General features: G+C 36.0%; 59 protein-coding genes and 1 other RNA gene (2 of these 60 cut by a window edge). 23 read left to right on the top strand and 37 right to left on the bottom strand.

Annotated elements, in window-relative coordinates; genetic code table 11:
* The 3 genes in view from ACXAGS_RS08350 to ACXAGS_RS08340 are tightly spaced (at most 1 nt apart) and all read left to right on the top strand, a layout consistent with a single transcriptional unit that may run on beyond the window.
* Positions 1–413, top strand: the 3' portion of a protein-coding gene (locus ACXAGS_RS08350) for an amino acid ABC transporter substrate-binding protein (protein WP_474906090.1). Its footprint begins 1,684 nt before the window's first position; 413 of the gene's 2,097 nt are visible here — the last part of the coding sequence; its start codon lies beyond the left edge, outside the window; the stop codon is at positions 411–413.
* 1 nt (position 414) lies between these two features.
* A complete protein-coding gene (locus ACXAGS_RS08345; RefSeq protein WP_474906089.1) occupies positions 415–825 on the top strand; it encodes an OsmC family protein in 411 nt (136 codons plus the stop codon).
* Positions 810–1,358 (top strand): DUF922 domain-containing protein, encoded by a 549-nt coding sequence (locus ACXAGS_RS08340; protein ID WP_474906088.1) that lies wholly within the window; start codon positions 810–812, stop codon positions 1,356–1,358. Before ACXAGS_RS08345 ends, ACXAGS_RS08340 begins: the two co-directional genes overlap by 16 nt.
* A 24-nt stretch (positions 1,359–1,382) precedes the next feature.
* On the opposite strand, the gene ACXAGS_RS08335 is transcribed toward ACXAGS_RS08340, so the two are convergent.
* The 4 genes from ACXAGS_RS08335 to ACXAGS_RS08320 form a co-directional block, all read right to left on the bottom strand.
* Positions 1,383–1,934: an HNH endonuclease gene (locus ACXAGS_RS08335; protein WP_474906087.1), complete on the bottom strand. Its 552-nt coding sequence runs from the start codon at positions 1,932–1,934 to the stop codon at positions 1,383–1,385.
* Between the two features lie 237 nt (positions 1,935–2,171).
* Positions 2,172–3,758, bottom strand: coding sequence for a family 20 glycosylhydrolase (locus ACXAGS_RS08330; RefSeq protein WP_474906086.1), 1,587 nt, complete (start codon positions 3,756–3,758; stop codon positions 2,172–2,174).
* A gap of 9 nt (positions 3,759–3,767) precedes the next feature.
* The gene (locus ACXAGS_RS08325; RefSeq protein WP_474906085.1) at positions 3,768–4,409 is read right to left on the bottom strand and encodes an SGNH/GDSL hydrolase family protein; all 642 of its coding nucleotides are present in this window, start codon (positions 4,407–4,409) and stop codon (positions 3,768–3,770) included.
* A gap of 112 nt (positions 4,410–4,521) precedes the next feature.
* Positions 4,522–5,397 (bottom strand): alpha/beta hydrolase, encoded by an 876-nt coding sequence (locus tag ACXAGS_RS08320; RefSeq protein ID WP_474906084.1) that lies wholly within the window; start codon positions 5,395–5,397, stop codon positions 4,522–4,524.
* A gap of 119 nt (positions 5,398–5,516) precedes the next feature.
* On the opposite strand from ACXAGS_RS08320, the gene mazG reads away from it, so the two are divergent.
* Genes mazG through ACXAGS_RS08295 form a run of 5 tightly spaced genes read left to right on the top strand, consistent with a single transcriptional unit; the run spans position 5,517 to position 10,179 of the window.
* Entirely contained in the window at positions 5,517–6,302 is a 786-nt protein-coding gene (gene mazG / locus ACXAGS_RS08315; RefSeq protein ID WP_474906083.1) for a nucleoside triphosphate pyrophosphohydrolase, read from the top strand.
* Between the two features lie 14 nt (positions 6,303–6,316).
* A complete protein-coding gene (locus ACXAGS_RS08310) occupies positions 6,317–7,693 on the top strand; it encodes an MATE family efflux transporter (RefSeq protein WP_474906082.1) in 1,377 nt (458 codons plus the stop codon).
* Positions 7,694–7,725: 32 nt separating this feature from the next.
* Positions 7,726–7,953 (top strand): hypothetical protein, encoded by a 228-nt coding sequence (locus tag ACXAGS_RS08305; protein WP_474906081.1) that lies wholly within the window; start codon positions 7,726–7,728, stop codon positions 7,951–7,953.
* A gap of 4 nt (positions 7,954–7,957) precedes the next feature.
* Positions 7,958–8,524 carry a phosphatase PAP2 family protein gene (locus ACXAGS_RS08300; RefSeq protein ID WP_474906080.1) on the top strand — a complete coding sequence of 189 codons (567 nt, stop codon included), beginning with the start codon at positions 7,958–7,960 and terminating at the stop codon, positions 8,522–8,524.
* Entirely contained in the window at positions 8,521–10,179 is a 1,659-nt protein-coding gene (locus ACXAGS_RS08295) for an ArnT family glycosyltransferase (protein WP_474906079.1), read from the top strand. The genes ACXAGS_RS08300 and ACXAGS_RS08295 overlap by 4 nt, the downstream gene beginning before the upstream one ends.
* Here the strand turns inward: ACXAGS_RS08295 and ACXAGS_RS08290 are convergent.
* The 3 genes from ACXAGS_RS08290 to meaB are packed head-to-tail and all read right to left on the bottom strand — an operon-like array spanning position 10,171 to position 13,080.
* Positions 10,171–11,052, bottom strand: a complete 882-nt coding sequence (locus ACXAGS_RS08290; protein WP_474906078.1) for a lysylphosphatidylglycerol synthase transmembrane domain-containing protein — start codon at positions 11,050–11,052, stop codon at positions 10,171–10,173. The genes ACXAGS_RS08295 and ACXAGS_RS08290 overlap by 9 nt on opposite strands.
* On the bottom strand, positions 11,033–11,995 hold the full coding sequence (locus tag ACXAGS_RS08285; RefSeq protein ID WP_474906077.1) for a glycosyltransferase family 2 protein: 963 nt from the start codon (positions 11,993–11,995) through the stop codon (positions 11,033–11,035). Before ACXAGS_RS08285 ends, ACXAGS_RS08290 begins: the two co-directional genes overlap by 20 nt.
* Before the next feature lie 38 nt (positions 11,996–12,033).
* Complete coding sequence (gene meaB, locus ACXAGS_RS08280) at positions 12,034–13,080, bottom strand: methylmalonyl Co-A mutase-associated GTPase MeaB (protein ID WP_474906076.1); 1,047 nt, start codon at positions 13,078–13,080, stop codon at positions 12,034–12,036.
* Between the two features lie 157 nt (positions 13,081–13,237).
* Here meaB and ACXAGS_RS08275 point away from each other — a divergent pair, with 157 nt between their 5' ends.
* From ACXAGS_RS08275 to ACXAGS_RS08260, 4 genes are all read left to right on the top strand, one after another.
* A complete protein-coding gene (locus ACXAGS_RS08275; protein WP_474906075.1) occupies positions 13,238–13,663 on the top strand; it encodes an Ohr family peroxiredoxin in 426 nt (141 codons plus the stop codon).
* A gap of 129 nt (positions 13,664–13,792) precedes the next feature.
* Complete coding sequence (locus ACXAGS_RS08270; protein WP_474906132.1) at positions 13,793–14,335, top strand: RNA polymerase sigma factor; 543 nt, start codon at positions 13,793–13,795, stop codon at positions 14,333–14,335.
* On the top strand, positions 14,319–14,906 hold the full coding sequence (locus ACXAGS_RS08265) for a hypothetical protein (protein WP_474906074.1): 588 nt from the start codon (positions 14,319–14,321) through the stop codon (positions 14,904–14,906). Before ACXAGS_RS08270 ends, ACXAGS_RS08265 begins: the two co-directional genes overlap by 17 nt.
* Positions 14,884–16,344: a hypothetical protein gene (locus ACXAGS_RS08260; protein ID WP_474906073.1), complete on the top strand. Its 1,461-nt coding sequence runs from the start codon at positions 14,884–14,886 to the stop codon at positions 16,342–16,344. Before ACXAGS_RS08265 ends, ACXAGS_RS08260 begins: the two co-directional genes overlap by 23 nt.
* Positions 16,345–16,349: 5 nt before the next feature.
* On the opposite strand, the gene msrA is transcribed toward ACXAGS_RS08260, so the two are convergent.
* Positions 16,350–17,036 carry a peptide-methionine (S)-S-oxide reductase MsrA gene (msrA, locus tag ACXAGS_RS08255; protein ID WP_474906072.1) on the bottom strand — a complete coding sequence of 229 codons (687 nt, stop codon included), beginning with the start codon at positions 17,034–17,036 and terminating at the stop codon, positions 16,350–16,352.
* A 43-nt stretch (positions 17,037–17,079) separates the two neighbouring features.
* The gene (locus ACXAGS_RS08250) at positions 17,080–17,763 is read right to left on the bottom strand and encodes a metal-dependent hydrolase (RefSeq protein ID WP_474906071.1); all 684 of its coding nucleotides are present in this window, start codon (positions 17,761–17,763) and stop codon (positions 17,080–17,082) included.
* An 83-nt stretch (positions 17,764–17,846) separates the two neighbouring features.
* Between ACXAGS_RS08250 and ACXAGS_RS08245 the strand changes: the two genes are divergently transcribed.
* The 3 genes from ACXAGS_RS08245 to ACXAGS_RS08235 all read left to right on the top strand — a co-directional run bounded on the left by ACXAGS_RS08245 (position 17,847) and on the right by ACXAGS_RS08235 (position 19,523).
* Positions 17,847–18,512 (top strand): peptidoglycan DD-metalloendopeptidase family protein, encoded by a 666-nt coding sequence (locus ACXAGS_RS08245; RefSeq protein ID WP_474906070.1) that lies wholly within the window; start codon positions 17,847–17,849, stop codon positions 18,510–18,512.
* A 183-nt stretch (positions 18,513–18,695) separates the two neighbouring features.
* On the top strand, positions 18,696–18,923 hold the full coding sequence (locus ACXAGS_RS08240; RefSeq protein ID WP_474906069.1) for a hypothetical protein: 228 nt from the start codon (positions 18,696–18,698) through the stop codon (positions 18,921–18,923).
* A gap of 372 nt (positions 18,924–19,295) precedes the next feature.
* The gene (locus ACXAGS_RS08235) at positions 19,296–19,523 is read left to right on the top strand and encodes a hypothetical protein (RefSeq protein WP_474906068.1); all 228 of its coding nucleotides are present in this window, start codon (positions 19,296–19,298) and stop codon (positions 19,521–19,523) included.
* Here the strand turns inward: ACXAGS_RS08235 and ACXAGS_RS08230 are convergent.
* From ACXAGS_RS08230 to ACXAGS_RS08185, 10 genes are all read right to left on the bottom strand, one after another.
* Positions 19,520–21,085, bottom strand: a complete 1,566-nt coding sequence (locus tag ACXAGS_RS08230) for an amidohydrolase family protein (RefSeq protein WP_474906067.1) — start codon at positions 21,083–21,085, stop codon at positions 19,520–19,522. The two genes, ACXAGS_RS08235 and ACXAGS_RS08230, sit on opposite strands and share 4 nt — an antisense overlap.
* Positions 21,085–23,598 carry a M14 family zinc carboxypeptidase gene (locus ACXAGS_RS08225; protein ID WP_474906066.1) on the bottom strand — a complete coding sequence of 838 codons (2,514 nt, stop codon included), beginning with the start codon at positions 23,596–23,598 and terminating at the stop codon, positions 21,085–21,087. The genes ACXAGS_RS08230 and ACXAGS_RS08225 overlap by 1 nt, the downstream gene beginning before the upstream one ends.
* Before the next feature lie 48 nt (positions 23,599–23,646).
* Positions 23,647–24,522, bottom strand: a complete 876-nt coding sequence (locus ACXAGS_RS08220) for a sensor histidine kinase (RefSeq protein ID WP_474906065.1) — start codon at positions 24,520–24,522, stop codon at positions 23,647–23,649.
* Positions 24,523–24,665: 143 nt separating this feature from the next.
* A complete protein-coding gene (secA, locus tag ACXAGS_RS08215; RefSeq protein ID WP_474906064.1) occupies positions 24,666–28,028 on the bottom strand; it encodes a preprotein translocase subunit SecA in 3,363 nt (1,120 codons plus the stop codon).
* A 139-nt stretch (positions 28,029–28,167) separates the two neighbouring features.
* On the bottom strand, positions 28,168–28,392 hold the full coding sequence (locus tag ACXAGS_RS08210) for a DUF2795 domain-containing protein (RefSeq protein ID WP_010520089.1): 225 nt from the start codon (positions 28,390–28,392) through the stop codon (positions 28,168–28,170).
* A 125-nt stretch (positions 28,393–28,517) separates the two neighbouring features.
* The gene (locus ACXAGS_RS08205) at positions 28,518–29,075 is read right to left on the bottom strand and encodes a cob(I)yrinic acid a,c-diamide adenosyltransferase (RefSeq protein WP_474906063.1); all 558 of its coding nucleotides are present in this window, start codon (positions 29,073–29,075) and stop codon (positions 28,518–28,520) included.
* Between the two features lie 269 nt (positions 29,076–29,344).
* On the bottom strand, positions 29,345–29,479 hold the full coding sequence (locus ACXAGS_RS08200; RefSeq protein ID WP_474906062.1) for a hypothetical protein: 135 nt from the start codon (positions 29,477–29,479) through the stop codon (positions 29,345–29,347).
* A gap of 25 nt (positions 29,480–29,504) precedes the next feature.
* Positions 29,505–30,005: a hypothetical protein gene (locus ACXAGS_RS08195; RefSeq protein ID WP_474906061.1), complete on the bottom strand. Its 501-nt coding sequence runs from the start codon at positions 30,003–30,005 to the stop codon at positions 29,505–29,507.
* 4 nt (positions 30,006–30,009) lie between these two features.
* Complete coding sequence (locus ACXAGS_RS08190) at positions 30,010–31,887, bottom strand: ABC-F family ATP-binding cassette domain-containing protein (RefSeq protein ID WP_474906060.1); 1,878 nt, start codon at positions 31,885–31,887, stop codon at positions 30,010–30,012.
* A complete protein-coding gene (locus ACXAGS_RS08185; RefSeq protein ID WP_474906059.1) occupies positions 31,884–33,065 on the bottom strand; it encodes a lipoprotein N-acyltransferase Lnb domain-containing protein in 1,182 nt (393 codons plus the stop codon). The genes ACXAGS_RS08190 and ACXAGS_RS08185 overlap by 4 nt, the downstream gene beginning before the upstream one ends.
* Before the next feature lie 100 nt (positions 33,066–33,165).
* Between ACXAGS_RS08185 and ACXAGS_RS08180 the strand changes: the two genes are divergently transcribed.
* On the top strand, positions 33,166–33,894 hold the full coding sequence (locus tag ACXAGS_RS08180) for a CDP-alcohol phosphatidyltransferase family protein (protein ID WP_474906058.1): 729 nt from the start codon (positions 33,166–33,168) through the stop codon (positions 33,892–33,894).
* Positions 33,895–33,913: 19 nt separating this feature from the next.
* Here the strand turns inward: ACXAGS_RS08180 and lptB are convergent, their stop codons facing one another.
* Genes lptB through ACXAGS_RS08160 form a run of 4 tightly spaced genes read right to left on the bottom strand, consistent with a single transcriptional unit; the run spans position 33,914 to position 36,849 of the window.
* Entirely contained in the window at positions 33,914–34,654 is a 741-nt protein-coding gene (gene lptB, locus ACXAGS_RS08175) for an LPS export ABC transporter ATP-binding protein (protein ID WP_010520096.1), read from the bottom strand.
* Positions 34,655–34,707: 53 nt separating this feature from the next.
* On the bottom strand, positions 34,708–35,055 hold the full coding sequence (locus tag ACXAGS_RS08170) for a carboxymuconolactone decarboxylase family protein (protein WP_080319361.1): 348 nt from the start codon (positions 35,053–35,055) through the stop codon (positions 34,708–34,710).
* A complete protein-coding gene (gene tatC, locus ACXAGS_RS08165; protein WP_474906057.1) occupies positions 35,045–35,884 on the bottom strand; it encodes a twin-arginine translocase subunit TatC in 840 nt (279 codons plus the stop codon). Before tatC ends, ACXAGS_RS08170 begins: the two co-directional genes overlap by 11 nt.
* Complete coding sequence (locus ACXAGS_RS08160) at positions 35,884–36,849, bottom strand: KpsF/GutQ family sugar-phosphate isomerase (protein ID WP_474906056.1); 966 nt, start codon at positions 36,847–36,849, stop codon at positions 35,884–35,886. The genes tatC and ACXAGS_RS08160 overlap by 1 nt, the downstream gene beginning before the upstream one ends.
* 169 nt (positions 36,850–37,018) lie before the next feature.
* Here ACXAGS_RS08160 and ACXAGS_RS08155 point away from each other — a divergent pair, with 169 nt between their 5' ends.
* Entirely contained in the window at positions 37,019–39,220 is a 2,202-nt protein-coding gene (locus tag ACXAGS_RS08155) for a RecQ family ATP-dependent DNA helicase (RefSeq protein WP_474906055.1), read from the top strand.
* An 82-nt stretch (positions 39,221–39,302) separates the two neighbouring features.
* Here the strand turns inward: ACXAGS_RS08155 and ACXAGS_RS08150 are convergent, their stop codons facing one another.
* The 3 genes from ACXAGS_RS08150 to ACXAGS_RS08140 are packed head-to-tail and all read right to left on the bottom strand — an operon-like array spanning position 39,303 to position 40,262.
* Positions 39,303–39,614, bottom strand: coding sequence for a CCC motif membrane protein (locus ACXAGS_RS08150; RefSeq protein ID WP_010520101.1), 312 nt, complete (start codon positions 39,612–39,614; stop codon positions 39,303–39,305).
* A gap of 9 nt (positions 39,615–39,623) precedes the next feature.
* Positions 39,624–39,953 carry a CCC motif membrane protein gene (locus ACXAGS_RS08145; RefSeq protein ID WP_474906054.1) on the bottom strand — a complete coding sequence of 110 codons (330 nt, stop codon included), beginning with the start codon at positions 39,951–39,953 and terminating at the stop codon, positions 39,624–39,626.
* Between the two features lie 12 nt (positions 39,954–39,965).
* A complete protein-coding gene (locus ACXAGS_RS08140) occupies positions 39,966–40,262 on the bottom strand; it encodes a DUF2752 domain-containing protein (protein WP_474906053.1) in 297 nt (98 codons plus the stop codon).
* A 75-nt stretch (positions 40,263–40,337) separates the two neighbouring features.
* On the opposite strand from ACXAGS_RS08140, the gene ACXAGS_RS08135 reads away from it, so the two are divergent.
* Complete coding sequence (locus ACXAGS_RS08135; protein WP_474906131.1) at positions 40,338–40,880, top strand: Smr/MutS family protein; 543 nt, start codon at positions 40,338–40,340, stop codon at positions 40,878–40,880.
* Here the strand turns inward: ACXAGS_RS08135 and ACXAGS_RS08130 are convergent.
* The gene (locus tag ACXAGS_RS08130; RefSeq protein ID WP_474906052.1) at positions 40,877–41,377 is read right to left on the bottom strand and encodes a hypothetical protein; all 501 of its coding nucleotides are present in this window, start codon (positions 41,375–41,377) and stop codon (positions 40,877–40,879) included. The genes ACXAGS_RS08135 and ACXAGS_RS08130 overlap by 4 nt on opposite strands.
* A 115-nt stretch (positions 41,378–41,492) precedes the next feature.
* Here ACXAGS_RS08130 and ACXAGS_RS08125 point away from each other — a divergent pair, with 115 nt between their 5' ends.
* On the top strand, positions 41,493–42,641 hold the full coding sequence (locus ACXAGS_RS08125; protein ID WP_474906051.1) for a cysteine desulfurase family protein: 1,149 nt from the start codon (positions 41,493–41,495) through the stop codon (positions 42,639–42,641).
* Here ACXAGS_RS08125 and ACXAGS_RS08120 read toward each other — a convergent pair whose 3' ends face one another.
* Genes ACXAGS_RS08120 through ACXAGS_RS08110 form a run of 3 tightly spaced genes read right to left on the bottom strand, consistent with a single transcriptional unit; the run spans position 42,642 to position 47,470 of the window.
* Positions 42,642–43,265, bottom strand: coding sequence for a hypothetical protein (locus ACXAGS_RS08120; protein WP_474906050.1), 624 nt, complete (start codon positions 43,263–43,265; stop codon positions 42,642–42,644).
* 34 nt (positions 43,266–43,299) lie between these two features.
* Positions 43,300–45,771: a TonB-dependent receptor gene (locus ACXAGS_RS08115; protein ID WP_474906130.1), complete on the bottom strand. Its 2,472-nt coding sequence runs from the start codon at positions 45,769–45,771 to the stop codon at positions 43,300–43,302.
* Between the two features lie 4 nt (positions 45,772–45,775).
* Positions 45,776–47,470: a M23 family metallopeptidase gene (locus ACXAGS_RS08110; protein WP_474906049.1), complete on the bottom strand. Its 1,695-nt coding sequence runs from the start codon at positions 47,468–47,470 to the stop codon at positions 45,776–45,778.
* Positions 47,471–47,624: 154 nt separating this feature from the next.
* On the opposite strand from ACXAGS_RS08110, the gene ACXAGS_RS08105 reads away from it, so the two are divergent.
* The 4 genes from ACXAGS_RS08105 (at position 47,625) to rny (ending at position 50,014) form a co-directional block, all read left to right on the top strand.
* Positions 47,625–47,915, top strand: coding sequence for a hypothetical protein (locus tag ACXAGS_RS08105; RefSeq protein ID WP_474906048.1), 291 nt, complete (start codon positions 47,625–47,627; stop codon positions 47,913–47,915).
* Positions 47,916–47,931: 16 nt separating this feature from the next.
* Positions 47,932–48,228: a cell division protein ZapA gene (locus ACXAGS_RS08100; protein ID WP_010520111.1), complete on the top strand. Its 297-nt coding sequence runs from the start codon at positions 47,932–47,934 to the stop codon at positions 48,226–48,228.
* Positions 48,229–48,283: 55 nt separating this feature from the next.
* A non-coding RNA gene (gene ssrS / locus ACXAGS_RS08095) (6S RNA) lies at positions 48,284–48,390 on the top strand.
* Between the two features lie 52 nt (positions 48,391–48,442).
* The gene (gene rny, locus ACXAGS_RS08090; protein ID WP_474906047.1) at positions 48,443–50,014 is read left to right on the top strand and encodes a ribonuclease Y; all 1,572 of its coding nucleotides are present in this window, start codon (positions 48,443–48,445) and stop codon (positions 50,012–50,014) included.
* Between the two features lie 31 nt (positions 50,015–50,045).
* Here the strand turns inward: rny and ACXAGS_RS08085 are convergent, their stop codons facing one another.
* The 7 genes from ACXAGS_RS08085 to ACXAGS_RS08055 all read right to left on the bottom strand — a co-directional run.
* The gene (locus ACXAGS_RS08085; protein ID WP_474906046.1) at positions 50,046–50,507 is read right to left on the bottom strand and encodes a hypothetical protein; all 462 of its coding nucleotides are present in this window, start codon (positions 50,505–50,507) and stop codon (positions 50,046–50,048) included.
* Positions 50,508–50,589: 82 nt separating this feature from the next.
* A complete protein-coding gene (locus tag ACXAGS_RS08080; RefSeq protein ID WP_474906045.1) occupies positions 50,590–50,961 on the bottom strand; it encodes a hypothetical protein in 372 nt (123 codons plus the stop codon).
* Between the two features lie 34 nt (positions 50,962–50,995).
* Positions 50,996–52,453 carry a potassium/proton antiporter gene (locus ACXAGS_RS08075; protein WP_474906044.1) on the bottom strand — a complete coding sequence of 486 codons (1,458 nt, stop codon included), beginning with the start codon at positions 52,451–52,453 and terminating at the stop codon, positions 50,996–50,998.
* 95 nt (positions 52,454–52,548) lie between these two features.
* Entirely contained in the window at positions 52,549–54,573 is a 2,025-nt protein-coding gene (locus tag ACXAGS_RS08070; protein WP_474906043.1) for a DUF349 domain-containing protein, read from the bottom strand.
* 145 nt (positions 54,574–54,718) lie between these two features.
* The gene (locus tag ACXAGS_RS08065; RefSeq protein WP_474906042.1) at positions 54,719–55,468 is read right to left on the bottom strand and encodes a shikimate dehydrogenase family protein; all 750 of its coding nucleotides are present in this window, start codon (positions 55,466–55,468) and stop codon (positions 54,719–54,721) included.
* Entirely contained in the window at positions 55,422–56,465 is a 1,044-nt protein-coding gene (locus ACXAGS_RS08060) for a DUF368 domain-containing protein (RefSeq protein ID WP_474906041.1), read from the bottom strand. Before ACXAGS_RS08060 ends, ACXAGS_RS08065 begins: the two co-directional genes overlap by 47 nt.
* 9 nt (positions 56,466–56,474) lie before the next feature.
* On the bottom strand, positions 56,475–56,857 hold the 3' portion of the coding sequence (locus ACXAGS_RS08055) for a polyprenyl-phosphate transporter (RefSeq protein ID WP_474906040.1). 532 nt of this gene lie beyond the right edge of the window; 383 of the gene's 915 nt are visible here — the last part of the coding sequence; its start codon lies off the right edge, out of view — the gene reads right to left on this strand; it ends in the stop codon at positions 56,475–56,477.

Below are 56,857 nucleotides of genomic sequence, written 5' to 3'. Positions count from 1 at the left end.
CTTCTAACCTTAACGATGCCATTGGTCCTAAAATTAAGGTGAAAATGTTTACTACCAATTACAATAATGCATTTGAAGGGGAGGACATTTCTAGGCCTCACCTAGGAAATTTAGAATTTACTTTTCCGTCTCCCTACAAGATTAATGGTGATAGCACATTTTCAAGAGCATATGAAAAAATGTATGGAATTGAACCAGACCGCTATGCGGTTAGGGGGTACGATATTACTATGGATTTGCTCTTGAAGTTGGCTTATAAGAAAAACTTATTTGAAACGGCTAAGTTTATTGGTCAAACAGAATATTCTGGAAATAAGTTTGATTATTATAACAAGTTTACAGCAGGTTACTTTAACAAAGCTACTTACCTTTTGGAGTACAATGAGAACTTGTATATAAATGAATTAAAATAATATGGTAACATCTAAAGTAACGTATACGGGCAAACTAAGAACCACTTGTGAGCATATTAGAAGTGGTGCCACCTTTGTAACAGATGCACCAGTAGACAATAATGGTTTGGGCGAAGCTTTCTCACCTACAGATACGGTTGCTACCGGTTTGGCAAGTTGTATGTTAACCATGATGGGTATAAAATCCAAAACATTAGATGCTTCTATAGAGGGTGCTTATGCAGAAGTTACCAAGCATATGGCAGCTAATCCAAGAAGGATAAGTCAAATAGACGTGGAGCTTTACTTGCCAGAGCAGATAACAAAAAAAGAGCGTAGTATTTTAGAGCATACCGCAAATACTTGTCCTGTGTTGTATAGTTTGCATCCAGATATTACTAAATCCATTACGTTTAAATGGGTCTTGGAATAAAAATAGTTGGTATTCTATTTTTACTCAGTTCATTCTGGCTGAGAGGTCAAGAGTATGAAAACGCTCTGGTTTGGCAGCAAGAAAGAAAGTTGACATGGCAAGATTTTAAAGGAGATGTTCCAAAAGATGCCGATCCCGCTGCTACCACTGCTAGTGGCATTAGTTATGAATATACGGCCAATATGTGGTACCATGAGGTAAAGGTAAATATAACCATTACCGCGTATTTTTACCCTACAGAATCTTGGTACAGACCAGAATTGGCCAATAACCATGTTCTGCAGCACGAACAAATACATTTTGATATTACGGAACTACATGCCCGTAAAATGAAATTTGAAGTATCTAGAACTACCTTTACAGAAAACGTAAAAGAAGAAATAAATAAAATTTATCGTAAAACCTTAAAAGAACTTAAGGAAATGCAAGAGCGTTATGACTGGGAAACCAGTTTCTCTAGAAATGCCAAGGCACAAGAAAAATGGCAACAAAGAATTTCTGAAGCTCTGGAGCGGTTAGATGCACAGCCATAACGTTCTGCAATAAAAATAAATTTTTTAATACTCCGTAACTGATCCCCAGTTTTCTCCGCTTTTAATACGGTAAAGTTGCATTTCAGAAATTCCAAATTGCTTGGCAATCATTTTCATTCTGGTTCTGCGGTTAGGGTCGTTGATTTTTCTCTTAATCAACTTTACCTTGGCTTCCGTTAGCTTAGAGTATGTTCTTTTACGTGGCTTGTTAAGGTACTCCGGATTGGTAAATTGGTGCTTCTCCTTTTCTTCTTTAGTAGCCCACTTTAAATTTTCTACCCGGTTGTCTTTCTTGTCATAATTCAAATGAATTACATACTGATCACCTTCTTTTTTCTCTAAGAAATGTTCTGCTACCAATTTGTGTACATACCTACTGGTAGACTTTCCGTTTTTCTCTTGTTTTAGAGGTAGGTTTTGGTATCCATTGATAAAAGATTCCGTAACTAAAAATTCTTTTTCTCCTTTACAGTTGATTACTCTTCCGTAATTTGAAATCTTGAATTTAGCGTCTTTGGAAATTTTTTCATCGAATTGGACATCCTTCCACTCCTCATTCCAATAATTCCTAATCATTAGCTATCGTGTATTAGTATTTTGTGTATCACTGTGTAAATCCCCCACAAAAACTAGGGGAAAAGTACAAAAAAAATGGGGTTTTTGGGAGATAGTCGGATAAAATGTCGACTTAATTCGTTGAAAATTAAATAAATAATCCCAAATAAGTAAGTTTTAGCTTACTTTTTTGGGATTTATACTACAAAAATAGGCTTGACTATTAGTCTTTTAGGTATATTTTGCTCTTACAAATATTTAATTCCACGGAATTTTAGCAGAAGGGTAGTAGTTTACCTTTTCTCTTTCTAGAAAACTTTGATGGCCTACCAACCTTTTTATGTAATCCTCCCAATTTCTATTTTTTTGAACACTCCAACCTAATTCTGAATAACCAATAACCCTAGGAAAAGCTAAATATTCTAGCTCTTCGGAGTTGCTTATGGTTTCGGACCATAAGGGAGCTTCTATGCCCAAAATATCTTCTTTGTCCAGTTCTTTTATATAGGTTTCCGGATTCCATTGGTAAGAAGTATCCACGGGAATTAGGCCTGCCCATGTTAGTCCAAGTTTGGTATCGTTATCATACTTCATGTCTAGATACATTTTCTTACCTGGACTTAAAATTATTTTAGAACCATTTTTAACGGCTTCTAGTGAGTGATGTACTTCTTTCCATAATTGATGTACCGAATTTGGTGCTATTTTTGCTTGAGAAATTTCATTCCAACCTATAACATTTTTCCCGTGCTTTTCAACTATTCCTTCTACACGCTCTACAAAATATAGATAATCCTTTTTAGTGGTAGCAAAAGTTTCGTCACCACCTATATGAAAATATTTACTAGGAGAAATGGCTGCAATCTCACCAATCACATCGTCCAAGAAACTATAAACGGTATCTTTTCTAACGTCAAAAGAGCTATAACCTACTAGCATATCTGTGCGTACCCTAGGTGTTTTTGCCCTACCGTTGGCATCATGTAAAAAAGGATAACTTAAAGAAGCGGCATTGGTGTGTCCCGGTAAGTCTACTTCTGGTATAATTTCAATATGCCTTTCTGCTGCATAAGCAACAAGCTCCATAAAATCTTCTTGTGTATAATAGCCACCTTTACCACCGCCAACTTCAGATGCTCCGCCAATCTCCGTAAGCTTTGGCCAGCTTTTAATTTCTATACGCCAACCTTGATCATCTGTTAGGTGCATATGAAACTTGTTAAACTTGTAGTACGCCAAAAGGTCAATATATTTTTTAACTTCCTCTACCGTAAAAAAGTGTCTGGCAACATCTAGCATGGCACCACGATAACTAAAGTTTGGCTCATCTAAAATTTTACCAGAAGGTATAACCCACATAGGTTTACTAGAAAGGGTATCATTACTTTTTTCTGGAATTAGTTGTCTTAATGTTTGAATACCCCTAAAAGCACCAGCTGCATTTTTGGCGTTTAAAATAATAGAGTCGTTTTTAATATACAGTTCATATGCTTCTGGGGAAGCTAGTGGTAGGCTATCTGTTTGATTTATAAATATCATTCTAGATACACTTTCTTCCGCAGAAGCGTTCACCGGTACATCTAAATTTATCTGATGCTTAATCTTTTCCGCAAGGTATTTGCCTACATTTTCAAATCCTTTTGTAGTTTGGTTGGTATAGATAACCGTACCGCTATCCAGACCAAAGCCGGAGTTGGTTGGTATTACTTTTAGTGGTTTAGGAATTATATTGTTTATTGCTAAATCTGTCTGTGGATAGTTTATTATCTCTTTTTTTTCTTCGCATGCCGCAAGAGCAATAATCGCTAAGAATAGTGCTGTAGTTTTTAAAAAATTAGTTTTCATTGTTGGTGGTTATTTAATCCATGGTTTAAGTTGGTAATACCAGATATCGTATCCCATTTTATTCATATGTAGGCCGTCTGCTATAAATAAATCGGTACGTAATTTTTTTCCATCTAACATGGCATACCAAACATCTGCATAATTTATGAGTTGTTCTTTTTGTGCCAGTTTTTCTAATTTTCTGTTTAGTCTCTTATATTTACCCCTTAATTTCCAGCGGCTTATGCTTGGTTTGGCAGAGATTAATACTATATTGGTTGCCGGATTGTCTTTTTTAATCTTTTGTATTATTTCCTGTAGCGTACCCAAGATTTCCTTGGGTCTTTTTTTTGCGGAGATATCATTATCACCTTCGTAAATAAATACGGTTTTAGGCTTATAGTCTAATACAAGGTCGTCTAAAAAATAGAGTAGGTCAGATGCTTGAGAACCACCAAAGCCTGTGTTTAACACTTGTTGGTTTGGAAATCTCTCTTGTAAATCTTTCCACATCCGTATGCTAGAGCTCCCGGTAAACACAATGGTAGATTCTTCTTGATTCCATATGGAATCGTTATGAGCAGTTATTGCTTTTACTTCATTTTCAAATCCAGCTTGTGCCGCTACCATTTGGCCAAATAAAAAAAGAAGTATGGATATCCTATATAGCATATTTAAAAATTATAACCCGTTAAATTACGAAGAATTTAGGCTGTTGGTTGTTAGGTGTAACATCTTAAACAAACTTTAACAGAGATACCTACAGCAAGCTAAAAGAATAAAATTAATTGGTTACTAATTTTTCGCTCAACGCCCATTCATAGAAGCGCAAAATCCAATTATCAGAGGGTAAACCTTGTTTTCGCATTCCAAAACCGTGCCCGCCTTTAGCATACATATGCAAGGCCACATTTTTTTTAGCCTCCAAATAGGTGTTGTAAAGTTGAATAGTGCCGGCGGCCAATTGCAACGGATCGTCCGTGGCACAGATTAATAACATTGGTGGGGCATCTTGTTTGGGCGGCTTAGCGGGCATAACGGTAGACCAGTAATATACTGGGACTAGAAAGTTGGGTTTGGTGGCTTCCGTATAGTTTTGGCTTACACCTACGGTTACCGCTCCTCCGGCAGAAAACCCCATGAAACCTATTTTATCCGGATTTACGTCATAATCATCTGCATGTTCACGCACATGTGCAATTGCATTTAAACCATCTTCAATAGAAAACGGAATTACCTTCGCTACTTCCTCCCCAATTTTTTGTGGATTGGTTTGGGATAGTGTCGTAATTTCTTGTATTCCATCTTTGCCTGTTGGTACCAATCTATATTGTAAAACAAAAGCGGTTATGCCTTTTTCTGCCAACCAGTTGGCAACCATGTTGCCCTCACTTTCTATACTTAAACCGTACAACCCACCTCCAGGTGCAATAATAATGGCAGTTCCCGTATTTATAGTACTGTCTGTTGGCTTAAAAACTTCCATGATTGGTTTAGAAACATTGGTGATTACCTCTGTTTGCCAGATAGAAGAATAATAGGCTTTTGAATTTCCTTGACAAGTAACCGGTGGATTTTCTGTTGTTGGTAATTCAATAATTTCTTGGGCTTTTAAATGAAATAACGCCAATGTGAATAGGATAAATAGTTTGGTTTTCATAACAATTCAGTTTTTTAAATATAAAAAATATAATGACTGCTTACCTAATAGATTTAAACCTAGAATTAGACAATAATCCGTTCCACAAATCGTAGCTTTGAAAGCTGAATATTTTTAGGATGAATACAAGAGAACAACAACTGCAGGCATTTGACCGGCTTTTGACCATTATGGATGAGTTGCGAGAGCAATGCCCATGGGATAAAAAGCAAACCTTACAGACGCTTAGGCATTTAACCATTGAGGAAACTTATGAGTTGGGCGATGCTATTTTGGACAATGACTTGGAAGAAGTAAAAAAAGAGCTTGGGGATTTGTTGTTACATATTGTTTTTTATTCAAAAATAGGCTCAGAAACAAAGGACTTTGATATTGCCGATGTAGCAAATGGTATTTGCGAAAAACTTATAAATAGACACCCTCACATCTACGGAGATGTTAAGGTAGAAACTGAGGAAGATGTAAAACGTAATTGGGAAAACCTGAAACTAAAAGAAGGTAAAAAAAGTGTTTTACAAGGCGTTCCCAATAGTTTGCCGGCGTTGGTAAAAGCCAATAGAATCCAAGAGAAGGTTGCGGGCGTGGGTTTTGACTGGGAACAACCGGAACAGGTTTTTCAAAAAGTTGAAGAAGAACTGGCAGAATTACAAGAAGAATTAACCAATAACAACCGTGACAAAATAGAAGCCGAGTTTGGAGATGTTTTGTTTTCTATGGTTAATTACGCTCGTTTCTTAAATATTAATCCTGAAAACGCCCTGGAACGTACCAATAAAAAGTTTATTGGAAGGTTTCAATATTTAGAAGAGAAGGCAAAAGAAAAAGGCAAAACATTACAGGACATGACGCTTAAAGAAATGGATGTGTTTTGGGAAGAGGCTAAAAAAATTGGGTTTTCTAAGTAATCCCTAAATAGTAAATGGAAAAGTTTACAAAAGAGTTTGTATATAATCTTAAACTGGCGGCACCGGTTGTATTAGGGATGTTGGGCCACACTTTTGTGGCATTTGCGGATAACGTAATGGTTGGGCAATTAGGAACCGCTGAGCTTGCCGCCGTGTCTTTGGGCAATAGTTTAGTTCTTATTTTTATGTACGTGGGTATTGGTTTTTCTACCGCAATTACCCCGCTAGTGGCAGAGGCAGATGGGGCTAAAGATGATAATAGGGCCAAACAGCTATTTAAACATGGATTAATAATTTGTGTGGCAATTGGTTTAGTCATGTTTTCATTAATTATGCTCACTAAGAATGTATTATATCATATGGAACAACCTCCAGAGGTGGTTGAGTTGGCCATGCCTTACATTAACTTGGTGGCTGCATCTATGGTGCCTATGATTATTTTTCAGGCATTTAAACAGTTTGCAGATGGCTTTTCGCAAACAAAATATCCTATGGTTGCAACTATATTAAGCAATGTTGTAAACGTAGTGTTGAATTATCTTTTCATTTTTGGAACTTTTGGTTTCCCAAAAATGGGAATATTAGGTGCGGCAATAGGTACCTTAGTTTCTAGATTTTTTATGGTTTTCTTTTTGTGGTATATGTTATACTCCAAACCCAAGTTTAAACCTTTTATGCAAAACTTAAAATTCAGGATAATAGAGTCTAAGATTATCAAAAAAATTATTGACTTGGGTTTTCCTTCGGCTTTGCAGGTTTTCTTTGAAGTAGGAATATTCACTTCTGCCGTCTGGTTAAGTGGTGTATTGGGTAAAAATGCACAAGCAGCAAACCAAATTGCATTAAACCTTAGTAGTATGACGTATATGGTGGGTATAGGCCTTAGTTTGGCTGCAATGGTAAGGGTAGGTAATCAAAAAGGGCTTAATAACTTTAAAGAACTACAAAGAATTGCTACCTCTGTATTTCTTCTTACCTTGATTATAGAGATTGTTTTTGCAGTATTTTTCTTAGTGTTTAATAATTGGTTGCCAACCATTTATTTAGATGTAGATGATGTTGTAAACAGAACAGATAACCTAGCAGTAATTACCTTGGCCGCAAAATTACTAATAGTTGCTTCATTTTTTCAGATTTCAGATGGTATACAAGTTGTGGTGCTTGGCGCCTTAAGAGGATTGCAAGATGTTAAAATACCTACGGCAATTACGTTTGTGGCGTATTGGCTGGTGGGGTTTCCTATTTCATATTTTTTGGGTTTGTATACAGAATATAAAAGTGTTGGAATCTGGATAGGGCTACTTTCCGGTCTTACCGTTTCTGCGGTATTGTTGTATATTCGATTTAAATTTTTGACTAATAAACTTATAGCAAACCAAGCACATGTTTAGTGCTTTTTTTAATAAAAATAACAGTATAAATTATGGAACTACCTAAATTTCTTTTGGGCGATAATACGGATTTTCCGGATGCTATTTACATAGTTCATACAGAGTATCCACGATTCATCATAAATCTAGAGAATGATGAAGTAGAATGGTTAGAGGAGTTTTCTAGGGAGGATGAAGAAGAGCTGGCTACTGAAGCCGAACAGTTGATAGAAGAGGCTACGGCATTTTACGATAGGGAAGTAAGTAGGTACGAAGATTAGTTGCGTGAACGAATTGGTAACTTTAGACAAAGAGGTTTTCCTGTTCTTGAACAATTTAGGTTCAGAAACATGGGATGGCTTTTGGATGTTCATTACCAACAAATGGGGTTCAATTCCATTGTACTTTTTATTATTAGTGCTTTCTTTTCGCCAATTAGGTTTAAAAAAAACTGGAGTTTTGTTGGTATGCATAGCTTTGCTAATAACCGCTACGGATCAACTGGCAAACGCGTTTAAATACGGTTTTGAACGCCTGCGTCCTTGCCATGATTTATCGGTAAACAATAGTATGAGGTTAGTAAAGTCTTATTGTGGTGGTAAGTTTGGTTATTTCTCTGCTCATGCCTCTAATGCTATGGCGGTTGCAGTATTTTTTGCTTTGCTCTTTAAAAGAAAAATACCGTTTTTGCCTTTATTTTTGCTTGTTTGGGCCATAGCGGTTGGTTACAGTAGAATATATATAGGAGTTCATTTTCCAGGCGATGTCTTGACTGGTTTTTTTATCGGAGCTGTCCTAGGGCGTATTTTCTATGCGTTATTTAAAGCAGTACTCCAAAAATTAAGATTATGATTTCTAACAGGAGATATTGGTTTTTAATTGCACTTATCTGCTTAGTCTATATAGCGGGTACTTTTGTTACCTTGTTTGAGAACGATTCTGCCCAATTTGCGGTTATGGCAATGCGCATGGTTCAAGAGAACGATTTTTTAAGTTTGTTCAAAGGGCCTAATGAATATTTAGATAAGCCACACATGCATTATTGGTTGGCGGCCTTCTCTTTTAAGCTTTTTGGTATTAATCAATGGGCTTATCGCGTTCCTGGAATTTTAGCAACTTTATTGGCTGCTTATAGTGCTTACGGTCTTGGAACTTTATTATACCATAAAAACGTAGGTAAGTTTGCGGCATTAATTTTCATGACTTGCCAAACCATAGTTCTAGGGGCAATAGATGTTAGAACCGATGCTGTTTTAACAGGCTTTACTATTTTTTCCATTTGGCAATTAGCAGCTTATATAGAGAAAGAACAACTACGTAATTTATTACTTGGTGCTTTTGGAGCCGGTCTAGCTTTCTCTACCAAAGGGCAAATAGCGTTGGTGGTTATAGGGCTTTGTGTTTTATGCCATTTGGCATATACTAGAAAGTGGAATCTTTTGGCCAACTACAAGGTAATCTTTGCGCTTTTGGTGTTTGCCGTTACTATTGCTCCAATGTTATATGCTTATTACCATCAATTTGATTTACACCCAGAAAAGGTAATAAGGGGTAGAAACAACAGAAGCGGAATCTTTTTTATTTTTTGGGAACAAAGTTTTGAAAGGATGAGTGGCGAAGGGATAGGAAAGAATAGTAGTGATTTTTTCTTCTTTTTCCATACTTTTTTATGGGTGTTTTTACCTTGGTCCGTTCTGGCCTTAGTAGCGTATTTTTGGCGCGCCCAGTCTTTTATAAAAATGCGGTTTGTATACCATAAAGGTTTTGAGTTTTTAACTTTTGGCGGAATTTCCTTTATTTTTCTTTTAATAAGTTTTGCCCAATTTAAACTACCGCATTACATGAATATCATGATGCCTTTGTATGCAATTCTAACAGCATCTTATGTCTATAGTTTGGACAAATACACGAAAGTTAAAGTTATAAAAACACTTCTTGGAATACAGTATTTTATCCTGAGTGTTGTTTTCATAGTGGTATGCCTAATCTGTTTTCACGTTTTCAAGTTCAATAATTGGTACAACTACGTAGTGCTTTTGTCCGGTCTTGGATTAACTGTGTATTTCTGTTTAAAACAAGAGCCTTATTATGTAAGACTGGTAACTATATCTGTTTACGCTTCTTTATTGATAAATGGGGTGCTCAACCTACATTTTTACCCAGAGCTTTTAAAATACCAAGCGGGTTCTACCATGGCCCAAAAAATTGAGGATGAAAATATAGATGTAAATAACATTTATAAGTTTAATGAAGACTATACTTGGGGTTTAGATTTTTACAATAAAAAACCTGTGAAAATTACTACGTTAACGGGTTTGGCCGCATTGAAAAATCCTTGGGTTTATGCTACGGACAAAGATTTAGAAATTTTAGAACAAGCCGGGTTTAGATGGGACCAACAATTTACGGTAGATCAATTTAGAATTACTAGGTTACAAGGTAAATTTCTAAATCCTAATACAAGGGATAAGGTTATTAACAAAAGGCACTTAATACACTTAAATTAAAGTTGGATTACGCTCCAGTTTCGGTTTTTTAAAATGATAATAGAGACCGGTTAGGGAGACCAAAGCGGAAACCAAGAAAAACAAAAAGCTAATACCTATAGAAATATTTGGTTCTAAATTTAACCATTTAGCTCCATATAAAAAGGTCACCTCTCTACTGCCAATACCACCTACAGTTAAGGGGATAACTGAAATAATTGATGAAGCCATAAATACAAAAAGGTATTCGGTTATAGAACTGGTAATGCCCAAGGACAACATCAATAGGAATACGCATAACAATTGCAGAGCCTGCAATAAGGCAGAATACCCAAATGAACCCCAAAATGCAGCAAGGGTGTAACTAAAAAATCGTTTTACTATCCAATAAAATAGTGCAACACCGATAGGGATAGCTAGTAAAAAAAAATATTTAAAAGGTGAAAAAAGCGCACTGTCTATTAAAAAGGCTAAGAACAGGGCGTAAATGAGTATAAGCAACATACCGCTTAACCTATCTAATAAAAGAACGGCCACTACACGTTTGGTGCTAACGTTAAAATTTTTCTTTATTACATAACCTTTATAGGCATCTCCACCAATACCACCGGGTAAAAACAAATTATAAAACATGCCTAGCAAGTATAACTTAAAATTACTCCTATGGCTTAAGGGTACTTCAATAGCATGTAAATATAGATTAAGACGCAGCGCATTAAAATATTTAGATACTATAAACAAGCCCAATGCTAAAGAGATATATCCTAGATGGGCCTTTTTTACTGTAGCTATAACGGTATTATAATCTATTTTGGTGAATATAAAATAGAGTAGGGCTATACTAATGACAATTTTTAGCGCCGTAGTTGCAATTTTACGATACTTTTTGGTCACCTATAGATATTTTCTTGATGCGATATGGTCTTTTGGATTGCGACTCGTAATAGGTTCTAATTAGCAATTCCATAACAATACCAATGGTAAATAATTGAATTCCCCCTAGAATAAACATCATGCCAAACATAAGTAAGGGTCTTGTGCCAATATCTTGGCCAAATCCAAACTTAACAATTAATAGATAGGATTCTATAAAAATTCCCAAGATGATGAGTAGAACACCAAAAATTCCAAATAGGTGTATAGGACGTTGAAAGTATTTTCGGATAAAAAGTAGCAACATCATATCTGCCACAACCTTAAATACGCGTTCTAGCCCATATTTTGAAACACCTGCATGTCTAGCGTGGTGTTTTACCGGAACTTGTTTAATTTGTGCCCCTTCTAAATGGGCTAACAGTGTTATAAAACGGTGCATTTCACCATATAAATTTAGGCCCTTAGCAATTTCTTTAGTAAACACTTTTAATGCACAGCCATTATCTTTAATATCTAGCTTGGTTACACGCCTTACTAGAAAATTAGCTATTTTAGAAGGTATTTTTTTTACCAGGGAATCTTTTCTCTTTTGTCTTATTCCGGTAATTAAATCATACTCCTCGGTAATAGCAAAAGTTAACATATTAGGTATATCACTAGGGTCGTTTTGCAAATCACCATCCATGGTAATTATGTAATCACCGTTAGCATAATCTATACCTGCCGCTAATGCTAAACTCTGGCCGTAATTCTTTTTTAATTCAATTAAAGCAACTTTTTGGTCATTTAAGTCTTTTACAACCTGCTTGGTTTTATCCGTAGAAAAGTCGTCTACATATACAATTTCATAGTTGTAGCCTACTAATGCTTCATGAATTTTTTGAGTTAGTAGTGCTACATTATCTTCTTCGTTATAAAGTGGAACAACTATAGAAAGAAAAGAATTGGTTACCGGTTGCATGGGTATAATTTAAATCGCCGCAAATTTAGGCTTTTTAATTAAGCTGTGTAGTTTATCTGCTTTACCAATGCTAAAGCGGCATTATAAGGAGCAATTTTGTTATTATCAATTTGTTTTAAATACTTAGCTATTCTTTTTTGGTTATCCATTTTTAGAAGAATACTGTCTAGGATATTGTTTTTTACCGTACTTAAAAACCATTCCTTATTTTGGTTTATTCTTTTAGCATAGAATGTATTGTTCTCTTTGGTGAAAAGAACATAGTCAAATATTAATTTAGCAATCTCCTGTATTCCCGTTTGCTCAAGAGCGGAACAACAAAGCACTTTTGGAGACCATCCATTTATTTTGGGCGGGTATAAGTGCAATGCACGTTTAAAAGAATTCATGGCCGTGGTTACCATATTAAGATTAGCACCATCTGCTTTGGTTATTACCAAACCATCTGCCATTTCCATGATTCCACGTTTTATACCTTGTAGCTCATCCCCGGCACCGGCCAATTTAAGTAGTAGAAAAAAATCTACCATACCGTGCACGGCGGTTTCAGATTGGCCAACCCCAACTGTTTCCACTAAAATAATATCGTAACCGGCAGTTTCGCACAATAAAATACTTTCCTTTGTTTTTTTGGTAACACCACCAAGTGAGTCGTTTGCCGGAGAAGGGCGAATAAAGGCGTTGTTTGCCTTGGCAAGTTGTTCCATACGTGTTTTGTCACCTAAAATACTTCCTTTAGTTACGGAACTAGTAGGGTCTACGGCTAAAACCGCAACTTTATGGCCTTTCTGTATAAGATGCATACCAAACGTTTCTATAAACGTACTTTTACCCACACCGGGTACGCCGGTAATACCAATACGGATACTATTGTGTTCTGTGGCAATACATTTTTGTATTAACGCTTGTGCCTGCTCTTGTTGGTTGTGATTGTTACTTTCTATAAGTGTTATAGCTCTAGCCAAATCTACGGTGTCTCCTGCTTTTAAACCATTAAACAACTCTTCTACCGTAAAAGAGCGGGCACCGGTAAAATTCTTACTTCGTTTAAAGTTAGGATTTATATAATCTTTCTTTTTAGACACCTAGGTTTGTATTAATGGGTATATAGGGGTAAAGTTACACATAGCAGAGTAATTCTACTGCTAGTGTTTTGTTTACAGTTTTCACAAATATTTAATATTGCGAATTATGAGATGCTATTAGCAAGCCTTACCTTAAAACTTTAAATAAAAAATACATATGAAAACAATATTTAAAACCTTTGCTACGAACGAAGGTGGTAGAGCCGGTCATGTAGTTAGTGATAATGGAGCCATAGATTTGGATATAAGAATGCCAAACGCAAAAGGTGAACAAGAAGCGGGTACTACAAATCCCGAACAATTATTTGCTGCGGCATATGCTTCTTGCTATGCTGGTGCAGTGCAAGCTGTTGCCGGGCAGCAGGGGCATAAAGATTTAGGCGATTTTAGTGTAAAGAGCACAGTAAGCTTAAATAAAGACGAAGATGGTTTTTTTATAGAAGTTATTCTAGACACGTATTTGCCCACTTTAAGCAAGGAACAAGGAGAAGAAGTAGTAAACTTAGCGCATGAAATGTGTCCGTATAGTAAAGCAACAAGAGATAATATTACGGTACATTTAAATTTATTGATGGACGAGTAATAGGCTTTAAATCATTATATTATAATCCTGCTAATGTATTTTGGCAGGATTTTTTTTTGATAAATACGTCCTTCTTGCCACATTCCTGTTTTTTAATCGTCCTTAATACAAACAAACAACAGACCAACCATTTTGCAATTAGAGTTAATAGAAAAATGTAAAAACAATAATAGAAGCGCACAATTGCAGCTGTACAAGAAGTATTGTGACGGTATGTTCTGTGTGGCCATGCGTTTTCTAAAAAATGCGGACGATGCAGAAGATGTATTGCAAGAGGCATTTATTAAGGCTTTTCAACGTATAGAACAATACAAGGGTGATGTTACGTTTGGAGCTTGGCTTAAAAAGATAGTGGTTAACAGGAGTATTGATTTTTTAAAGGCAAAACGTAAAGATACCGTAGCATTAGATGAAAGCTATATGCATGTTGCAGATGTGGATGATTGGAAGGTAGCTTCCAATGTAACAACCCATCAGGTTAAAGAAACCATGGAAGAGTTACCGGAGAATTATCAATACGTAGTGAAGTTGTTTTTGTTGGAAGGCTATGACCATTCAGAAATTGCAGAGATATTGGAAATCTCAGAAACGGCTTCTAGAACTAGGTTGTTAAGAGGAAAAAATAAATTAAAAGAATTGCTTAAAGCGAAATATTATGGCACAGGATCTTAGGGAGATGTTCCAAAAAGAACGAGAAATTCAAGAATTTAAGCTTAAAGAAGGGCACCAACAACGCTTTCTAGATAGACTGGATAACCAATTGCCAACTAACAGCAAAAAGAAGACGCCAACCACGTATTGGATTGGAATTGCTGCAACCTTGGTAATAGCATTAACGGCAGGTTTGTTTTTCTTTAAAAAAGAAAAACCTATAACCCCAACAGAAACTGTAGTTAGCGCCAAAACCAATATGGAAAACGGCAAGGGGATTTCTCTAGGCGATTTATCTCCAGATTTGCAAAAAATTGAAACTTATTATGTGGGGAACATAAATTATGAACTTTCCAAACTAGAAGTTTCTAATGAAAATAAAGAGGTTGTAGATGGCTATATGGAGCAGTTGGCCCAATTGGATCAAGAGTACAAAGAATTAAATGAGGAATTGAACAACTACGGACCCAATGACGATACTATTTCGGCTTTAATACAAAACCTACAATTGCGTTTGCAATTATTGCAAAAGCTTAAATCAAAATTAAATCAATTAAAATCATCAGAAAATGAACAGTCAACTATTATTTAATACGTGCACGGCCCTACTATTTTGTTGGAGCCTGCAGGCACAAGAATCCAAAACCTATACCGAAACCTTTGCGATTGGTGAGCAAACTGAATTGGAACTTAATACGGCTTATACAGATATTGAGTTTGAATCTTGGAACAAGGATAAAGTGGAAATTACCGCGACTGTTACCTTGGAAGGGGCAACAGAAGAAGAAGCGGAAGATTATTTTAAAAGAGAACCATTTACTATAATGGGCAATAGTAAAAGAATTGAAATTAACAGTAAGTCTGGAAATTCTTGGAATTTTGTGAGTAGGCATACGGATGATGATTTTCATATAGACGTAGAGCCCTTGTTCTTAGATTTGGAGATACCAGATTTACCTGAAGTAGCGGCTATTGTGGCCACTGTTCCGGAAATGCCAATACCACCAGCACCGCCGATGCCTCCTATGCCTGATAAAGCTTTTGATTACAGTAAATTTAAAGAGGAAGGAGAGAAGTATTTGAAAGAATGGTCTAAAGAATTCCAGAAAGGCTTTGATAAAGAGTACGAAAAAAAGATGGAAGATTGGGGCAAAAAAGTAGAGGAGCAAGCAAAAAAATGGGAAGAAAAACATGCGATTGTTATAGAAAAACGAGCAGAAGCTATGGAAAAACGTGCCGAAGCCATGGAGGAGCGTCAAGAAGAAATAGAAAAACGGGTAGCGCAACGTGCTAAAATGATAGAAAAACAACAAGAGCGTAGACAGGAGGCTATGGAAAAAAGAATTGAAATTAGAAACCAACGTTTTGGTAACGGTGAGGATACCAATATCTTTTTCTACTCAAATGATGGTAATACCAAAAAATACAAGGTTAAAAAGACACTTAAAATAAAATTGCCAAAATCCGTGAAACTAAAAATGAACGTAAAACATGGCGAGGTGAAGTTGGCAGACCTAACCAAAAATTTACAAGCAAACTTGCGCTACGCAAGTTTGCTTGCCAATACTATAGAAGGGAGTAAGACGTTTATAGACGCTTCTTACACTCCTGTTTCGGTCACCAATTGGAACTTAGGTAAATTGCAAACAAACTATTCGGACAAAGTGCAATTGGCTACGGTTAAAGAATTGGGCTTGAGTCTAAATTCTTCTAAAGTAACCATTGGTAGTTTAGATAGTAAGGCGCATGTAACCAATAATTTGGGTGATTTAAATATTGCCCAACTAGGCACTGGGTTTAAAACATTAGATATTACCGTTCAAAATGGAGAACTGCTGTGCAAGCTGCCTAAAGATGCGGTATCTGTATACATAAATGGTACCCAATCAGATATTGAGTATCCTAAAACATTGACAATGGAGCGTACCAAAAATTTTAATACTACCGTTTGCAAAGGTTATAAGAACACTGATTCTAGTGGAAAATCTATCAACATTAATGCAAAATACAGCACTATTGTTTTAGACTAATACTTTTAATGTTCCAAATCTTCTTTTAAATAGTCTTTAAAGTTAGCCTTGAACCTATTTAGTCTAGGAATAGAAACTGCCTTTATGTAAGAATGGTTTGGATTTCTCTTTTCAAAATCCTGGTGGTAATCTTCTGCCGGCCAAAATTTTTCAAAAGGTTCTACTTGTGTTACAATTTCATCGTCCCCATACACATCTTCAGAAACTAAAAGCGTTATATAATCCTGAATGGTCTTCTTTTGTTTTTCGTCCTTGTAAAAAGCAATAGACCGGTATTGGGCTCCTTTGTCTGGCCCTTGGCGATTTAGAGTAGTTGGGTCATGAGAACCAAAGAAAACTTGTACTAAAGCAAAATAGGATATAACTTCTGGGTCATAATAGACTTCAACTGCTTCTGCGTGTCTTGTTCTTCCGTAAGATACATCCTCATAGCTAGGGTTCTTCTCGCTACCGCCACTATAACCGGAAACAACTTCTTTAACGCCCTTAACACTTTCAAAAATAGCTTCTACGCACCAAAAGCAACCACTTGCAAAATAGGCCGTTTCATATGCACTTAAATCCTGTGAAGGTTCGTTTTTAGTATCCTTGGTATTTTGTATATCGTTGCCTGCTTTTACTTGTTGGCTTTTTGTATTTCCGTTGCAAGAAACCATAGCGATGAAGGCTACTAATATTAGGTAGTTTTTCATAGTTTTCTTTTTTAGTTGTAAATGCTGATTAAAGCTTACAATTTTAGATTAAAATACTTTCTCCTATTTCAGGTAACAGTAGTTTTTTTCCTGAATCATTAAAATGATGTTGTGCTGTATCTAGGTCAATCTTAATAGGAGGAAAGGTGTTGTAATGACAGCCCAAAACCGTATTGCACTGAACAAAATCTGCGGCAATAGATGCATCTTCGAAACCCATGGTAAAATTATCCCCAATAGGTAAAATGGCAAGGTCAAGTGGAGGGCAGGTCTCTGGTATAAGCTTCATATCCATGGTCAAAGCAGTATCTCCTGCAATATAAATTGTTTTGTCTAAGGCAGTAAGCACAAAGCCGCCAGGGTTACCACCATAAGCACCATCTGGCAAAATACTGGAGTGTATGGCGGTTACATATTTAAGTGTACCAAAGTCAAAGGTATATTTGCCACCATGGTTCATAGGGTGCCCATTTAATCCTTTTTCTCCATACCACTGAATTATCTCATAATTAGAAATTAGCTTTGCTTCCGGATTGTTTTTGGTAATGGTTTCTACATCTAATACATGGTCTTGGTGACCATGGGTTATTAAAATGTAATCGGCTTTTAATTTATTTACATCTATATGGGAAGCAAGTTCATTAGCAGATATAAAAGGGTCTATTAATAAAACGGTGTTATCTATTTCTATTTGAAAAGAGGCGTGTCCTAAAAATGTTATTCTCATGTCTTTTGTTTGTAGTGTCTATAGGGAAAGGTAGCAAAAACTAATAATTTTGCCGAAAGTTGACTTTACATTAGCTATTATTTATGAATTCTTTTGCAAACTTAGTTAAGGGGTTACCTCCTGTACAGTTATTTCAAGACCCTATACATCAGCGCAATTATGTGCCACTGGATTTATCTGTAACCAATCCGGATTTAAAGCAATTTACTATTTCCAATGCAGATGATTGCCAGCGGTACGTAGACCTAATAGCTAATTATGGTAGCAATATACCTTATGGTGGTTATTTGGAAAAACGAAATTTATACGGTAGTTCGGGTAGGTTTAATACTACGGAAATCAGAAATATACATTTGGGTATCGATTTTTGGCTACCAGAACAAACTGCAGTCTTAGCACCTTTAAAGGGTAAGGTGCACAGCTTTGCAAATAATGCCGATTTTGGTAATTATGGACCCACCATTATTTTAGAACATAACTTAAATGGTTTGTGCTTTTATACGTTATACGGGCATTTAAGTTTAGCAAGTATTGATGCATTAAGAGTTGGTCAAGAATTTAATGAAGGTACGTTATTGGCAAGACTAGGTGCTCCAGAAATAAATGTAGGCTACGCACCACATTTACACTTTCAAGTAATATTAGATATACAGACTTATACTGGAGATTATCCTGGGGTGTGTTCAAATACGAATCTTGAATTTTACAAAGACAATTGCCCAGACCCGAATTTACTATTGAAATTATAATTTCTTATCGATTAAATGCATGCAGCTTCGGTAACTGGAACAGTCATTAATTTACTGTTATCGATACTTTTTTACCGTTAATCCGTTTAGGTGCATTTAAACGATTAATCCAGTGTCAATGGCGATTTAACTTAGGTGTCTTTTAATCTGATGCTAGTTTTACAGTGTAAAATAATCAAAGACATGAAAGCAATAGTAACCTTTATCTTCATCATCTTAATTGGAAATATAGCCATGGCACAATCTGATAAAAAGGTAGAAGTTAAGCCTCAAGGTGTTCAGTTGAACATTAAGGTTAACAAGACAGAGGTTAAGACAAAAGAAGTTGCTAGATTGTACATGTTTAAAAATTCTAGGATTAAAAAAGAGTTGTCTTTTAAGACTAAGAAAAGTAACGCCAAATTAGCTTAATATGAATTTAATATGGACGGTGATTTTGGTGGTATTTAGTTTAGTTTTCTTAATGGGTGCTTGTTCCTTAGTTTGCAAAGAATGCAGATTAAGAAAAAAATTAAGGCCTATAAAAATAAAAAGCCGCCAGTAGCGGTATTCCCAAGCAAAAAAACTCCCCAAGTATATTTTGCTGCTCATAGACGCTAAAGGCCGATGAATTACAAGGTTCATCGGTAAAATACATAGGTCTATTTTTCTTGTTTTTAGGGTTAATATATACACCTAGTTATAACTACCATTCGTCTACACTTAATTCTGATTTATCGATAAACGGTAAATTAACTTCTTATGTGGTGGTAATTTTACATCAAGAAACAAAAACAAAACACCATGAAAGCAGTTGCCACATTAATTTTAGTTCTTTTTACAGCCGTAGCCTTTGGTCAAGAAGAAAAGAAATTAGAAACAACCATTGCACCTATAAAAGTTACAGAGATTACTTTTAAAAAAACTATTAAAACAGAAAACCAAGTAACAATTATCTATAAAGACAAAAATTACTTGGTTAAGAAAGCGTTGAAATTTGAACTTAAAAAGGTTGAGACCAAAATGGTTTAATCCATTCCCGGCTGTTTAATGGTATAATCAAGTTTTTGTTTCTCCTTATCTACCATTTCTTTTACAGACTTTAATAGTGCCTTAGCATCATAGACAATTCCATCTTTAATAGTATACTTAATACCACCAGCTCGTATAATTTCATTATCCTCGGTCAATTTTATGGCTCCTGTTCCATAAAGCACTTTCAAATTTTCTAAGGGATTTTCAGCAACAATAACAAAATCAGCAAGTTTGCCTACGGCTACCGTACCAATCTTATCTTCCATACCCAATGCCTCTGCTCCGTTTAGTGTTGCACTGCGTATTACTTCTAAAGGATGAAAACCTGCTTCTCGCAACAACTCTAATTCTCTTACGTAAGCAAATCCATACAATTGGTAAATAAACCCACTATCGGATCCGGTAGTTACCCTACCGCCCCTATTTTTATACTCATTAATAAAGGTCATCCATAATTTATAATTCTTTTTCCAAGCAACCTCTTGTTCCGTACCCCAATTATGCCAATAAGAACCATGACTTATTTTACTTGGTTTGTAAAACTCCCATAAAGAAGGCAGTGTATACGCCTCGTGCCATTCTGCTCTTCTTGCCCTTTGTAGGTCTCTGCTCGCTTCATAGATATTAAATGTTGGATCTAATGTAAAATCTAGAGCAATCAATTCGTCCATAACCGCATTCCAATGCTTACTATATGGTTTTGCAGCTTGCTCCCATAATTTACCGGCATTTTCAAATCGGTGTTGTTCGTTTTGGTAATTATAATCTAAAGGGTAGTCTTGTACGGTTCTATCTTCAAATAGGGCTTCTGGTAGTCCGTACCAATGCTCCATGCTGGTTAAACCAGCACGCGCAGAATGCAGCACGTTCCATCTTGCAACGTCCATTTGGGCATGATGGCAAGCAGATTTTAAACCTAATTTTTTGTTTTCGTCTAACGCGGCCGCCATTATTTCTGGCGGGGCGCCAAAAAATTTAATGCCATCTGCCCCTTTTTTAGCGTTAGAACGTACCCATTCTCTAGCTTCTTCTGGGGTGCTAATGGGTTTAGCACTTCCTTGCCCAAAACCTGTATAGGCAAATACTCTTGGTGCGATGATGGAATTTTTTTCACTTTTGGCTTTTAGGTCCAATGTCCATTGAAGCCCTCTTCCACTAGGTTCTCTAACAGTGGTTACTCCATGGGCCATCCATAACTTAAAAACATAATCATAGTCGGCACCCTGTGCTTCACCACCTATATGGCCATGCATATCTATAAATCCCGGCAGCAAATACTTGCCGTTACAATCCAATTCTTTTCCTCCTGGTTTAAGTTTAGGTCTTTTGTCAGGGTCAATTGTTACTCCTGGAAAGCCAACAACTTGTACTTGGGTAATAATATTATTCTCTACAACAATATCAATAGGCCCTCTAGGAGGTGCTCCATTACCATTTATTAGAGTTACTCCTCTAATAATTAATTGGTTAAAAGGGCCTTCTTGCAAACTTTCTTGACCGAAAATAAATTGTGATATAAAAAGGCAAAAACTTAGTATGTAAATAAAAAACCTACTCATTATTCTGGGATATTAACTTGGTTTCCTAAAAATAAAGCATTTAAAAACAGTCTGTTAGTGCCATACCAAGAACCTCTAAAGTTTGGATTGTCTGCAAACACGATAACCTTACCACCCCCAATTTTACTAGTTATTATTGAAGCCGAGGGTTTAAGAAAATGGTTTAGGTTTTCTTTGGTAATAAAACCATCTACATGTGGCTCTTTGGTATACTTGGCAACCGTAGCGTAGGCATTTTTACTAGGTTTTAACCAAACCGAATTGTTTTTATATACAGGTATTTGTTCATTGGTGTATCCAAAGGCTATAGGGTGGGTTATATCTAAATCTACTTTAAAAATGGCTCCACCAACACTGTTTTTTCCTAGATTTTCCCTTGCATCTACATAGGGTTTTCTTTTGGTTACATCTGAAGTATCCTTTTCTTTTTTAGTGAGTTCTTCTTTAACCCACTTTTGGTCTATAATCCATTTAGAAGCATTTGCAATAGTGATTAAGGTATTGCCTTGTGCTACCCAATTTTTAATTTTTTCGGTAGTTTTCTGATTCATTTGGTAACGCCCGGAAACCATGACAAGCACGTTATATTTAGAAAAATCTATTCTGGCTAAATTGCGCATGGGTAATTTAGAAATTGGCATATGAACACGGGTGTCCAATAAATGCCAAACTTCGCCAGCTTCATAAGAACTAACGCCATCACCAATTAATAAGGCAGCTTTGGGTTTTTTTACAGGTGATATATATCTACTACCCAAATCTACTCCTTTAAGGCTAAATCCAGAATTTACTGCATACATAGGTACATTATACTTTTCTTGGGCTTGCTGTAAGGCTTCATATATATAATTGGAATTTTTTTTCTGCGCCGCTACGGGAATAACCAAACTACCAAAATTGAACGCTTTGTTGCCATTAGCAGTTTTAATTGTAAAAGGCTTAAATGCCGAAGAAACGGTAATTTCTTTCTGTTGTAAAAAGTTTAATACCGCTACCGCATTGTAATCATCATAATCTATAACATATGCATAATTAGATTGGCTTATAGGTGTTACTGGAAATATGTTCTTCAAATCTGATACAGGTTTACCAGGTTTGTACGTATTATTAGCTTTGTAATCAATATTAAAAAAATTGGCAACAGACCAGGCAGAGGCATCATAATAAACACTGTCTCTATATTTGTCATAGGTTTCGAACATGGTTTGTACCATTCTGTATTGCGCTTGTTTTGTTGGCACAACAAAACCATCTTCCGTCTGTTCTACCTTTATTCTGTGTATAAGCAGTTTGTCTAGAAAGGCTTTGATTCTGTTTTTATCCGTACCCGTTTTAAAAGAATAAGCTTTGATTTTACTTTTTTCGGCTTTAGCAATGCCTGATTTAAAAAACTCTAACTGGTAATCGTACATCAACTCTTTATTTTCTACCGCAGCTTTTACCGTGGTAATACTGCTTGTATATTGATTGCGTATGGTAAATGGGAAGGTAATTTCACCAAACGCAGTAGTCTGCTTATGTCCCCTAGAGCTGGCTTGTTCAAATAACAAACCTAAACCACCTTGTAAGTCTGGATAAGAAGATCCGTAACCAGGATAGGTGCCATCAAAAACTTCTTTGGTAAAGTAAAGCGAACCAATGCTATCCAAAGATTTCGCATAATAACCGGCAAATAGGTTGTTTAGGTCTTCATAATTTTTTTTGGGCATTATTGGGTCTAAAGACCCGTTATCTTTCATTGGCTCAAAAAAGTAGCTACTTTGACTACCCATTTCATGAAAGTCTGTTACCACGTTTGGATACCATTCATGGTACCAATTTAATTTACCTCTACTTTCTGGATTTATGGCTAAAAGCCAGTCTCTATTTAGATCAAACCAATAGTGATTGGTTCTGCCCCTAGGCCAATATTCGTTATGCTCTGCATCTTGTGGGTCTGCCACAAGTGGGTTTCCTTGGTAAGCATTTGCATATTGGGTGTGGCGATCTCTACCGTCTGGATTAATAGTTGGGTCTATAAACAGCACCGCATTTTTAAGGTAGTTGGTTATTTCCGGATTGTTAGAAGCAACAAAAGTATAGGCAGTTAATAAGGCTGCTTCTGAACTAGAAGGTTCATTACCGTGTACATTATAGGCAAGGTTGATAAAAATAGGTAGGTCAGGGGTGGCCTTGCTATTGGATTCTGGTTTGGTAAATTCCAGATGTTTTTCTTTTAATACATCAAGATTTTGAAGGTTTTCAGGGGTGGAAACGGTTAGCATTACCAATTTTCTGCCTTCATGGGTTTTTCCATATTCTGCAAGCGTAGCACGATCAGAGACTTCTGCAAGTTTTTGTAAATAGGCAACAATTAAATCATGTCTGGTGTGATGTTCGCCAATACCATATCCTAAAAAAGCTTCGGGTGAAGGGATTTCAGGATTAAAAGGATGAAATTTTTTATAGAAATAATCTTGTGCGGATAGGGTAGATGTACAAAGCAGTACAACTACAAATAGTTTTTTAAGCATTCTATTAGTCTAATTGGTTATCCTCTAAAGATAAAGGATGCAAACCAATTAATCCAAAGTATTGATGCCGTCTATGATTTCTTCGAAAGTAATTTGATAATAGGTGCCTTTTTTTTCCATATCCCTAAAAATGGTACCTCTTAATTGTCTAGATAAATTATGGATTAGTTTTAATCCAAGTGATTTTGATGTTTTAGGACTCACTTCTTCTGGGTATCCTATACCGTTATCCCCCAAATACATTTCATAAGTATTAACACCTTTTTTGGAGAGGTTTATTTCAATTTCGCCTTCTGATTCTCCCGGAATACCATATTTTAGGGCGTTGGTGATTGTCTCATTGATTATTAAACCAAGCGGAATAACCGTGTCAATACTTAACTTATAGTCCCCAATATTGAGTTTTGTGGCAATGTTATGATTATTGCCCTTAACAGACCTTATCAAATATTCGCAAAGTTCTTCTACATAAGGTTTAAATTCAATCTTGGAGGTGTAGTCATCTCTTTTGTAGAGCATCTCGTGTACCATGGACATGGATACCACCCTGTGCTGGCTACTTCTGATAATCCCTTTAATTTTTTTATCTGCAATGGATCTAGATTGTAGACTAAGTAAACTAGAAACTGTTTGGAGGTTGTTCTTTACCCTATGATGTACTTCTTTGAGCAAGAATTCTTTTTCGTGTAATTTTTTATGCAGTTCGTTTACTTGAGGCCCTTCTTTTTCTTTTTGAATGGCCACCCAAAAATTTAAGATAAAAAACAGGGCAAGCACAAATAAAGCTAGCGGAACCAAGAGTGCCCCACCTACCAAATAGTAGATACCCAAGCCAATGGCTACCAAAAAGCCCACACCATTCACAGCTTTTAACGGTAAAAGCTTGGTAGTCAAGGGAGGGTTTTCATCAACGCTTTGTTGCATAGGTAATAGTTTGGCTAGTTTTTTATGAATAGCCTAAAAATAGTGGTTATTTCAATGTAAATCTAATTATGTTTTGCAACATAATCAAAAAAGGCAACCATAATTTGGTTGCCTTTCTTTAACAATATTTTCTGATATTTAGATTAATTGTTTACCAAAACCCACTCTCCTTTGTTGATAAGGGGTTCTGCCTGCTTGTATTTCAGGGTTTTATTTTCACCAGACATAACATTTTTAATGGTTACGCGGTCGTTTCTACCAATTTTTGGGGCTTCTCTTGTAATTGTTTCTGTTTTTTGAGGTCTTTGTGCCTGTGTTTGTCCAGCAGCTCTATTCTGCGCAGCTAGTTCATCACTATTAGGAATTTCCTCCTTGGTAGTCTGCAGCTTTTCCTTTGGTCTAGAAACTGTCTTGGCCTCTTTAATTTGATTGGTATTCTCGCTTGGTAACTCGCCTTTGAATAAGAATGAGATTACTTCTTTATTCACCTTATCCATCATTGTCTTAAACAACTCAAAAGCTTCAAACTTGTAAATCAATAAAGGATCTTTCTGTTCATGCACGGCCAATTGCACAGATTGTTTTAACTCATCCATTTTTCTAAGATGCGTTTTCCAAGAATCATCTATAATGGCCAAAGTGATGTTCTTTTCAAAATCTAATACCAATTGCTTTCCGTTGCTTTCATAAGCATCTTTAAGATTGGTTACCACGTTTAGTGTTTTAATACCATCTGTAAAGGGAACAACAATACGTTCAAAACGATCCGCTTGGTTTTCGTAAACATTTTTTATGACCGGGAAAGCTTGTTCTGCACTACGAGCAACTTTTTCTTGGTAATGTTTGTACGCTTGGTCATAAACCTTAAGCGCAACATCTTGTACGCTCATTTTACCAAACTCCGCTTCGGTCATAGGAGCGGTAATGGAGAAATACTTTATTAGTTCAAACTCGAAATTCTTAAAGTCATCCGCCATTTTATTGGTTTCCGAAATTACCTCACTCGTATCATAGATCATGTTGGCAATGTCTACTTTAAGACGGTCTCCCTGCAAGGCATGTTTACGTCTTTTGTAAATTACTTCTCGCTGGGCGTTCATAACATCATCATATTCTAATAAACGCTTACGAATACCAAAGTTGTTTTCTTCTACCTTTTTCTGCGCACGTTCTATAGACTTGGTCATCATACTATGTTGTATAACTTCCCCATCTTCCAATCCCATGCGGTCCATCATTTTGGCCACACGTTCTGATCCAAACAAACGCATTAAGTTATCTTCTAAGGATACATAAAATTGTGAGCTACCTGGATCACCTTGACGGCCAGATCTACCTCTTAACTGCCTATCTACACGTCTAGAATCATGACGTTCCGTACCTATTATTGCTAAACCACCGGCATCTTTTACGTCTGTGGTTAATTTAATATCTGTACCACGCCCTGCCATGTTTGTGGCAATGGTTACTACGCCAGGCTTACCTGCTTCTGCAACAATGTCTGCTTCTTTCTTGTGTAATTTTGCATTAAGTACATTATGCTGCACTTTACGTACACTTAACAATTTAGAAAGGAGCTCAGAGATTTCTACAGATGTGGTACCAATTAGTACCGGTCTGCCAGATTGTGCTAATTTGGTAACCTCGTCTATAATAGCGTTGTACTTTTCTCTTTTGGTCTTATAAATTAAATCATGCCTATCGTCTCTTGCAATAGGTCTATTTGTTGGAATTTCAACTACGTCTAACTTATAAATTTCCCAGAACTCACCAGCTTCTGTAACAGCAGTACCCGTCATCCCAGAAAGTTTATTGTACATTCTAAAGTAGTTCTGAAGGGTAATTGTTGCAAAAGTTTGTGTTAACGCTTCTATTTTTACGTTTTCTTTTGCTTCTATGGCTTGGTGTAGACCATCTGAATACCTACGGCCATCCATTATACGACCCGTTTGTTCGTCTACAATAAGTACTTTATTGTCCATAACCACATATTCCACATCTTTTTCAAAAAGTGTGTAGGCCTTTAATAATTGGCTCATGGTATGGATACGCTCACTTTTAACAGCAAACTCCTTAAACAATTCGTCTTTAAGCTCTGCCTCTTTTTCTATTTCTAGGTTCTGATTTTCTATCTGAGCAATTTCTGCCCCAATATCTGGCATTACAAAGAAATCTTTATCCTGCCCACCAGAAAGGTACTCAACACCTTTATCTGTAAGTTCAATTTGATTGTTTTTTTCATCAATCGTAAATAAAAGTTCTTCGTCTACTTTTACCATTTCACGATTGTTGTCTTGCATGTAAAAATTCTCGGTCTTTTGAAGTAGTTGTTTTACCCCTTCCTCACTCAAAAATTTTATTAATGCCTTATTTTTAGGTAGACCACGGTGTACCCTAAGTAGGAAAAAACCTCCTTCTTTGGTATCTCCAGATTTTATAAGACTTTTAGCCTCTGCCAGCACACCGGTTAGATATTGGCGTTGTTTTTGAACAATATCCGCAACTTTTGGCTTCAGCTCTGTAAACTCATGGCGGTCTCCTTCTGGCACAGGGCCAGAAATAATAAGAGGTGTACGTGCATCATCTATCAATACGGAATCTACCTCATCTACAATGGCGTAATGGTGAGGTCTTTGTACTAGGTCTTTTGGCGTATGGGCCATGTTGTCCCTTAAGTAGTCAAAACCAAATTCGTTATTTGTACCGTAGGTAATGTCTGCATTATAGGCGGCTCTTCTGCTGTCTGAGTTCGGTTGGTGATTGTCAATACAATCTACAGATAGCCCATGGAACTCAAATAGTGGTGCCATCCAAGCACTATCCCTACGAGCAAGATAATCATTAACGGTAACCAAATGGGCACCTTTTCCGGAAAGCGCGTTTAAATACAGCGGTAGTGTAGCTACCAAGGTTTTACCTTCTCCTGTTTGCATTTCTGCAATTTTACCTTGGTGTAATGCAATACCGCCAATTAGCTGTACATCGTAATGTACCATATCCCAAGTAACTTCCTTACCGGCTGCATCCCAAGAATTTTTCCAAACCGCTTCTTCACCATGTAAGTTTACGTAGTCTGCTCGTCCAGAAATACTACGATCAAATTCCGTAGCTTTTACCGTTAGGGTGGTATTATTGGCAAAGCGCTTTGCCGTTTCTTTAACTACGGCGAAGGCTTCAGGTAATATATCGTTAAGTACTTCTTCTGAAATTTTATAAACCTCCTCGTTTAACTTATCTATTTCAGAATAGATTTCTTCGTTACGGTCTATGTCTGTAGAATTTTCTACCTCCTCTTGCAATTGGGTTATTTGTGCGTTTACAGCTGCACATTTTTCTGCAATTAGGGCTTTAAATTCTTGTGTTTTTTGTCTTAGTTGGTCATGGCTTAGACGACTAATTTCTTCCTCAAAAGATTTAATTTTTTTTACAAGCGGTTGTATGGCCTTAACGTCTTTCTCAGATTTGTCTCCAACAAATATTTTTAATACTGAGTTTAATATGCTCATGAATGTGAATTTGTTATTGTTTAGCAAAAGCTGTTCCAATGTCCAAGTAGAACTTTTTTGGACGGCTAGGCTGCCAAAATTACATAAAAAAAGCCTCTAGCAATAGAGACTTTTTATAATTGTTGTGTACAAGAACAATCTAATATTCGTCCTCGTTCCATAAATAATCTTCTTCGGTAGGATAGTCTGGCCAAATCTCTTCTATAGATTCGTAGATTTCTCCGCCTTCTTCTTCCATAGATTGTAAATTTTCTACAACCTCTAATGGCGCTCCTGTCCTAATGGCATAATCTATAAGCTCGTCCTTAGATGCTGGCCAAGGCGCATCACTTAAATAAGAAGCCAATTCTAAAGTCCAATACATAGCAATGGTCTGATTTTAAAATTTTTGCAAAAATAATTTTTAAACCCAATCTTCCAAGGATTTTCCCTATTATTTAAAAATTATTTTTAACATTCCAAAATTATAGGGATAAAAAACTAGAATTCTTAGTCTAATTTCTCAGGAATCCATTTGACTTCTTGAGCCTGTAATTCTGATGACAATTTCCGTGCCAGTACAAAAAGATAATCACTTAGGCGGTTTATATAGGCCAAAACGGTATCGGCTACCGGTTCGGTTTGGTGCAAATAAGAAATTTGGCGTTCCGCTCTTCTACAAACCGTTCTTGCAATATGACAGTATGACACGGTTGTGTGTCCGCCAGGTAAGATAAAATGCGTCATTTCTGGTAATTGTGCATTTAAGCGGTCCATTTCCTTTTCTAAAAAAGTGATTTCTTCTAGACTTATTCTTGGAATCTTTAGTTTAGCATCCTTTTTAGGTTCTGTTGCCAAAATTGCACCGATAGTAAATAATAAATGCTGTATTTTAATCAGGTTTTGTTGGTGTACCTCAGCTATGGCCTGATCTCTAATTAACCCCAAATAAGCATTTAACTCATCTAAAGTACCATAACTTTCTATGCGGGAGTGGTGTTTGGGAACCCGAGTACCTGTAAAAAGTGCAGTTTTACCTTTATCTCCGGTCCTAGTATATATTTTCATGGCAGTAGCAACTGTTTCTTTGTAGCAAAGCTATCAAAAATCAATTTTAATTACTGCAGTTGTACTAGACATTTATGCGGTAAGCGGTGCTTTTTTTGAAAATGCGAGACCGCCTCTTTCTTATTTTACTAGTTCTTGTAAAGAGCCAAGAAAATGAGGCTAATAATACTACGGCGATTATGGTTATTAAAAGGTTAACAGGTAGTTCCATTTTTTTTTGGTTTTACCTAAAAATACAATTTAAGATACTCATAAACAAATGATTGCGTTTATTCTTCGTGCTTTTGTTTACCTTCCATAAAGCGTCTAGATTTTCTTTTGCGCTGGCTTTTTCTGTTGCTAAATAAGACCACAAAATATACCAATGCCAATACACCTAGAATAATAAAAACCGTATAATCCATCCTAAATTTTTTTAAAAATACATTATTAAGCTCTTAAGATAAAATGCTCTTTTACCTGTTCTTTACGAATACTTACAATGCCACAATAAAAAGTATCTATGCTTACCGAAACACTACTATCTTGGATAACTAATTGCCACTGTTTTTCCATTTCTTTTGATTCGTGTATGCCTTCTAGAAAAAGCATTGTATCGTTTTTTATTCTATCACGGATTAAAAGATTGCTAATGTCTGTATAATTCCAAGTTTTAAAATAAATTAAATCTCCTATTGTGTTATTTACTTGAAGTTTGGGATACTGTTCTCTTATTGCTAACTCCAAAGGCCTATCATTACCTACAATGCCTATGGTTTTAGTTTTAAAGTAAGGAATGCTCTTTAGAAAAATGGAATAGTTTTTATTAGAATGTAATTTAGGTTTTTTGTAAAGGCAATTGGTTAGGTATTGATAAACAAAAGGAGAATGCACTCCATGTTGGTTGGTAGAATACCACAGGAATTTGAAATATGCAATAAATTTAAACATCTACTTAATTTTCCAAAATAGCGGATAGCTCAAACCATCGCTCTGTTTTTGTATCAATCTGGTTTTCCAAATCTCCTAATTCAATAGAGAGTTGATTAATATCTTCTCCAGACAGTCCATCTTGCGTAAATTTTTGTTGTAGTTCTATTTTTTTACGTTCTAATTTCTGAATTTCTTTTTCGAGGTTTTTGTATTCTTTTTGTTCTAGATAAGTTAGGGTTCTACTATCGTCCTTTTCTTTCCAGGTTTGCTTTTCTGCTTTGCCCCCGCTGTTTTGTTTTTCTGCCCTCTCTTCTAGTACCCTGCTATTTTCATAAGCACGATAATCTGAATAATTACCTGGAAAATCCTCGATAACCCCCTCTCCTTTAAAAACAAATAAATGATCAACTATTTTATCCATAAAATAACGATCATGGGATACAACAATTAAGCAGCCAGGAAAATCTAATAAGAAGCTTTCCAAAACGTTTAGTGTAACAATATCTAAATCGTTTGTAGGTTCATCAAGAATTAAGAAGTTAGGGTTTTGTATTAAAACCGTACACAAATACAGTCTTTTACGTTCGCCTCCACTTAATTTTTCAACAAAGTCATATTGTTTTTTACGGTCAAACAGAAATCGTTCTAATAATTGCTGAGCAGAAATTTGTCTGCCTTTTTTTAAGGGAATGTAGTCACCAAACTCGCGTATTACATCTATTACCTTTTGCCCTTCTTTTATGGAAATGCCTTTTTGGGTATAGTACCCAAATTTAACCGTTTCACCTACAACTATTTTACCGCCATCTAAAGATTCTTGACCTGTAAGAATATTTAAAAAAGTAGATTTTCCAGTCCCGTTCTTGCCAATAATCCCTACACGTTCGCCTTTGGTAAAACTGTAATCAAATTTATGGAGCATGGTTTGTTCTCCAAATTTTTTAGTGAGGTTGTGTAACTCCACAATTTTACTGCCCAAACGCTCCATGTTTAATTCCAACTGTACCTGGTGTTCTTTTCTTCTTTGGTGGGCCAGCGATTTTATCTGATGAAAATCATCTATTCTAGATTTAGATTTAGTGGTTCTTGCTTTTGGTTGCCTACGCATCCAATCTAGTTCTTTTTTATAAAGTGTTTGGTTTTTATGTTGTTCTACCGCTTCACGTTCTATACGGGCCTCTCGTTTCTCTAAATAATAACTGTAATTACCTTTGTAACCATAGAGCTGGTTGTTGTCTAATTCTAAAATCTCGTTACATACACGTTCTAGAAAATAACGATCGTGCGTAACCATGAAAAGGGTAATATTTTCTTTTCTAAAGAATTCTTCTAGCCATTCTATCATTTCTAAATCTAAATGGTTAGTTGGTTCGTCTAGAATAAGTAGGTCTGGCTTGTTTATTAAGGCATTTGCTAAAGCCAAACGTTTTTTTTGTCCGCCACTAAGTACGTTTACTTTTAAATCTAGCTGCGTTAGGTTTAGCTTAAAGAGTATTTGTTTGTATTGGGTTTCAAAATCCCATGCATGGTGTCTTTCCATGGCCTCAAAGGCCTTTTGGTAAGCATCTTGGTCTTCTGGATTGGTAAGTGCTTCCTCGTATTTTGCAATAACACTAAGTATTTCATTACCAGAGGCAAAAATAGTTTGCTCAATGGTTAAATTTTGGTCTAGGTTTGGTTCTTGTTCCAAAAACGAAACTTTGATGCCTTTCCTTTGTGTTATTTGGCCTGTTTCTGAAACATCTTGCCCAGATAGGATTTTTAAAATTGAGGTTTTTCCACTACCATTTTTTGCTATTAAAGCTATTTTTTGGTCTTTGTTAATTCCAAAGGAGATATCGGAGAATAAAACAGTTTCTCCATAGCTCTTAGAAATATTTTCAACGGTCATTAAATTCATGCGGCGGTAATTTTTCTAAATTGAGATAAGTAGGTATATCTAATAGCCAAGGTTAAAATGGGTAATATACTTATGGGAGAAAGAACTTGTATTCCAAACAGCCATAATATCAAAGCTAAGATAAGTAGTGCCAGGGCTATATAACAATAATTAGTAATCCACGTGGGTAATTTCTTGTCTTTTAAAAGATAGAAAAACACGTATAGGTTAAAGGGTAAAAGCCATAAGAAATTTAAATTGTACTTGGTAACCTCATGGTCCGTAGCTAACCATAGTAAGATTAAAAATAAGCCGCAAAGGCCGCTAAAAAGAAATAGAAAGGCATCTATAAGCTTACTTCTGGTCTTATGTTTAAAATCTAAATAGGTAATACAGCTTACCAAAATTAAAAGAATTGAAAACCAAAAAAAGGGTGTGGTTATAAACGTGCCATGCCAATCTTGTTCTGGGTAATTTAATATGGTGCGTTCCCTTAAAACAAGGGGTTTACTGTCTTTGGTAGTGTGTTTTAGTTGCTCCATGGCATAATATGGCAAGAACATTTGTTCCCTTGCATTAGCATTTTGATCGGTAATACCACCAAAGGCTAAGTCAATTCCAAAAGCGCCCCAAGAATTTATGGGTATAAATTCCCTAACCAGCTGTCTAAATGTTTCTTGTTGTTCAATATGCGCATCACTAAAAATAATTCTAGATCCAAATTGTTTTTTTAGGATATCTCCTGTTATACTGGAGCAATTATTAAATAGTGGGTCGTATAAATAATCTCGATTTTCTGGTTTGTAATTGTCTTCAAAAAACGTGAATAGCTGATTTACCTCTTGTGGATTTAAATTTAGTATTTGCTCCTTTACCCATCTTTTCTCTAAATCATACTCATAAAGAAAGGCGTCAAAACTTCTTCTGGAAAGCGAATAGACCAACTTTCCTTTTACAAAATTTAGGTAGAAGTTGGGTTTATTAAAATCAAACGTACCATAATTGTAAACTACATCTATTTTTTGTAATGGGTCTTTTACACGGAAAGCCGTGTGCCCAAATGCATAGTATAATTGGTTGCCAGCAGCACAGGTCATTACACTAATTGCTGCCTTGTCTGATAATTGTATAGGCTGAGCAATTAAAGTCTTAATAGACAATACTAAACCCAATAGTAAGATAGATATGAATCTTTTCATAGCGAAAAAAGCAAAGATGCATATAATTAATAAACGTTAAAAAATAGATTGCCAGTAAAGCATAATTTTTAGCTTATTTTTACCAAAATAGCCTTACATAATGAAAAAACACATACCTAATTTAATTACACTTTTAAACCTGTTTTGTGGATGCATAGCCGTAGTTTTTGCGGTAATGAACCAATTAGAGTTGGCTGCTATTTTTGTTTTTCTAGGTATACTATTTGATTTTTTTGATGGGTTAGCAGCGCGTCTATTAAATGTACAAAGTGAAATTGGCGTTCAATTAGATTCTTTGGCAGATATGGTTACCAGTGGGGTAGTGCCAGGTATCGTTATGTTTCAACTATTGAATATGGCTCAAAAGGGGGGATGGAACCTAGATTTTTTTGGAATGCATACGGACGTTTCGCTACTTCCGCTATTTGGTTTTTTAATAACCTTGGCTTCTGCTTACCGGTTGGCTAACTTTAATGTAGACGAAAATCAAGTGAGTTCTTTTATAGGGTTGCCTACACCTGCCAATACCTTAATGATTTTGTCTCTACCATTGATTTTAATGTATCAGAATAATGAAGCTTTAAATGGTTTAATATTAAATCAGTGGTTTTTGTTAGGACTAACGGTTTTAAGTGCTTATTTGTTAAACGCACCAATTGCATTGTTCGCACTTAAATTTAAAAGTTGGGGTTTTAAAGAAAACGGATTTAAATATCTTTTTTTAATTGGTAGTCTGGTTTTACTGGCAACTTTAAAGTTCTTGGCCATACCAATGGTTATTTTACTCTATGTGGTAACCTCTTTGATAAAAGAAAGGATGGCGAATTAAAGATTCCCTTGGGTGGTTGTTAAAACTCCAACTTCTTTTTACGAAGCTCAAAGTTTTGACCTAGATATACCTTTCTTACCATTTCATCTTGTGCCAGATCTTCAGGGATACCGGCTTTTAATATTCCACCCTCAAACATTAGGTAGGACCGTTCTGTGATTGCAAGGGTCTCTTGTACGTTGTGGTCTGTGATAAGTATGCCTATGTTTTTATTCTTTAACTGCGCAACAATACGCTGTATATCCTCTACCGCCACTGGGTCTACCCCAGCAAAAGGTTCGTCTAGTAAAATAAACTTAGGGTCGGTAGCTAAGGCTCTGGCAATTTCGGTACGTCTACGTTCCCCACCAGATAATAGGTCACCACGATTTTTTCTAATATGACCTAAACTAAATTCATCTATTAGCGACTCCATTTTCATGTGTTGCTCTTTTTTAGACAAATTGGTAGTTTGTAGCACGCTTAAAATGTTGTCTTCTATACTAAGTTTTCTAAATACCGATGCCTCCTGGGCTAAATAACCAATTCCGTTTTGTGCACGCTTATACATAGGAAACTCGGTTATTTCCATATCGTTTAAAAATATCTTTCCACCATTGGGTTTTATAAGCCCTACGATCATATAAAAAGAGGTGGTTTTGCCGGCACCATTAGGACCTAAAAGGCCAATGATTTCACCTTGTTTTACTTCTAATGAAATGCCTTTTACAACTTTTCTGCCTCTATAGGACTTCATGATATTTTCTGCACGTAGAATCATAGTATTCAAAACTAAGTAAAGCCAAGTATTCTAGGCTTCTGTTTTGGAAAAAATTAAGCTTCGGTTTCTAATTCTTCCCAATATTCATAAGCTCTTCTAAGGTGTGGTATTACAATAGTGCCACCAATTAATGTTGCAATTCCTAAAGTTTCCATTACTTCTTCTTTAGATGCGCCATGTTCTTTGGAGCTTTCTAAATGGTACTTTACACAATCATCGCAACGCAAAACCGCAGACGCCACCAAACCTAGAAGCTCTTTGGTTTTTACATCTAAAGCACCAGCCATAAATGCGTTGGTGTCTAGATTAAAAATCCGTTTTATTATCTTGTTGTTATCTGCCAAAATTTTCTCGTTCATTTTGGCTCTGTACGCATTAAACTCTTCTACTTTATTTGCCATTTTTAGCAGCTTTTTCTTTTTTTTCTTGTCTTTTGATAACTACTTTGCTTATGTGAATACTTACTTGGTATAAAATTAGAACCGGTATAGCCACCACAATTTGGCTAGCAACATCTGGCGGGGTAATAACGGCAGATAGTATTAGTACAACCACCAAAGCAATTTTTCTATATTTCTTTAATATTTCCGGTGTTACCAAACCAATTTTTGTTAGGAAAAATATGATTATAGGTAATTCGAACATTATACCACAAGCTATTACAGAAGCCCTTACCGTGGCAATGAAGGAACTAATATCTATTTCATTGGTAACCTCTTGGCTTACTTGGTAGGTGCCTAAAAAATTTATGGACAAAGGAGCTACTACATAATAACCAAATAGTACGCCCATAAAAAACAACATGGACGCGGCAAATATGAAGCCTTTGGAATATTTACGTTCGTTTTCATAAAGTCCAGGACTTATAAAACGCCATAATTCCCATAATAGATAAGGGAAACCTACAATAAAACCAGCCCAGATAGAGGTCCAAATATGTGCAGAAAACTGTCCTGCCATAGTACGGTTCTGAATGGTAAACGGAAGGGATTCTCCACAAAATTCAGAATCAATACCAAAAAAAGTAGCAATCTTACAGAAGAACCTGTATGTAGGAAAGTCCATTTTTTTAGGACCAAATATAATGGTGTCAAATATGAAGTCTTTCATAACAAATGCCACGCAACCAACAATGACCACAGCCAAGGTAGAGCGTATTAAATGCCATCTAAGTTCTTCTAAATGGTCTAGGAAAGACATTTCGTTTGGGTCGTTTGCAACTTTTGCCATTATGCAATTCCTTCGTTTATAAGATTATGAATGTGTACCACACCAAGGTATTGCTTTTTGTCTTGGACCAGTAGTTGGGAAATACCGTTGGCTCGCAAGGTTTCCATAGCTTTAACGGCTAATACATTTGGTTCTATGGTTTTTGGCTTTTTGGTCATAATATCTTTTGCCTGTAAACCGCTAATATCATCATATTTGCTCAACATTCTTCTAATGTCGCCATCTGTTACCACACCAACTAGTTGGTTTTTATCTAGTACAGCGGTTACGCCTAGCATTTTTTTAGATATTTCTATGATAACCTCTTTTACGCTGGCGTTGACGGAAACGGCTGGTTTTTGGTTGTTGCTTAATAAATCGGAAACTCTTAAATATAATTTCTTTCCTAACGAGCCACCCGGGTGGTATTTTGCAAAATCTTCTTTACCAAAACCTCTTAGTTGTAGTAGTGATATGGCCAAGGCATCTCCCATGACCAATTGAGCGGTAGTACTGGTTGTTGGGGCCAAGTCGTTGGGGCAAGCTTCTTTTTCTACAAAAGTATTTAGAATATAGTCAGCTTGTTTGGCTAGGGTAGACTGTAAATTTCCCGTTAACCCAACCAACAGATTTTCCCCTCTTTTGATTAGCGGAATCAACATTTTAATTTCTTCCGTGTTCCCACTTTTAGATAAGCAAATAACTATGTCGTTTTTTTGGATGGTGCCCAAATCACCATGAATAGCATCGGCCGCATGCATAAAAATTGCTGGTGTTCCGGTAGAGTTAAGCGTAGCTACTATTTTATTTGCTATAAGGGCACTTTTTCCAACTCCGGTAACTACAACTCGGCCTTCGGTTTGTAAAATAGCCTTTACCGTGGCCTCAAAATTTGAATCTAATAAGGGTAATAAATCCAGAATTGCCTCTCCTTCGTTTTTGATTACCGTTCTTGCAATTTCTAAAATAGCTTGTTTAGCGCTCAATGTTGTCTGTAATATCGGTGTTAATCTAAAAGAATGTGTTATCTTTAAGTTTACAAAATTAAACAAACAAATCTGTATATAGGATATAAAAGGGCGCTGGAAATAAACACTGACCAATCTTTCCATTTTAATCTAAATTTGACGTACCTTTTAAAAGTAATTATAGAGAATGAGTGCTAGTGCAATGGAATTACAGGAGGCATTAAAGAAATACTTTGGTTTCTCGCAATTTAAAGGACTTCAAGAACAAGTTATAAGCAACATTTTAGGTAATAACGACACTTTTGTTATTATGCCTACGGGTGGTGGTAAATCTTTATGTTACCAATTACCTGCATTAATGAAAGAGGGAACAGCTATAGTTGTTTCTCCCTTAATCGCTTTGATGAAAAATCAAGTGGACGCCATAAGGGGAGTTTCTTCAGAAGAAGGTGTTGCCCATGTTCTGAACTCTTCTTTGAACAAGACCGAGATTAAAAAGGTAAAGAGTGATATTACCAACGGAGTTACCAAACTACTTTACGTGGCTCCAGAATCGCTTACCAAGGAAGAAAATATTGAGTTTTTTAACGGGGTTGATATTTCATTTGTTGCGGTAGATGAGGCGCACTGTATCTCTGAATGGGGTCATGATTTTAGACCAGAATACCGAAATCTTAGAAAAATTATAAGCCGTTTAGGAGATAATATTCCAATTATTGGCCTTACTGCTACGGCAACACCAAAAGTGCAAGAAGACATCATAAAAAATCTTGGGATGGTAGATGCCAAGGTTTTTAAAGCTTCTTTTAACAGGCCTAATTTGTTTTACGAGGTACGTCCTAAAACAAAAAATGTAGACGCGGATATTATTCGCTTTGTAAAGCAGAATAGTGGCAAATCTGGTATAGTATATTGTTTAAGTAGAAAAAAAGTAGAAGAGCTGGCACAAGTGCTTCAAGTAAACGGTATAAGTGCAGTTCCTTATCATGCGGGTTTTGATGCCAAAACAAGGGCAAAGTACCAAGACATGTTTTTGATGGAAGACGTAGATGTGGTTGTGGCTACCATAGCTTTTGGTATGGGTATAGATAAACCAGATGTTCGTTTTGTAATTCATCATGATATACCTAAAAGTATAGAAAGCTACTATCAAGAAACTGGCAGGGCAGGTAGAGACGGCGGTGAAGGACATTGTTTGGCTTATTACGCATATAAAGACGTGGAAAAATTAGAGAAATTCATGTCTGGTAAGCCAGTGGCAGAACAAGAGATTGGGCAAGCATTACTACAAGAAATTGTAGCCTATGCAGAGACTTCCATGTCTAGGCGTAAATTTATACTTCATTATTTTGGAGAGGAGTTTGATGCAGTGAATGGTGAAGGCGCTGATATGGATGACAACGCTAGAAATCCAAAGCCAAAAGAGGAAGCAAAAGACAATGTGGTTAAGTTGCTAAGAACAGTTAAAGAAACTAACGAAAAATTTAAAACCAAAGAAATTGTAAACACGCTTATTGGTAAAACCAACGCGCTAATAACCAGTCATAAAACAGATGAGCGTGAAGTATTTGGTATAGGTAAGGAGAAAGACGCATTCTATTGGAAGGCACTGTCCAGGCAAACAATTGTTGCAGGATTAATGAAAAAAGAAATTGAGAGATACGGTGTCTTAAGTCTTACCAAAGAGGGAGAGGATTTTTTGGCGCAACCAACTTCTTTTTTAATGACATTGGATCACGAATATTCTGAAGCCAGTGATGATACTATAATAACTGCAGGAAAAGGTAGTGCTAATGTGGCAGATGAAGCCTTGCTTAAATTATTAAAAGACCTGCGTAAAAAAGAGGCAAAGAAAAACGATGTGCCACCTTTTGTGGTATTTCAAGACCCTTCTCTAGAAGATATGGCTTTAAAGTATCCTATTTCTATGGAAGAACTATTGAATATTCATGGTGTAGGAGAGGGGAAAGCTAAAAAATATGGAAAACCCTTTATTGCTTTAATAAATAACTACGTAGAAGAGAATGACATTGTTAGACCAGATGATTTGGTGGTAAAAAGTACCGGTGCCAATTCTGGACTTAAACTTTATATTATTCAAAATGTAGATAGAAAACTACCGCTAGATGATATTGCCTCTGCAAAAGGATTAGAATTGCCAGAGTTGATAAAAGAGATGGAGCAGATTGTATTTAGTGGTACCAAATTGAATTTGAACTACTGGATAGATGAAATATTGGATGAGGACCAGCAAGAAGAAATACACGAGTATTTTCTAGAAGCCGAAACCGACACCATTTCTGCGGCCATGGAGGAGTTTGATGGCGACTATGAAGACGAAGAATTGCGTTTGTACCGCCTTAAATTTATGAGCGAAGTGGCCAATTAACGCACACTTAGATTCCTAAAATTTAAAAAGCCCTGAAAGTATTTTCAGGGCTTTTTCTATTATAAGGTTTTTACTAACCAAATTAATAGGTGCCAAAATCATCTTGATTTACAATAAAAGCGATTATGGCTCCAAAATAGATTATAGTTATCAATATGCCTATTATAGACAATATTAAGCCTATCCAAGATAGCACCTTTCCTGTTTTAACATTACTATAATCCGTATAGCTATTGGGATTTTCTAGATATAATCTTTCTGCACTTTTGGCCTTTACTAAACCAATAATACTGAAAACTGCAGCAAAAGGGCCGCAACATAAAAAGAAAGAGACTATAGAAATTATACCCATGGTTAGTGCAGTACTTGCACCAGGTAACGGTTCATTCTGCATTTAATAGGATTAAGGTTGTTCAATTCCCCATTGTTCTAGAAGCTCTCTAGACTGCTCCATGCTTTGCTCAAAGTCTCCGGTTGCAATAACGTAGATTAATCTTGCTACCATTAAAACGTTTAGTATTAGCGCAATTAAAGCAAGAATCTTATAGGTTTTTGCTTGGCTACCGTTAGCATAAAGTTCAGGGTTGGCTTTGTAAAGACTTTCTGTCTTGTTGGCCATATAAAACGCTATTGCGGCAGGTATAATACCAAGACCGGAAAGACAGCAGCATAAATAGCCGAAAATACTTAGGACGATTATGGCCGTGCCATTAGGTAATTTTTGTTGTTCCATAAATTTTGAGGTTTAATTGATTAATTTAATAGTATAGTTGATTAGAATTAAAGCCACACTCGTAATGCCTAATCCTAAGATTAAGGTGCTACTTATATTTGCTTTAAATAATTTTTCGGCTACCACCAATATTAAAAGCGGTATAAGGGTGTAAATAGCAGGGTACATGTAAAACGCCTCTAAAAATTCACCTTTAAATAGAAATGCAATAGAACGCTGTAACCCGCAACCTGGGCAATCAAAACCCAAAATTTTTTTGGTCATACAAGGAAGCATGTATTTTTCTAAAGATGCATGTAGGGCTAACATAGAAATTAGATTTCCGTTTTACTGCGGTTCAAATTACTACTATTTTTGAACTCGGAAAATGAATTCTTGTTTTTTATGACGTTTCAATTTACAATAGGAGATACCGTAGAAGTTTTGGACGAACCCATAAAAGGTGTTGTAGTGGGGATGGTTGGGAATACAATTACGATAGAAACTACGGACGGCTTCCCCTTGAATTTTGAAGCAAATCAATTAGTGAAGTTGGGAGCGGAAATCAAGGTTAGTAATTTGGAAGCGTTTAGGGTACAAAAAGAGAAAGATAAACCGCTCAAAAAGCGGAAGAGCGTGCCCAAGCCTAAAGAACGTAATGCACCAAAGATGGAGGTGGACCTGCACATACATCAACTAACTAACCAAACAAGAGACCTTTCTAATTTTGACATTCTCAACATCCAGTTAGATACGGCAAAACGCCAGTTAGAATTTGCAATGAACAAAAAAATCCAAAAGGTTGTGTTTATACACGGGGTAGGAGCTGGAGTTTTAAAAGAAGAACTTAAATACCTTTTTGGACGGTATGATAATGTAACCTTTTATGATGCGGACTACAAGAAGTATGGTTTGGGAGCAACAGAAGTATATATTAAACAAGCTTAGTTACTACTGGTTTGTACGGTGCCAAAATCTGTAATAGTTAAGTCCGTAATACGTTCTCCTTGTTCATTTATCAAAGTGATGTCTTGTAATTGTATGGTATGCTCAAAAGTTACAGAATCTATGGCCACCGTATTAATTAATACACTACCGCCGGTTGCTTCAATTTCTTCCGTAACTACAGGTTCAACAGGCGGAATTTCGTCACAGAAATAACCACTGGAAACTGCGTCCGAAAAAATTCTATAGGTAAGCGTAGAGGTGCCAATGTTGCTGGATATGGTTTCTGTGCTGGCCTCATTTTTTAACAATCCACTAGCAAGGTTCAGAATTAAGGCCTCATCGTCATTTATTTTAAAAAAAACACGCGTACTAGTGGTAAGGGTACCACAATTCTGTGCGGTAACGCTATCAAAATCTATGGTTTCTATCTGTAAATCACCATCGCTACAATTATACAAGAATACCGCAATACCTATTAAAGACAAGAATTTTTTCATGGTGTCAAAAGTAAAGGAAAACCGTGGTACAATTGAAAAAGGTAGATTCATTTTTAAAAGAAATTAACGTAAATATGGCTACTTTTGCAGCTTTGGATAGCTAAAATATAAGAAGATGCAGCAGGTTTATTTAGATAATGCAGCTACTACACAGGTTAGAAAAGAAGTGGTGGAAAAAATGCAAGAGGCATTGGCCAACACCTACGGTAACCCCAGCTCTACACATAGTTTTGGCCGCTCTGCCAAAACGGTGGTAGAAAAGGCGCGTAAGACCATTGCTAAATATATTAATGCGCATCCTTCAGAAATCATTTTCACTTCTGGTGGTACAGAGGCAGATAATATGATTTTAAGATGTGCGGTAAGGGATTTAGGTGTTAAAACTATTATTACTTCTAAGATAGAACACCATGCCGTTCTGCATACGGTAGAAGAGCTTGCTAAAGAACATGCTATAAATCTAGTGTTTGTAAAATTAGATACCTATGGTAACCCGGATTACCAACACCTAGAATCGCTATTAAAAGCAGACGATTCCAAAAAGTTGGTAAGCTTAATGCACGTAAACAATGAGATTGGAAATATCTTGGACTTGGATAGGGTTGGTGATTTATGTGAAGTTAATGGAGCTTATTTTCATTCAGATACGGTACAGTCCTTAGGGCATTATAGTTGGGATTTTGCTTCTAGTAAAGTGCATTTTTTAACAGCTGCGGCGCATAAATTTCATGGTCCCAAAGGAATTGGTTTTGCCGTGATTAAAAGAAATTCGGGTTTAAAGCCTTTAATAGTAGGTGGTTCACAAGAACGTGGGTTTAGGGCTGGTACGGAGTCTTTTCATAACATAGTAGGTCTAGAAACCGCTTTTGTGGCTTCTTACGATAAATTAGAGGAAGAAATGAACTACGTAAAAGGTCTAAAGCAGCATTTTATTACTGAGATGGAAAAGGCTTTACCAGATGTGGTTTTTAATGGTTATTCTGGTGATTTGAGTAAAAGCACTTACACTCTTGTAAATGCAAGATTACCTTTTGATGCGCAAAAATCTCTGATGTTGTTATTTCATTTAGATTTAAAAGGGATAGCATGCTCTAAAGGGAGTGCCTGCCAAAGTGGCTCTGATTTAGGGTCGCATGTACTTACCGAAATATTACCAGAAGAAGAATTAAAGAAGCCATCTATTAGGTTCTCTTTCTCTAAATACAATACCAAGGAAGAATTAGATTATACAATTGCAGTTTTAAAAGAATTTGCAGCTAACTAATTAGTTACCCTTTTTACGCTTTTTTTCGCGATCGTAAGGAAATTTTCTAGAAGCGGCTTTCATCATTTTATCAATAAGTTCAGTGGTGTTCTTGCCTGTTTTTTTATCTATGGTTTTTTCATATTTCCATAGTAGTTTGCCAGTTTCGCCATCGCTAATTTTTAAACCGATTCTGCCGTAATTGGCATCGCTACGGAAGTAATCAAAAAAACTAAAATCGGTTGAAACCCCTTTGGATAATAAAACATTAAGGTCTAAACTTCCACTAATAACCCCATCAACACCTAAAATTTCTGAAAGTTCCTTTGTGGTGTATACATCTAAGTTGTTATAATCAATGCCTTTTTTGGCCAAGATGCTATTGGTCTCTTTGGTGTTCTGGAAGTCTACATTGAACTTCTTTTTCTTTTTCCTAATTGAAAAATACGTTTCTAAAGCGTTTTGAACAGCATAAGCTTCTCTTTGTGTAAGCGATTTTAAATCTTCTTCTCCGTTGGTCTGTTCAAGTTCTAGTTTGGTAATAAAGGGTAAAATGGCTAGCTCTTGGTGGTTGTTGCTCAACTCATCAAACTTATTGCTTTCGTATATGTTTTTTTGACCAAAGCCCATTATGCTTGTAAGCATTAGAAGGAACAAGCACTTAGTAAGTTTAGAAATTTTAAAACCTTGCATTTAGTTTAATATTGAAAATTCTAGAAGTTAAATAATTGGGAACTGCATATTGGTTTTGGTTGGTAGCATCTCTAACCCAAGTATTAGTTATGGAATTCTGATTGTTGAATAGGTTAAAGATTTCAAAACCAACAGCTAACTCCTTAAATACGGATTGCCACTTTTTTTTCTTCCAGTTGGTATTAACGTCGGCAAAAATATAGGAAATTCCCAAATCTGCCCGTTTATAATCTCTTAATCTATTCTGAAAGTTATATGGGTTTTCATAATTTGGAGAACCGCCAGGTACACCAGTGTTATATACCAAATTTATGTATAACCTTAGTTGTGGTAAATTGGGCATATAATCTTGAAATAGCATTGCCATTTTTAAACGTTGATCGGTTGGCCTTGCTATATAGCCTTGATTGTTCCAATTTTCTTCGGTTTTAAGGTATCCTAGACTTACCCAAGACTCAGCACCGGGAACAAAGGTTCCACTTAGCCTAAAATCTAGGCCATACGCATAGGCTTCTGCAATATTATCTGCCAAGTAACGAATACGTACATCTTCTACAGTGTATGGGTTTACGTTACTCATTTTTTTATAATAAGCTTCACTTGTGAGGAAAAATGGCCTATCCAAGAAACGAAAACTATATTCATTTCCTATAACAAAATGAGTAGATCTTTGCGCTTTTACATTTGGGTTAACCTGGCCATCAAATCCCCGTAACTCTCTGTAAAATGGAGGCTGTTGGTAACTTCCAATGGCTAATCTAAATAGCATATCGGTATTCCAATTGGGTTTAATGGCAATCTGTGCTCTTGGGCTCCATATTATTTGTGATTTGGAAGAAGAGTTGGTGGGGTTTACCTTCCACCAATGGGCTCTTAAACCACCATTAATATATAAAGTATGATCTTTCCATTCTGTTTGTGTAGACCATTGTGTATAAGCGGTAGCACGTTCGGTCTTTACTTGGTTGTAAGCAGCTATCCGCTCAAAAGGTAAGATAGGGGCATCAAAAGGCTCAAATGGTTGGTTGTTGGTAAAACCGCTATTGGGAGGTCTTACAACAACACCGGCAGAGTCTAAAAACTCGGTTTCATTTAATTGATCTCTAAAATCTTCTATAGTATATTCTAACCCCCAATCTACTTGTTGGTTGTTTATTTTTAATTTTCCTTTTTGGGCTAAACTGTAAATTAAAGCGTCTAATTCATTTCTTGCCCTATTTATTTGTCCCCCAATATTGGTTGCATTTATGATTTCTCCAAAATTGGAACTATTGGTATTTGTTTCTACTGGTCCAAGTTCATAAGCAGCAATAACATCAGAAAATTCTTGTTCTAACGTATGGTAAATAGAAGAGCTAAAGTCTAGTTTTAGATTGTTATTGACCAGTATAGCCGTATTAAAAGCTAAGAACTCAGTCTGAAATTTTGTTTGTTCTTGTCCTTGGTAATAGACAGCTAGTGCTCTGGGTTCTTGTATGGTGCCGAAATTAGTTTGCCTTGCCAATGGTTCATTTTGATAATCGTTAACAGAAAAATTTCCTAGAAGGCTAAATTGAAGTTTAGTTGTTGGTTTAAAGGTCAAAAAACTCTGCGCATCAAAAAATTTTGGTTTTACGTTGGTTTCGGTTTGTTGACTGTTAATGAAAAGTGAATTGTCTCTATAACGCACACCGCTAATAGCGCTCCATTTTTTGTTATTGCTAACTGTTTCTATGGTGGCAGATGCATCTATTAAACTTGCAGCGGTTTTTAGACTAAATTTTGTGGGTTGTTTGTATTTAATATCCAAAACAGAAGATAGTTTATCGCCATATTTAGCTTGAAAACCTCCTGCAGAAAATTCTACACTTTGTACCATATCTGGATTTACAAAACTAAAACCCTCTTGCTGTGCAGACCTAATTAAAAAGGGTTTATATACTTGGATGCCATTTACATACACAAGATTTTCGTCAAAGTTACCACCTCTTACATTATATTGTGTGCTTAATTCATTATTAAAAGATACGCCTGGTAGCAATTTTAAAATATTCTCCACACCAGCATTGGCTCCTGGAATATTCCTGATTATTTCTGGCGAAACCGTGGTTACGCCTTTTAATTTTTTGGAGCCATTTGGCGTAATGGTAACCCCGGCAACCTGCACCGCTTCCTTGCTCATTACAGGGTTAAACTCAAAAGTTTCATTAGTGCTTAAGATGAGGTCTTTGAGAACTATTTTTTCAAAACCTAAGTGGCTAAAGGATATGGTTACCGCTTTATCTGCAACTATGCTAAATAGATAACTGCCGTCCTTAGCGGTTGTTGTGCCCGTATTTCTATAAGTTACGGCAACATCTGGTATGGGATTCTGGTCTTGATCCAAAACAATACCAGTAATTATGGCATCCTGCGCATTTGTATTTATAAAGCAGAATAGGACAACTAGCTTCAATAAAAATTGAAGCCCGTAAAGCATGCTTTTACTTTCTGTAGAATGTTTGCTCAAGAATAGTTGTATTGCCTACATTATCTGTAACGGTTACTTTTAATTCACATTTTGTTGAAGTTAAAATTTTATCATCAAAATTGTAGGTAATTGTTCTAGTTTTTGGCTCATATTCCATTAAAATCCATTCTCCGTTAAGCGTTGCCGAATAAGTGTTAATTCCACTTAAATCGTCTGCAATGGTTAGGCTTAAATAATTGTAATTGTTAAGCCATTTCTCTGCCTTAAAGTTATTGGGCGTAATTACGGGCGGCGTGGTATCTTTGGATAAGGTATACCTTCCAAATGTTTTTGTTCTTGTCGTAAAGGTATTACCTCGCTTATAGGTTTTGCTATAGCTAGGCATATTGTCATTTTCTCGTAAACGAGCAATAAACATTTTTTTACGGGCTTCTAAGTTGTATTTGGAAACATCAAAAGTTATGGTGAAATTTCTATGGGCCGCAACGGTATTGTCATGAATTTTTACCGTATCCGTTCCTTTCTCTAAATCAATATAAAAGTTCTCATAGAAAACGTTTTCTGGAAAATAAACCTTTGCACCTCCTAAATCAAAACTATTCGGTTTGTTGGCTAGTATTAAATGGTCTGTTTTATTAATGTCTTTTTTTGATTTTATTGGTACGTTACTCCCTTTAATAGGTATTACTAGTTTGGTTTGGTTGTGCTCAAAATCTTCTAGCAGAATTTCTACGGTATAATCCATGCCATCTTGTACGTTAATTTTACCGTCTTGATATAACTTGCTATAAATTCCTAGTTTATTTGCAGGTTCTTTAAATAGCTTTTGAACGCGCTGCCTGTATTTTCCAAAATGCTCATAATCTATAAGCGTATTTATGTAGCGACTTTCAGCAAAAGAAAAGGTTTCAAAGTCATACGCAGAGTAGATTTTACCATTTACTTTTTGTACCACGTTATAGATACCGTTTTTGTTTGCAGCCATATCTTGCCGGTCAAAACCATTTACCCCAAAGCCTATTGTACCAGAGGCTCTTATTTCGTCTGCAAGGAAGGTTCCGTCTGCTTGTTTTGAAAAATTTAGCTGTAATTTATTTTCGCTACCGTTTATTTGGGCATCATCAGATAACGGATATCCAAACAGTCCCAATAGGGTAGGGTTTGTTGCGTCTCTAACCTCATAACCATAAAGTAGCGGATTGGTAGGCTTTTCCGTTACGCTACTTCTAATTTCAAAATGCAAATGTGGTCCAGAAGACCCACCGGTATTGCCACTATAGGCAATAACATCTCCTTTTTTTATTTTTAGTTCACCATACTCAGGAAAAACCTCAATTTCATAAGACTTTTTCTTGTATTGTAATTTCTTTATATACGCTTCTATTTCTGGTCCAAACTTCTTCAAATGTGCATATACAGAGGTATACCCGTTTGGATGGGCTACATAAAGAGCTTTGCCATAACCCCAGTGCGATATTTTTATTCTAGTAACCGTACCATCTGCAATGCCATAGATTGGCAAACCTTGTCTTAACTGTGTTTTAATATCTAGACCAGCATGAAAATGGTTAGATCGCAATTCGCCAAAAGTACCTGCAAGTACAATTGGTATATCCATAGGGGATCTAAAAAAATCTTGTGGATATTCTTTTTGGGCAATAATAAGCTGTGTAACAGTTAAAAACAAGAAAAGAATGCGTGCTTGCATATAGTTTGTACAATTTTGAGCACTAAAGTAACCAATAGGGGTTAAACAAAAAATTGAAGTTGCAAAGGATAACGTTAAAAAGAATAATGCTAAAACTATTGCTTGATTTGTACAGGTATGTTATTTTTGTTTAAATACGCATTGTACTCTGCTTATGGCCGAACTTGTTGATTTAGTTGATTCTTTGGAAAACAAAATAAGCAAGCTATTACATAAGTTAGAACTGCTTAAGCAAACCAATGAAGAATTGGAGCGCAATTTAGAGGTTCTAAAAAGTCAACGACAAGTAGATAAGGAGGTTTTGCTAGAATGGGAACAAAAATATAAGTCCCTAAAGCTGGCAAGTACAATGGTGGGTGGTAATACAAACAAAACAGAGGCAAAGCTCAAGATAAACGCACTAATTAGGGAAATTGATAGCTGTATAGCACAATTGGCAGAATAAGTGTACTATTAATTATATGGGAGAGAAGCTAAAAATTAAGCTTTCGATTGCGGATAGGGTTTACCCCTTAACCATAGATCCAAAACAAGAAGAAGGTCTGCGAAGAGCGGCTAAAAACATTGATATGTTGGCCAAAAAGTTTGAGCAGAACTATGCTGTAAGAGATAAGCAAGATGTACTTGCTATGTGTGCTTTACAGTTTGCTTCTAAAATTGAGCAAGGAGACATACAGGAGTCAGAGAGTGTTAAAGAAGCTAGGGAAAGGTTACGGGCCTTAGACCAGCTGGTACGCTCTAAACTAACTGTAGAATAAGTTCTTTAAAATAAAATTACAGTTACTACCCACATTGGTACTTATTTTTTGACAAACTCAACACTAATACAATTAAAAAGGGTGAGTTTAGGTTGTAAAAGCAGGCCTTCTAGAAAGGATCCTTGATCAATCTGTTAACCCTAAACCTGTTTAAAGGAGTTTGTACAAAACTTCCGTCCAATGTGGGTTTTTTTTTAAATCAAACTAAATTGAAATGGATATAACACTAATAGGAATAATAGCTGCAGTGGTTGGCTTAGCCATAGGTTTTGGTATTGCCAAAATGTTGGAAAAAGGCAAGGCAACCCAAATTTTAGGTAATGCTAAAAAAGAAGCAAGCAAAATTATAGAAGACGCCAAGAAAGAAGGCGAAAACATAAAGAAGGACAAGATTTTTCAGGCCAAAGAGAAGTTTTTAGAGTTAAAGGCAGAGCATGAAAAGGTTATTATTAACAAAGACAAAAAAATTGCCGAAGCGGAAAAACGCACTAGGGACAAAGAATCCCAGGTAGGTAGTGAGTTAGCCAAGAATAAACGCCTAAAAGAACAATTAGAGGCAGAGCTTAAGGAGGTTGAATATAAAAGCGACATCTTAGAGAAAAAGCGTGCCGAAGTAGAAAAGCTACACCGTAGCCAGGTGCAACAGCTAGAAGTTATTTCTGGGCTATCTGCCGATGAGGCAAAAGGCCAGTTGTTAGAATCTTTGAAAGAAACGGCCAAAACAGATGCAATGGCATTTGTACAGAGCACCTTAGAAGAAGCTAAACTTACAGCACAGCAAGAAGCAAGGAAAATAGTTATTAATACTATTCAACGAATAGGTACCGAAGAAGCTGTAGAAAACTGTGTTTCTGTATTTAACCTAGAATCTGACGATGTTAAAGGAAGGATTATAGGTAGGGAAGGTAGAAACATACGCGCAATTGAAGCAGCTACAGGGGTAGAAATTATAGTTGATGATACTCCAGAAGCAATAATTTTATCTTGCTTTGATTCTGTTAGAAGGGAAATTGCTAGATTATCATTACATAAATTGGTTACAGATGGTCGTATACATCCAGCCAGAATTGAAGAGGTTGTTAAAAAGACCGAAAAGCAAATTAACGAGGAAATAGCAGAAATTGGTAAGCGTACGGTTATCGATTTGGGAATTCATGGTTTGCATCCAGAATTGATAAAAGCCGTTGGTAGAATGAAATATAGGTCTTCTTACGGACAAAACTTACTGCAACACTCTAGGGAGGTAGCTAAATTATGTGGTGTAATGGCAGCAGAGTTGGGTGTTAATCCTAAATTGGCCAAACGTGCAGGGTTATTACATGATATAGGAAAAGTTCCTAATACGGAGGTGGAAATTGAAACGCCTCACGCTATTTTAGGAATGCAGTGGGCAGAAAAATATGGCGAGAAAAAAGAGGTGTGTAACGCAATTGGAGCCCACCATGATGAAATAGAAATGACAAGTTTAATTTCGCCTATTGTTCAGGTTTGTGATGCCATTAGTGGCGCTAGACCTGGCGCAAGAAGACAAGTATTGGATTCTTATATTCAACGTCTTAAAGATTTAGAAGATATTGCTTTTGGATTTACCGGTGTACAAAAAGCATACGCGATACAAGCAGGTAGGGAACTTCGTGTAATTGTAGAGAGTGAAAAGGTAAATGATGATCAAGCGGCTGAATTATCTTTTAATATATCTCAAAAAATACAAACGGATATGACCTATCCCGGTCAGGTTAAAATTACGGTTATACGAGAAACACGTTCTGTAAACGTAGCCAAATAATAAAAAAGCCCCGATTATCGGGGCTTTTTCTTTACAACCTATCTTGTATAAGTTTACTCCACTTCTGGGCAAACTCATACTCTCCACTAGGCTGTATCTTCTTTGTTATAGAATAGCACTCTATTTTTATGTTAGTGCCGCTTTTGGCAATTAATTCCAAACCACAGTTTACTAAGATTTCCATGCGGTTCTTACCATTTCCTTTACGCTGTCTATCTTCATAATAGTTGCAACTGATATAATTAGATAACTTAAAGGTTTTTATGTTATTATCTTTCTTTATGTAGAAGTAATTATTATGGGCATCTATGGCAAACGCCAAATTGTTTACATGTCCAAATTCTACAATAGTGCCATAACTTTTTTTGGCTACTGCTTCAATTTCCTGTTTAATTTTCTTTGATTTTTTAGCACCACTTGCAGTCAATATTACAAATGGGGAAAAGGATACTACAAGAAGTAGTAACCCTATTAGAGAGTTATATAAATCCATCTTTCTATTTATTAGTAATAAGTTGTACTACAACCTATAAGTTTAATTACGGCTTTCTTAAGATTAAATAAATAGTTTATGGTCAGGAAAACGTGTGGAAAGGAAATATGATTACCCGCGTAGTTAGGTTAGGTGTTACTTTTTGTCCGCTTGTTATTTTTAAATGTATAAGCTTACCATGCCAAACTAACCTTTGTAGTATTGCAGTTGTTGTAGCAAACGGAATTATATTTATAAGCTTTAAAGCCGTTGGACCATTAGAGTAGGAAGAGGATTCACTTGGATAGACAATTTCATTTTGCCCCCCTTTTTTAAACTCAGATTTCTTTTGTTGAGAAAACTCTTGATTAATTAACAAACTAGAAGAAGTACCCAAAATTTGTGGTACAACAATCCCAGCTACATACAACAGTAGTAGTATAAAGCTTTTGAATATTTTTCTTCTAGAAATCATAGTTCAAAGGTACTGCAACTACCTATAATGTAAACTATTTTAAGCAGTTCTTAACGTTGTGTAAATCTTCTTTGCTTTCTGCTAGAATAACTAACGTATCCCTTGCATGTAGAACCGTAGCGCCTTTAGGTGTTATAAAAGAATTGTCCCTTTTTATCATGGCTATTATAGCGTTAACGGGAAAGTGTAGATCAACTATTTTTTTATTAATCGCTTTACTATTTTCAGAAATAGTAACTTCTGTAAGGGTGTTTTTAGGAAGTTCAGCAATAAACTGTTCTGTTTCGTTAATTATTTTTTCACCATCTGGTTGTATAACTTTAAGCCATTTGGCAACAACAGATAAGGTAGTGCCTTGTACAAGTACAGAAGTTACAGAGATAAAGAAAACAATATTGAAAATAATATTCGCCTTTTCTATACCTGCCAATAAGGGATATGTAGCAAATACAATAGGTACAGCACCTCTAAGGCCAACCCAAGAGATATAAAACCGTCTTGCCAATTGCATTTTAAATGGGGCCAAACTTATAAAAACACCAATAGGTCTGGCTACAAAGATTAGGAATAGAGCGATTAACAAACCTATTCCAATATAGGGAACTACTTGGCTGGGAAATACCAAAAGACCAAGGGTAAGGAAAAGTACAATTTGCATGAGCCAAGCTAAACCATCGTACATTTTTAAAATGGTCTTTTTATGTATAATATCATGGTTTCCTAAATAAACCGCACAAATGTAAATAGCCAAGAAACCATTGCCGCCTAGGGTATCCGTAGCTGAAAAAGTTATAAACATTAAGGTAATTACAAGAACAGGATATAGGCCTTCAAAACCTAATTCAATCTTATTTATGATCCATTTGCTTACGCGTCCAAAACCGTAACCCAATGCGGCACCTAATATCATTTGAAGAAAAAAGGATGGTAGTACACTTAAAATAGGTTGGTTCTGGTTTACGACTAAAGATAAAAAGGTAATGGTTAGTACGTAGGCCATAGGGTCGTTACTACCGCTTTCTAATTCTAATGTTGGTCTTAAGTTGGTTTTTAAGGCGATATTTTTAGAACGAAGTATGGAAAAAACTGCTGCAGCATCTGTTGATGAAACGATAGCCCCCACGAGCATACTTTCCATTAGGGTAAAATCACTAACAAAAAATACAAAAGCGCCTAAACTGGTAGCCGTTAACAATACACCAACCGTAGAGAGTGCGGCTCCTTCTTTCCAAATAGGTTTAACCGCGTTCCAATTGGTGTCCAGGCCACCAGAAAACAAAATAAAGTTTAAGGATACAATACCAATGAATTGTGCTTGTTCTGGGTTGTTAAAAGCAATACCACCAATGCCATCAGATCCGGCTAACATTCCAATAGCTAAGAAAAGTAGTAAAGTTGGTACTCCAAATTTATAGGAAGTTTTGCCTGCAACTATGCTTATAAAAAGCAGTAAGGACCCAACTAATAAAATATTTTCTATGGTAAGCTCCATATCTACTTTATTTTGGGGTAAAAATAAAGCCTGTTTATCAAGTGGGTTGTTAAACTTCCACTAAATAAACAGGCCAATAGGTATTATCAGAAATTTTATTCTTCTTCTGAGCTATTGTTATCTTCAGCAGCTTGTTCTTCCTCTTCTCTAGCTAGTTGGTTTTCCATGATATTAAGGTTCTTTAACTTGGTTTTCCAAGTATTTAAAGCCTCCTTATGTCTATTAATATTATTGATAACATCTTTTACCAACGGATTGTCCTCAGAAGCATTCGAGAAGAACTGTAGGTTGTTTTCTAACTGTCTAATTTCGCTCTTGCTTTCATCAATTTTACGCTTAATAAAAACACGTTCGTTACCAATGGCACGTTCGTTATCATCTGCATTGGCCAATTGCTTAATTTTATCCCCGTATTTAAGCAATTCTGATTCTTGCTTGGAAATATCTAACTTTTTAAATAAGGCATCTATTATCTTGTTGAATTTGCTATTGATGTGCCTTTTGTTATACGGTACATGGCCAATTTTCTTCCAATCGGCAATAAACGTCTTTATTTTTGGTAAATCTTTTTCTCTATCTCCGCTAAGTTGAAAAGCTTTTAGCTTTTCCATCAATTCAGACTTGGCCTCAAAATTTGCAAATTCCTCTTTATTATCTTCTTTCTTTTGAGCGTGTAACCTATCAAAATAATGGTTGCAAGCAGCTTTAAACTCATTCCAAATTTTATCTGAATACTTTCTTGGCACATGGCCAATCTTTTTCCATTCGTTTTGAATGCGTTTCATTTCTGGAGTAGCCTTCTCCATATCCTCACTGTCTTTTAAAGACTCCGCAATTTCTAGTAAGGCTCTTTTTTTATCTAGATTGTCTTGCTGTTCTTTTTTAAGCTCCTTGTAAAAACCGTTTTTCTTTTTGTTGAACTTTCTAACGGCCTCTTTAAAGCGCGCCCAAGTTTCTTCATTTACACGTTGTGGTACTTTACCGGCCTTAAAGAATTCTTCTCTTAGCGCTTCAATCTCTTTAATCTGATTTTGAATACCCTTATGGCTATTGGCCACATTTTCAGAAACGGACTTTATTTTGGCAATAATTTCGTTTTTGGTAACCAAATTCCCTTCATAAACTTCTTCTAGAGAAGCAAAGTATTCTTGTCTTCTGGCGTGCATGGCTTTGGTAGCCGTACTAAACTTTTCCCATACTTCTTCCCTAATTTCTTTGGCAACCGGGCCTATCTCTTCTTTCCAAACCTTGTGCAAGGTTTGTAGCTCTCTAAAAGCTTTGTTTAAATCTGGTTCTGAAACTAAAGCTTCTGCCCTGGCAATAAGTTTTTGCTTTTCTTCTAGATTGTGTTTAAAATCTAAATCGCGCAACTCTCTATTCAAGTGTAGAAAATCATAAAAGATTTCCATGTGGTGGTGATAGGTCCGCCAAACATCGTTATAAGAGTTTCTTGGTACAGGACCGGCATTACGCCACTTTTCCTGTAGTTCTTTAAAATTCTTATAAGTTGTATTTATATCTTCTTCTACATTGACCAAACTTTTTAACTCTTCTATAATGGCCAATCTATTTTCTAAATTGCTTTGTAAAGATTTTTCTAGATTACGGTAGTATGTATCACGTTTTTCACGATACTCCTTGTAAACTTCGTTAAACTGTCTTTTGGTTACGGAGTTATATCTAAAATCAATTTCGTTACCGCCACCATCTATAAACTCTTCCTTTTTCTCTTCTAAAAAGTCACGGAACTTTTGGTCAAACTCTTGTTTTATGGTATTAACATGCTTGTTAATAGCTTGTACTTTTTCGTTTTTGACCAGTTTTTGTAACTCTCCAACAAGATTTTCCATGCTCATGGAATGGTAGTCCAAGAAAGGAATTTCGTGCCTTTTTTCGTTCTCCGTATCCTCGGCATCTTCGGCATTTTCCTTATCTATCTCATCTTGTACCTCATCTTCTTGCTTGGTTTCCTGATCGGATGCATCCGTATTTTCAGGTGCTCCTAAGTTTTCAGCCTCAGAGTTAACCTCAATTTCTTGTTCAGAAAGATTCTCGGTATTTTTTTCTAAATTTTCATTCCCCCCAGCAGTTTCCTGTGGTTTATTTGCTTCGTTCTCCATCACAGTTGTTCGGTTTTAAGTTAGATTGATGGCTCATTCTATTGCGGTAAGTTATAAATAATACCTACCATAGACAAAAGTAATGATTCTTAATAAGCCTTTTAATTCTTTATTGCAAAAGCGAAGGAATAATTAGAATGGAATGTTAGCTGTTCCAGATTTCCCAGGATTTTTCGGCTTGGCCTTTTAACATGGCTAGACCGTTTTGTACGGCGGCTCCTCTTTTTTTGCCTTCAGATAGAAAAGCGGTTTCTGAAGGGTTATAGATTAAATCGAATAAAATATGTTGATTCGTTATATACTGGTAGGGTAGGTCTGGTTTTTTATCCACTTCTGGGAAGGTACCTACAGGACTACAATTAATAATTAAAGTATATTCTTTAAGAACTTTTTCATCGATCTGGTGGTAACCCATCTGATTTTGCTTTGGGTTTCTAGAAACATAAGTGTAGGCAATGCCCAATTCTTTCAATACAAATGCTATGGCCTTGCTGGCACCACCGGTACCTAAAATCAACGCTTTTTTATGATGTGGTTTAATAAAAGGTGTAATTGAAATTTTAAATCCATAGGCATCTGTATTGTACCCTATGTAACTACCATTTTTTATTTTAATGGTGTTAACTGCGCCTATTTGTAGTGCTTGCGGGTCTAATTCGTCTAAAAAAGGTATTATTTCCTGTTTGTACGGAATAGTAACATTAAAACCAACAATATCTGTGCAGTCTTTTAATTTTTTAAAATCTGAAATGCTTTCTAGGTCAAAATTTTCATAAGAATATTCGTTTAAATTAAGTGTTGTAAACTTATCTTTAAAATACCCCCTGCTAAACGAATAAGATATATTCTTACCTATTAACCCTAGTCTTTTGGTTTTCATTTCTGTTTTTTCCATACCAATCTAAACTTAATAAAACAAAAATGCCAAAGATGATAAAAAAGATGGCACCCCATGTTTCCATATTTCCCAAATTGGGTAAATAACGTTGGTAATTTAAAATTATAGTATCCCCGTTGCTGTCTAATAAAAAATTACCATCTATATCTGTTTTATAAATGGTTTTTTTCCAAGGCCACAAAACCCCTAAAGAACCGGTTATAAAACCAATAATTACAGCTGTGGTTATTTTTTTGTGATGTTTTAATAAATAGCCTAAAAAATGGGATAAGGTAACTAGACCTGTGGCGGATCCAAAGGTGAAAACAGCCAATATTTTTAGTGTTTTTAAACGGGAAGGGTTGTTCACAAAACTAAAATCGCCCTGGATTAATTCTGAAATAGTAAAGTAAAGGCTGTTTACGGAATCTACCAATAATAGCACATAATTACCAATTAGAATTAGAATAAAGGAGCCGGAAAGGCCTGGTAACGTCATGCCCGAAACACTTATTACCCCACAGAAGAAAATAAATAATAGGTTGTCGTTCTCTTTTGCCGGATTTAAAAAACTAATGGAGATACCAATTAACAAACCAATGATTCCGGCGGGGATGGTTTTTTTATTCCAGTCTTTAAAATCTTTGGAGATGTAGTAAATAGAACCGATGATCATACCAAAAAAAGCGGCCCATACGTATAATTCTTTTCGCTCTAGAAAGTAGTCTAATAGCCTAGAGACACTAAAATAACTAATAAGCATTCCGGTTATTAGAAGCCCTAAAAAAGTGCCGTTTATATATCTAACAAAACTGCGGAACCTTCCATTAAACAGTAATTTAAAAGCCTTTAGGTTTACTTTTTGGAGGGAATAAATAAACTCCTCATAAAACCCGCCTACAAAAGCAACAATTCCGCCAGAAACACCAGGTACCTTATTGGCAGCACCCATGAAAAGTCCCTTGATCACCAAGAACAACTTATCGCCTATTGTTCGGGTTTTTTGTTGTTGCATTTGGTATTCCTATTTTTTCGCAGCTAACCTTTCAAGAATAAAAATAACCGAAAAGCCCAGTAGGGCTAGAACCAAAGCTAGAATTAATTTAGGATCACCTTCGTAATTAAAGGGTGATATATTCATTTCAGCAACAGGAATAACCTTGTCATCAAAAACCTTAGTTTCTAACACAACTTTCCAAGGCCATATTTTGTTCAGAGACCCCAAAATAAAACCGGTTAATAGCGCCAATGTGGTATTTCTGTAGTTTTTGAACATCCATTTAAGTAAACGTGCAAAACTTAATAAACCGAAAATGGCTCCAGCGCCAACAGTTGCTATAATGGCAAAATCACGTTGGTGAACCGCTTCTAGAATAGTTTTGTACGAACCAAGAAGAACTAAAATAA

This window comes from Croceivirga sp. ABH4_376 (assembly GCF_056160685.1).
Note: the sequence above shows the minus strand (reverse complement) of the source record. Positions and strands in the feature narration are given on the sequence as shown.

What these genes read in the sequence shown, in the direction of transcription:
- ACXAGS_RS08345 (WP_474906089.1), top strand. Translation starts at nt 415, where the DNA reads ATGGTAACATCTAAAGTAACGTATACGGGCAAACTAAGAACCACTTGT.
- ACXAGS_RS08340 (WP_474906088.1), top strand. Translation starts at nt 810, where the DNA reads ATGGGTCTTGGAATAAAAATAGTTGGTATTCTATTTTTACTCAGTTCA.
- ACXAGS_RS08335 (WP_474906087.1), bottom strand. Translation starts at nt 1,934, where the DNA reads ATGATTAGGAATTATTGGAATGAGGAGTGGAAGGATGTCCAATTCGAT.
- ACXAGS_RS08330 (WP_474906086.1), bottom strand. Translation starts at nt 3,758, where the DNA reads ATGAAAACTAATTTTTTAAAAACTACAGCACTATTCTTAGCGATTATT.
- ACXAGS_RS08325 (WP_474906085.1), bottom strand. Translation starts at nt 4,409, where the DNA reads ATGCTATATAGGATATCCATACTTCTTTTTTTATTTGGCCAAATGGTA.
- ACXAGS_RS08320 (WP_474906084.1), bottom strand. Translation starts at nt 5,397, where the DNA reads ATGAAAACCAAACTATTTATCCTATTCACATTGGCGTTATTTCATTTA.
- mazG (WP_474906083.1), top strand. Translation starts at nt 5,517, where the DNA reads ATGAATACAAGAGAACAACAACTGCAGGCATTTGACCGGCTTTTGACC.
- ACXAGS_RS08310 (WP_474906082.1), top strand. Translation starts at nt 6,317, where the DNA reads ATGGAAAAGTTTACAAAAGAGTTTGTATATAATCTTAAACTGGCGGCA.
- ACXAGS_RS08305 (WP_474906081.1), top strand. Translation starts at nt 7,726, where the DNA reads ATGGAACTACCTAAATTTCTTTTGGGCGATAATACGGATTTTCCGGAT.
- ACXAGS_RS08295 (WP_474906079.1), top strand. Translation starts at nt 8,521, where the DNA reads ATGATTTCTAACAGGAGATATTGGTTTTTAATTGCACTTATCTGCTTA.
- ACXAGS_RS08285 (WP_474906077.1), bottom strand. Translation starts at nt 11,995, where the DNA reads ATGCAACCGGTAACCAATTCTTTTCTTTCTATAGTTGTTCCACTTTAT.
- ACXAGS_RS08275 (WP_474906075.1), top strand. Translation starts at nt 13,238, where the DNA reads ATGAAAACAATATTTAAAACCTTTGCTACGAACGAAGGTGGTAGAGCC.
- ACXAGS_RS08265 (WP_474906074.1), top strand. Translation starts at nt 14,319, where the DNA reads ATGGCACAGGATCTTAGGGAGATGTTCCAAAAAGAACGAGAAATTCAA.
- ACXAGS_RS08260 (WP_474906073.1), top strand. Translation starts at nt 14,884, where the DNA reads ATGAACAGTCAACTATTATTTAATACGTGCACGGCCCTACTATTTTGT.
- msrA (WP_474906072.1), bottom strand. Translation starts at nt 17,036, where the DNA reads ATGAAAAACTACCTAATATTAGTAGCCTTCATCGCTATGGTTTCTTGC.
- ACXAGS_RS08250 (WP_474906071.1), bottom strand. Translation starts at nt 17,763, where the DNA reads ATGAGAATAACATTTTTAGGACACGCCTCTTTTCAAATAGAAATAGAT.
- ACXAGS_RS08245 (WP_474906070.1), top strand. Translation starts at nt 17,847, where the DNA reads ATGAATTCTTTTGCAAACTTAGTTAAGGGGTTACCTCCTGTACAGTTA.
- ACXAGS_RS08240 (WP_474906069.1), top strand. Translation starts at nt 18,696, where the DNA reads ATGAAAGCAATAGTAACCTTTATCTTCATCATCTTAATTGGAAATATA.
- ACXAGS_RS08235 (WP_474906068.1), top strand. Translation starts at nt 19,296, where the DNA reads ATGAAAGCAGTTGCCACATTAATTTTAGTTCTTTTTACAGCCGTAGCC.
- ACXAGS_RS08230 (WP_474906067.1), bottom strand. Translation starts at nt 21,085, where the DNA reads ATGAGTAGGTTTTTTATTTACATACTAAGTTTTTGCCTTTTTATATCA.
- ACXAGS_RS08225 (WP_474906066.1), bottom strand. Translation starts at nt 23,598, where the DNA reads ATGCTTAAAAAACTATTTGTAGTTGTACTGCTTTGTACATCTACCCTA.
- ACXAGS_RS08220 (WP_474906065.1), bottom strand. Translation starts at nt 24,522, where the DNA reads ATGCAACAAAGCGTTGATGAAAACCCTCCCTTGACTACCAAGCTTTTA.
- secA (WP_474906064.1), bottom strand. Translation starts at nt 28,028, where the DNA reads ATGAGCATATTAAACTCAGTATTAAAAATATTTGTTGGAGACAAATCT.
- ACXAGS_RS08210 (WP_010520089.1), bottom strand. Translation starts at nt 28,392, where the DNA reads ATGTATTGGACTTTAGAATTGGCTTCTTATTTAAGTGATGCGCCTTGG.
- ACXAGS_RS08205 (WP_474906063.1), bottom strand. Translation starts at nt 29,075, where the DNA reads ATGAAAATATATACTAGGACCGGAGATAAAGGTAAAACTGCACTTTTT.
- ACXAGS_RS08200 (WP_474906062.1), bottom strand. Translation starts at nt 29,479, where the DNA reads ATGGATTATACGGTTTTTATTATTCTAGGTGTATTGGCATTGGTATAT.
- ACXAGS_RS08195 (WP_474906061.1), bottom strand. Translation starts at nt 30,005, where the DNA reads ATGTTTAAATTTATTGCATATTTCAAATTCCTGTGGTATTCTACCAAC.
- ACXAGS_RS08190 (WP_474906060.1), bottom strand. Translation starts at nt 31,887, where the DNA reads ATGAATTTAATGACCGTTGAAAATATTTCTAAGAGCTATGGAGAAACT.
- ACXAGS_RS08185 (WP_474906059.1), bottom strand. Translation starts at nt 33,065, where the DNA reads ATGAAAAGATTCATATCTATCTTACTATTGGGTTTAGTATTGTCTATT.
- ACXAGS_RS08180 (WP_474906058.1), top strand. Translation starts at nt 33,166, where the DNA reads ATGAAAAAACACATACCTAATTTAATTACACTTTTAAACCTGTTTTGT.
- lptB (WP_010520096.1), bottom strand. Translation starts at nt 34,654, where the DNA reads ATGATTCTACGTGCAGAAAATATCATGAAGTCCTATAGAGGCAGAAAA.
- ACXAGS_RS08170 (WP_080319361.1), bottom strand. Translation starts at nt 35,055, where the DNA reads ATGGCAAATAAAGTAGAAGAGTTTAATGCGTACAGAGCCAAAATGAAC.
- tatC (WP_474906057.1), bottom strand. Translation starts at nt 35,884, where the DNA reads ATGGCAAAAGTTGCAAACGACCCAAACGAAATGTCTTTCCTAGACCAT.
- ACXAGS_RS08155 (WP_474906055.1), top strand. Translation starts at nt 37,019, where the DNA reads ATGAGTGCTAGTGCAATGGAATTACAGGAGGCATTAAAGAAATACTTT.
- ACXAGS_RS08150 (WP_010520101.1), bottom strand. Translation starts at nt 39,614, where the DNA reads ATGCAGAATGAACCGTTACCTGGTGCAAGTACTGCACTAACCATGGGT.
- ACXAGS_RS08145 (WP_474906054.1), bottom strand. Translation starts at nt 39,953, where the DNA reads ATGGAACAACAAAAATTACCTAATGGCACGGCCATAATCGTCCTAAGT.
- ACXAGS_RS08140 (WP_474906053.1), bottom strand. Translation starts at nt 40,262, where the DNA reads ATGTTAGCCCTACATGCATCTTTAGAAAAATACATGCTTCCTTGTATG.
- ACXAGS_RS08135 (WP_474906131.1), top strand. Translation starts at nt 40,338, where the DNA reads ATGACGTTTCAATTTACAATAGGAGATACCGTAGAAGTTTTGGACGAA.
- ACXAGS_RS08130 (WP_474906052.1), bottom strand. Translation starts at nt 41,377, where the DNA reads ATGAAAAAATTCTTGTCTTTAATAGGTATTGCGGTATTCTTGTATAAT.
- ACXAGS_RS08125 (WP_474906051.1), top strand. Translation starts at nt 41,493, where the DNA reads ATGCAGCAGGTTTATTTAGATAATGCAGCTACTACACAGGTTAGAAAA.
- ACXAGS_RS08120 (WP_474906050.1), bottom strand. Translation starts at nt 43,265, where the DNA reads ATGCTTACAAGCATAATGGGCTTTGGTCAAAAAAACATATACGAAAGC.
- ACXAGS_RS08115 (WP_474906130.1), bottom strand. Translation starts at nt 45,771, where the DNA reads ATGCTTTACGGGCTTCAATTTTTATTGAAGCTAGTTGTCCTATTCTGC.
- ACXAGS_RS08110 (WP_474906049.1), bottom strand. Translation starts at nt 47,470, where the DNA reads ATGCAAGCACGCATTCTTTTCTTGTTTTTAACTGTTACACAGCTTATT.
- ACXAGS_RS08105 (WP_474906048.1), top strand. Translation starts at nt 47,625, where the DNA reads ATGGCCGAACTTGTTGATTTAGTTGATTCTTTGGAAAACAAAATAAGC.
- ACXAGS_RS08100 (WP_010520111.1), top strand. Translation starts at nt 47,932, where the DNA reads ATGGGAGAGAAGCTAAAAATTAAGCTTTCGATTGCGGATAGGGTTTAC.
- rny (WP_474906047.1), top strand. Translation starts at nt 48,443, where the DNA reads ATGGATATAACACTAATAGGAATAATAGCTGCAGTGGTTGGCTTAGCC.
- ACXAGS_RS08085 (WP_474906046.1), bottom strand. Translation starts at nt 50,507, where the DNA reads ATGGATTTATATAACTCTCTAATAGGGTTACTACTTCTTGTAGTATCC.
- ACXAGS_RS08080 (WP_474906045.1), bottom strand. Translation starts at nt 50,961, where the DNA reads ATGATTTCTAGAAGAAAAATATTCAAAAGCTTTATACTACTACTGTTG.
- ACXAGS_RS08075 (WP_474906044.1), bottom strand. Translation starts at nt 52,453, where the DNA reads ATGGAGCTTACCATAGAAAATATTTTATTAGTTGGGTCCTTACTGCTT.
- ACXAGS_RS08070 (WP_474906043.1), bottom strand. Translation starts at nt 54,573, where the DNA reads ATGGAGAACGAAGCAAATAAACCACAGGAAACTGCTGGGGGGAATGAA.
- ACXAGS_RS08065 (WP_474906042.1), bottom strand. Translation starts at nt 55,468, where the DNA reads ATGGAAAAAACAGAAATGAAAACCAAAAGACTAGGGTTAATAGGTAAG.
- ACXAGS_RS08060 (WP_474906041.1), bottom strand. Translation starts at nt 56,465, where the DNA reads ATGCAACAACAAAAAACCCGAACAATAGGCGATAAGTTGTTCTTGGTG.